The sequence below is a fragment of the Brenneria sp. g21c3 genome (assembly GCF_040240345.1).
Taxonomy (GTDB): domain Bacteria; phylum Pseudomonadota; class Gammaproteobacteria; order Enterobacterales; family Enterobacteriaceae; genus Brenneria.
The window spans coordinates 1-57,671 of the sequence record NZ_JBEIAB010000021.1; the positions used below are offsets into that span (position 1 = coordinate 1).

Annotated in this window: 51 protein-coding genes, 1 tRNA gene and 1 rRNA gene (1 of these 53 running past the window's edge); 30 read left to right on the forward strand and 23 right to left on the reverse strand. The window is 53.9% G+C overall.

Features of this window, described 5'->3' with window-relative positions; translation table 11 throughout:
- The first annotated feature begins 4 nt into the window (after positions 1-4).
- Positions 5-120: ribosomal RNA gene (gene rrf, locus ABRZ28_RS21055) — 5S ribosomal RNA — on the forward strand.
- Between the two features lie 78 nt (positions 121-198).
- On the opposite strand, the gene mobB is transcribed toward rrf, so the two are convergent.
- The gene (gene mobB, locus ABRZ28_RS21060; RefSeq protein WP_319605564.1) at positions 199-717 is read right to left on the reverse strand and encodes a molybdopterin-guanine dinucleotide biosynthesis protein MobB; all 519 of its coding nucleotides are present in this window, start codon (positions 715-717) and stop codon (positions 199-201) included.
- Positions 707-1,285, reverse strand: coding sequence for a molybdenum cofactor guanylyltransferase MobA (gene mobA, locus ABRZ28_RS21065; RefSeq protein WP_330521434.1), 579 nt, complete (start codon positions 1,283-1,285; stop codon positions 707-709). Before mobA ends, mobB begins: the two co-directional genes overlap by 11 nt.
- A 123-nt stretch (positions 1,286-1,408) precedes the next feature.
- Here mobA and ABRZ28_RS21070 point away from each other — a divergent pair, with 123 nt between their 5' ends.
- The 5 genes from ABRZ28_RS21070 to spfP all read left to right on the forward strand — a co-directional run bounded on the left by ABRZ28_RS21070 (position 1,409) and on the right by spfP (position 6,797).
- Complete coding sequence (locus ABRZ28_RS21070) at positions 1,409-1,678, forward strand: YihD family protein (protein ID WP_319605566.1); 270 nt, start codon at positions 1,409-1,411, stop codon at positions 1,676-1,678.
- Between the two features lie 98 nt (positions 1,679-1,776).
- Positions 1,777-2,763 (forward strand): serine/threonine protein kinase, encoded by a 987-nt coding sequence (locus ABRZ28_RS21075; protein ID WP_319605567.1) that lies wholly within the window; start codon positions 1,777-1,779, stop codon positions 2,761-2,763.
- Positions 2,764-2,787: 24 nt separating this feature from the next.
- Positions 2,788-3,411: a thiol:disulfide interchange protein DsbA gene (dsbA, locus tag ABRZ28_RS21080; protein WP_330521435.1), complete on the forward strand. Its 624-nt coding sequence runs from the start codon at positions 2,788-2,790 to the stop codon at positions 3,409-3,411.
- Positions 3,412-3,793: 382 nt separating this feature from the next.
- Complete coding sequence (gene polA / locus ABRZ28_RS21085; RefSeq protein WP_330521436.1) at positions 3,794-6,589, forward strand: DNA polymerase I; 2,796 nt, start codon at positions 3,794-3,796, stop codon at positions 6,587-6,589.
- A gap of 160 nt (positions 6,590-6,749) precedes the next feature.
- Entirely contained in the window at positions 6,750-6,797 is a 48-nt protein-coding gene (gene spfP, locus ABRZ28_RS24315; protein WP_071892919.1) for a small protein SpfP, read from the forward strand.
- Positions 6,798-6,989: 192 nt separating this feature from the next.
- Here spfP and yihA read toward each other — a convergent pair whose 3' ends face one another.
- Positions 6,990-7,604 (reverse strand): ribosome biogenesis GTP-binding protein YihA/YsxC, encoded by a 615-nt coding sequence (gene yihA, locus ABRZ28_RS21090; protein WP_413556328.1) that lies wholly within the window; start codon positions 7,602-7,604, stop codon positions 6,990-6,992.
- Between the two features lie 259 nt (positions 7,605-7,863).
- On the opposite strand from yihA, the gene yihI reads away from it, so the two are divergent.
- The 3 genes from yihI to hemN all read left to right on the forward strand — a co-directional run bounded on the left by yihI (position 7,864) and on the right by hemN (position 10,151).
- Positions 7,864-8,403, forward strand: coding sequence for a Der GTPase-activating protein YihI (gene yihI / locus ABRZ28_RS21095; RefSeq protein WP_319605570.1), 540 nt, complete (start codon positions 7,864-7,866; stop codon positions 8,401-8,403).
- A gap of 3 nt (positions 8,404-8,406) precedes the next feature.
- Positions 8,407-8,631 (forward strand): hypothetical protein, encoded by a 225-nt coding sequence (locus ABRZ28_RS21100; protein ID WP_330521438.1) that lies wholly within the window; start codon positions 8,407-8,409, stop codon positions 8,629-8,631.
- 146 nt (positions 8,632-8,777) lie between these two features.
- Positions 8,778-10,151, forward strand: a complete 1,374-nt coding sequence (hemN, locus tag ABRZ28_RS21105; protein ID WP_319605572.1) for an oxygen-independent coproporphyrinogen III oxidase — start codon at positions 8,778-8,780, stop codon at positions 10,149-10,151.
- Between the two features lie 72 nt (positions 10,152-10,223).
- On the opposite strand, the gene ABRZ28_RS21110 is transcribed toward hemN, so the two are convergent.
- The 3 genes from ABRZ28_RS21110 to glnL form a co-directional block, all read right to left on the reverse strand.
- Positions 10,224-10,346 (reverse strand): YshB family small membrane protein, encoded by a 123-nt coding sequence (locus tag ABRZ28_RS21110; RefSeq protein ID WP_319605573.1) that lies wholly within the window; start codon positions 10,344-10,346, stop codon positions 10,224-10,226.
- 157 nt (positions 10,347-10,503) lie between these two features.
- Positions 10,504-11,916, reverse strand: a complete 1,413-nt coding sequence (gene glnG, locus ABRZ28_RS21115) for a nitrogen regulation protein NR(I) (RefSeq protein WP_319605574.1) — start codon at positions 11,914-11,916, stop codon at positions 10,504-10,506.
- An 8-nt stretch (positions 11,917-11,924) separates the two neighbouring features.
- The gene (glnL, locus tag ABRZ28_RS21120; RefSeq protein ID WP_319605575.1) at positions 11,925-12,974 is read right to left on the reverse strand and encodes a nitrogen regulation protein NR(II); all 1,050 of its coding nucleotides are present in this window, start codon (positions 12,972-12,974) and stop codon (positions 11,925-11,927) included.
- A 40-nt stretch (positions 12,975-13,014) separates the two neighbouring features.
- Between glnL and ABRZ28_RS21125 the strand changes: the two genes are divergently transcribed.
- A complete protein-coding gene (locus ABRZ28_RS21125) occupies positions 13,015-13,278 on the forward strand; it encodes a hypothetical protein (RefSeq protein ID WP_319605576.1) in 264 nt (87 codons plus the stop codon).
- On the opposite strand, the gene glnA is transcribed toward ABRZ28_RS21125, so the two are convergent.
- Positions 13,275-14,684: a glutamate--ammonia ligase gene (gene glnA / locus ABRZ28_RS21130; RefSeq protein ID WP_249229825.1), complete on the reverse strand. Its 1,410-nt coding sequence runs from the start codon at positions 14,682-14,684 to the stop codon at positions 13,275-13,277. The genes ABRZ28_RS21125 and glnA overlap by 4 nt on opposite strands.
- A 369-nt stretch (positions 14,685-15,053) precedes the next feature.
- Here glnA and typA point away from each other — a divergent pair, with 369 nt between their 5' ends.
- From typA to fabY, 4 genes are all read left to right on the forward strand, one after another.
- A complete protein-coding gene (typA, locus tag ABRZ28_RS21135) occupies positions 15,054-16,877 on the forward strand; it encodes a ribosome-dependent GTPase TypA (RefSeq protein ID WP_319605577.1) in 1,824 nt (607 codons plus the stop codon).
- Between the two features lie 145 nt (positions 16,878-17,022).
- Positions 17,023-17,634, forward strand: a complete 612-nt coding sequence (gene yihX / locus ABRZ28_RS21140; protein ID WP_319605578.1) for a glucose-1-phosphatase — start codon at positions 17,023-17,025, stop codon at positions 17,632-17,634.
- A gap of 73 nt (positions 17,635-17,707) precedes the next feature.
- Positions 17,708-18,145, forward strand: a complete 438-nt coding sequence (gene dtd / locus ABRZ28_RS21145; RefSeq protein ID WP_330521442.1) for a D-aminoacyl-tRNA deacylase — start codon at positions 17,708-17,710, stop codon at positions 18,143-18,145.
- Between the two features lie 119 nt (positions 18,146-18,264).
- The gene (fabY, locus tag ABRZ28_RS21150; protein ID WP_330521444.1) at positions 18,265-19,206 is read left to right on the forward strand and encodes a fatty acid biosynthesis protein FabY; all 942 of its coding nucleotides are present in this window, start codon (positions 18,265-18,267) and stop codon (positions 19,204-19,206) included.
- 108 nt (positions 19,207-19,314) lie between these two features.
- On the opposite strand, the gene ABRZ28_RS21155 is transcribed toward fabY, so the two are convergent.
- Together ABRZ28_RS21155 and ABRZ28_RS21160 are read right to left on the reverse strand one after the other, a co-directional pair.
- The gene (locus ABRZ28_RS21155) at positions 19,315-21,006 is read right to left on the reverse strand and encodes an AsmA family protein (protein WP_330521445.1); all 1,692 of its coding nucleotides are present in this window, start codon (positions 21,004-21,006) and stop codon (positions 19,315-19,317) included.
- A gap of 298 nt (positions 21,007-21,304) precedes the next feature.
- Positions 21,305-22,693 (reverse strand): nucleobase:cation symporter-2 family protein, encoded by a 1,389-nt coding sequence (locus ABRZ28_RS21160; RefSeq protein ID WP_319605582.1) that lies wholly within the window; start codon positions 22,691-22,693, stop codon positions 21,305-21,307.
- Positions 22,694-22,731: 38 nt separating this feature from the next.
- Here ABRZ28_RS21160 and ABRZ28_RS21165 point away from each other — a divergent pair, with 38 nt between their 5' ends.
- Genes ABRZ28_RS21165 through ABRZ28_RS21175 form a run of 3 tightly spaced genes read left to right on the forward strand, consistent with a single transcriptional unit; the run spans position 22,732 to position 24,298 of the window.
- The gene (locus ABRZ28_RS21165; protein ID WP_330521447.1) at positions 22,732-22,944 is read left to right on the forward strand and encodes a hypothetical protein; all 213 of its coding nucleotides are present in this window, start codon (positions 22,732-22,734) and stop codon (positions 22,942-22,944) included.
- 57 nt (positions 22,945-23,001) lie between these two features.
- Positions 23,002-23,850 (forward strand): YPO3983 family protein, encoded by an 849-nt coding sequence (locus tag ABRZ28_RS21170; RefSeq protein ID WP_330521448.1) that lies wholly within the window; start codon positions 23,002-23,004, stop codon positions 23,848-23,850.
- Positions 23,834-24,298 carry a DUF943 family protein gene (locus tag ABRZ28_RS21175; protein ID WP_330521450.1) on the forward strand — a complete coding sequence of 155 codons (465 nt, stop codon included), beginning with the start codon at positions 23,834-23,836 and terminating at the stop codon, positions 24,296-24,298. The genes ABRZ28_RS21170 and ABRZ28_RS21175 overlap by 17 nt, the downstream gene beginning before the upstream one ends.
- 45 nt (positions 24,299-24,343) lie before the next feature.
- Here ABRZ28_RS21175 and recG read toward each other — a convergent pair whose 3' ends face one another.
- From recG to gmk, 5 genes are read right to left on the reverse strand one after another with little or no spacing between them, the layout of a single operon-like run.
- Positions 24,344-26,425, reverse strand: coding sequence for an ATP-dependent DNA helicase RecG (gene recG, locus ABRZ28_RS21180; RefSeq protein WP_319605586.1), 2,082 nt, complete (start codon positions 26,423-26,425; stop codon positions 24,344-24,346).
- Positions 26,425-27,117, reverse strand: coding sequence for a tRNA (guanosine(18)-2'-O)-methyltransferase TrmH (gene trmH / locus ABRZ28_RS21185; RefSeq protein ID WP_330521451.1), 693 nt, complete (start codon positions 27,115-27,117; stop codon positions 26,425-26,427). Before trmH ends, recG begins: the two co-directional genes overlap by 1 nt.
- A 4-nt stretch (positions 27,118-27,121) precedes the next feature.
- The gene (spoT, locus tag ABRZ28_RS21190) at positions 27,122-29,221 is read right to left on the reverse strand and encodes a bifunctional GTP diphosphokinase/guanosine-3',5'-bis pyrophosphate 3'-pyrophosphohydrolase (RefSeq protein WP_330521452.1); all 2,100 of its coding nucleotides are present in this window, start codon (positions 29,219-29,221) and stop codon (positions 27,122-27,124) included.
- Positions 29,222-29,239: 18 nt separating this feature from the next.
- Positions 29,240-29,515: a DNA-directed RNA polymerase subunit omega gene (gene rpoZ, locus ABRZ28_RS21195; protein ID WP_319605589.1), complete on the reverse strand. Its 276-nt coding sequence runs from the start codon at positions 29,513-29,515 to the stop codon at positions 29,240-29,242.
- A gap of 55 nt (positions 29,516-29,570) precedes the next feature.
- Positions 29,571-30,194, reverse strand: a complete 624-nt coding sequence (gmk, locus tag ABRZ28_RS21200) for a guanylate kinase (protein ID WP_319605590.1) — start codon at positions 30,192-30,194, stop codon at positions 29,571-29,573.
- A 317-nt stretch (positions 30,195-30,511) separates the two neighbouring features.
- On the opposite strand from gmk, the gene ligB reads away from it, so the two are divergent.
- Together ligB and eptB are read left to right on the forward strand one after the other, a co-directional pair.
- The gene (ligB, locus tag ABRZ28_RS21205; RefSeq protein WP_330521453.1) at positions 30,512-32,206 is read left to right on the forward strand and encodes an NAD-dependent DNA ligase LigB; all 1,695 of its coding nucleotides are present in this window, start codon (positions 30,512-30,514) and stop codon (positions 32,204-32,206) included.
- 482 nt (positions 32,207-32,688) lie between these two features.
- Complete coding sequence (gene eptB / locus ABRZ28_RS21210) at positions 32,689-34,365, forward strand: kdo(2)-lipid A phosphoethanolamine 7''-transferase (protein WP_319605592.1); 1,677 nt, start codon at positions 32,689-32,691, stop codon at positions 34,363-34,365.
- 252 nt (positions 34,366-34,617) lie between these two features.
- Here eptB and uhpT read toward each other — a convergent pair whose 3' ends face one another.
- From uhpT to uhpA, 4 genes are all read right to left on the reverse strand, one after another.
- Positions 34,618-36,009, reverse strand: coding sequence for a hexose-6-phosphate:phosphate antiporter UhpT (gene uhpT / locus ABRZ28_RS21215; RefSeq protein WP_319605593.1), 1,392 nt, complete (start codon positions 36,007-36,009; stop codon positions 34,618-34,620).
- Positions 36,010-36,208: 199 nt separating this feature from the next.
- Positions 36,209-37,546, reverse strand: coding sequence for an MFS transporter (locus ABRZ28_RS21220; protein ID WP_330521455.1), 1,338 nt, complete (start codon positions 37,544-37,546; stop codon positions 36,209-36,211).
- Positions 37,547-37,554: 8 nt separating this feature from the next.
- Positions 37,555-39,057 (reverse strand): signal transduction histidine-protein kinase/phosphatase UhpB, encoded by a 1,503-nt coding sequence (gene uhpB, locus ABRZ28_RS21225; RefSeq protein WP_330521457.1) that lies wholly within the window; start codon positions 39,055-39,057, stop codon positions 37,555-37,557.
- On the reverse strand, positions 39,057-39,647 hold the full coding sequence (uhpA, locus tag ABRZ28_RS21230; RefSeq protein WP_319605596.1) for a response regulator transcription factor UhpA: 591 nt from the start codon (positions 39,645-39,647) through the stop codon (positions 39,057-39,059). The genes uhpB and uhpA overlap by 1 nt, the downstream gene beginning before the upstream one ends.
- Before the next feature lie 226 nt (positions 39,648-39,873).
- On the opposite strand from uhpA, the gene ABRZ28_RS21235 reads away from it, so the two are divergent.
- Both ABRZ28_RS21235 and ABRZ28_RS21240 read left to right on the forward strand, forming a co-directional pair.
- Positions 39,874-39,950: transfer RNA gene (locus ABRZ28_RS21235), tRNA-Pro, on the forward strand.
- Between the two features lie 323 nt (positions 39,951-40,273).
- Entirely contained in the window at positions 40,274-40,804 is a 531-nt protein-coding gene (locus ABRZ28_RS21240; protein ID WP_330521458.1) for an Ail/Lom family outer membrane beta-barrel protein, read from the forward strand.
- A 56-nt stretch (positions 40,805-40,860) separates the two neighbouring features.
- On the opposite strand, the gene ABRZ28_RS21245 is transcribed toward ABRZ28_RS21240, so the two are convergent.
- Together ABRZ28_RS21245 and ABRZ28_RS21250 are read right to left on the reverse strand one after the other, a co-directional pair.
- A complete protein-coding gene (locus ABRZ28_RS21245) occupies positions 40,861-42,453 on the reverse strand; it encodes an EAL domain-containing protein (RefSeq protein ID WP_330521459.1) in 1,593 nt (530 codons plus the stop codon).
- A 177-nt stretch (positions 42,454-42,630) separates the two neighbouring features.
- Entirely contained in the window at positions 42,631-43,839 is a 1,209-nt protein-coding gene (locus ABRZ28_RS21250) for a BaiN/RdsA family NAD(P)/FAD-dependent oxidoreductase (RefSeq protein ID WP_330521460.1), read from the reverse strand.
- 284 nt (positions 43,840-44,123) lie between these two features.
- Here ABRZ28_RS21250 and pitA point away from each other — a divergent pair, with 284 nt between their 5' ends.
- Positions 44,124-45,635 (forward strand): inorganic phosphate transporter PitA, encoded by a 1,512-nt coding sequence (pitA, locus tag ABRZ28_RS21255; RefSeq protein ID WP_319605600.1) that lies wholly within the window; start codon positions 44,124-44,126, stop codon positions 45,633-45,635.
- Between the two features lie 122 nt (positions 45,636-45,757).
- Here the strand turns inward: pitA and uspB are convergent, their stop codons facing one another.
- Positions 45,758-46,093, reverse strand: coding sequence for a universal stress protein UspB (uspB, locus tag ABRZ28_RS21260; RefSeq protein ID WP_319605601.1), 336 nt, complete (start codon positions 46,091-46,093; stop codon positions 45,758-45,760).
- A 553-nt stretch (positions 46,094-46,646) separates the two neighbouring features.
- Here uspB and uspA point away from each other — a divergent pair.
- The 7 genes from uspA (at position 46,647) to ABRZ28_RS21295 (ending at position 54,315) form a co-directional block, all read left to right on the forward strand.
- On the forward strand, positions 46,647-47,087 hold the full coding sequence (uspA, locus tag ABRZ28_RS21265; protein WP_319605602.1) for a universal stress protein UspA: 441 nt from the start codon (positions 46,647-46,649) through the stop codon (positions 47,085-47,087).
- 439 nt (positions 47,088-47,526) lie between these two features.
- Complete coding sequence (locus ABRZ28_RS21270) at positions 47,527-48,513, forward strand: autoinducer 2 ABC transporter substrate-binding protein (RefSeq protein WP_330521461.1); 987 nt, start codon at positions 47,527-47,529, stop codon at positions 48,511-48,513.
- Positions 48,514-48,619: 106 nt separating this feature from the next.
- Positions 48,620-50,119, forward strand: a complete 1,500-nt coding sequence (locus ABRZ28_RS21275) for a sugar ABC transporter ATP-binding protein (RefSeq protein WP_330521462.1) — start codon at positions 48,620-48,622, stop codon at positions 50,117-50,119.
- Positions 50,112-51,101: an ABC transporter permease gene (locus ABRZ28_RS21280; protein ID WP_330521464.1), complete on the forward strand. Its 990-nt coding sequence runs from the start codon at positions 50,112-50,114 to the stop codon at positions 51,099-51,101. Before ABRZ28_RS21275 ends, ABRZ28_RS21280 begins: the two co-directional genes overlap by 8 nt.
- A 1-nt stretch (position 51,102) precedes the next feature.
- The gene (locus tag ABRZ28_RS21285; RefSeq protein ID WP_330521465.1) at positions 51,103-52,056 is read left to right on the forward strand and encodes an ABC transporter permease; all 954 of its coding nucleotides are present in this window, start codon (positions 51,103-51,105) and stop codon (positions 52,054-52,056) included.
- Positions 52,057-52,072: 16 nt separating this feature from the next.
- Entirely contained in the window at positions 52,073-53,710 is a 1,638-nt protein-coding gene (locus tag ABRZ28_RS21290) for an FGGY-family carbohydrate kinase (RefSeq protein WP_319605607.1), read from the forward strand.
- The gene (locus ABRZ28_RS21295) at positions 53,707-54,315 is read left to right on the forward strand and encodes a KpsF/GutQ family sugar-phosphate isomerase (RefSeq protein ID WP_330521466.1); all 609 of its coding nucleotides are present in this window, start codon (positions 53,707-53,709) and stop codon (positions 54,313-54,315) included. The genes ABRZ28_RS21290 and ABRZ28_RS21295 overlap by 4 nt, the downstream gene beginning before the upstream one ends.
- 22 nt (positions 54,316-54,337) lie before the next feature.
- Here the strand turns inward: ABRZ28_RS21295 and rsmJ are convergent, their stop codons facing one another.
- Positions 54,338-55,087, reverse strand: coding sequence for a 16S rRNA (guanine(1516)-N(2))-methyltransferase RsmJ (gene rsmJ, locus ABRZ28_RS21300; protein WP_330521468.1), 750 nt, complete (start codon positions 55,085-55,087; stop codon positions 54,338-54,340).
- Between the two features lie 13 nt (positions 55,088-55,100).
- The gene (gene prlC / locus ABRZ28_RS21305) at positions 55,101-57,143 is read right to left on the reverse strand and encodes an oligopeptidase A (protein WP_330521470.1); all 2,043 of its coding nucleotides are present in this window, start codon (positions 57,141-57,143) and stop codon (positions 55,101-55,103) included.
- A gap of 290 nt (positions 57,144-57,433) precedes the next feature.
- Between prlC and ABRZ28_RS21310 the strand changes: the two genes are divergently transcribed.
- Positions 57,434-57,671, forward strand: partial view of a uroporphyrinogen decarboxylase/cobalamine-independent methonine synthase family protein gene (locus ABRZ28_RS21310; RefSeq protein WP_330521472.1) — the 5' portion only. Its footprint extends 944 nt past the window's final position; 238 of the gene's 1,182 nt are visible here — the first part of the coding sequence; the start codon lies at positions 57,434-57,436; the stop codon falls past the right edge of the window.

Below are 57,671 nucleotides of genomic sequence, written 5' to 3' on the forward strand. Positions count from 1 at the left end.
TTTGCCTGGCGGCGATAGCGCGGTGGTCCCACCTGACCCCATGCCGAACTCAGCAGTGAAACGCCGTAGCGCCGATGGTAGTGTGGGGTCTCCCCATGTGAGAGTAGGGAACTGCCAGGCATCAAATAAAGTAAAAAGCCTCATGCGCAAGCATGGGGCTTTTTGCGTTATGGGATTCAACGACAAATAAGGCGTCGGCTAGGGCGTGAGGCTGAGCCATCGCCGGATAAAGTCTGCGACCTGCTGCGGCTGATTAATATCAAGCTGCGTCAATGACGTAGCAAGAGGGCTATCCGTGGCAACGGCGATAGCGTACTCGTCCAGTAAATCACTCAACGGGCGCCCCAACGCCTGACGAAACAGGACGATCTTGCTAATCTTCTCCTGCTTAAACCCTTCCACCAGAATGAGGTCGAGTGCGGCGCTCTCCATCCTTTGCGCCAATTCATGCAAATCAGGTTGTTGTTGAGCCGGCGTTTCCGTCATCAGAGCCCAACGTTGGTTACTGACTACCATCGTCTGCTCTGCGCCGGCTTTGCGCAATTCATAGCTATCCTTGCCTGGCGTATCGATATCCATGTTATGGTGCGTATGCTTGATTAAACCAATCCGGATACCATCACGCCTAAGGATAGGAATGAGTGCTTTTAGCAGTGTTGTTTTACCGGTACCGCTATAAGCGGCAATTGCAAGCAATTGAGGCTGATCAGGTTTCATGATGCTGCCTTTGGAGGGATGTCAGATCCTCGGGGAAATTCAGGTTACGAAAGGCACCCGGCTGGTCGGCAAATGACACGGCCGTCGCGCCGATCTGCTCCATATAGATCATTAGCTTTCTATCACCGCGTTCAAGATAACTTTCCAGCGTCTTCAGAAGACACCGATTTATCAACAGCAAAGTGGGATGCCCGCGTTTACCATCGGTGGCATAAGCGGCGTTTTTTCCGTTTCGTCCTTGCCATAGCCGTTTTACCAAGTCTAGCGGCAGCTCAGGAACATCACAGGGAACGAAAACGATCCATTCCGAGGTGACGGCATACATGCCGGTGAGTATGCCGGCCAAAGGCCCGGAAAAGCCATTTTTCAGGTCGCTAATGACCCTATATCCGCTTTGCTGGTAAACAGGAATATTTCGATTGGCATTAATAATGATTTCATCAACCTGTTTACGTAGTCGACTCATTACGTGCTGATATAACGGCAGCCCGTTTAACGCCAGCAGACCCTTATCACAGCCCCCCATGCGGGTTGCCTGTCCGCCGGTCAGAATCACGCCAGTGATCATTTTTCGCCTCGGTTATCTACGCCATAGGTTATTTTCTGAAAACATTTGCTGAAGACCAAGTTCTTTTCACATATTAATAAGACTGTTATTTTTGTCATTGTATTCACATCTGAGGATAAAAAAATGAAATGTCATCGCGTTAATGAGCTGGTTGAACTGTTACACCCAGCCTGGCAAAAAGAGCCGGATTTAAATCTTGTACAATTTTTACAAAAACTTGCACTGGAGGCAGGGTTTGAGGGGCAGTTTAGTGAGCTGACTGATGATATCCTAATTTACCATCTGAAAATGCGTGGCTCAGATAAAGAACAGACCATTCCGGGGCTCAAAAAAGATTATGAGGAAGATTTTAAAACCGCGATCCTGCGCGCCCGTGGGGTAATTAAGGACTGATGCTGATAAGAGTGTAGACTCCGGTTTGCATAGCCTAATTTTTGATGTCGAGATTTACATACGTTTATCCGACATCGCAGTTACGGGTAGTGGTTGTTATGAACAGTTCGGTTTTTAATTTTCAGACGTTGTTCCCTGAATTGATAATGGATGCATTGCTGGACGCTGGGATACGTGTGGATTCTGGTTTAACAGCCCTAAACAGTTATGAAAACCGGGTATATCAGTTTACTGATGAGGACCGGAAGCGTTTTGTCGTTAAATTCTACCGTCCGGAACGATGGAGTACTGAACAGATTATGGAAGAACACGCGTTCGCGCGTGAGCTGGCAGAAGATGAGGTACCTATCGTCGCACCGCTGGAGCTTAATGGTCACACGCTTCATCTTTATGATGGATTTCATTTTGCCGTTTTCCCCAGCGTCGGCGGGCGGCAATATGAGATGGATAATGAAGACCAATTGGAATGGGTTGGGCGTTTTTTAGGCAGAATTCATCAGGTTGGCCGCCGATCTGCATTTTTGCAAAGGCCGACAATCGGTTTGAATGAATATTTGCATGAGCCCTATAAGTTATTGGCGCGCTCTCCGTTAATACCAAAGGCGCATCGCCATGCTTTTTTGCAGGCAACCGGTAAGCTGATAGAGATTGTCGAGGATTACTGGAGTACGGATTGGCAGGCTATCCGTCTGCATGGCGACTGTCACCCGGGGAATATTTTATGGCGTGACGGCCCTCTGTTTGTTGATTTGGACGATGCCCGCAATGGTCCGGCCGTACAGGATTTGTGGATGTTGCTGCATGGCGAGCGTCGTGAGCAGCGAATTCAGTTAGATATTCTGTTGGAGGCTTACAGCGAGTTTGCCGAATTTCAGGATAAAGAATTGGCATTAATCGAGCCTTTACGAGCAATGCGTCAGGTTCATTATTTAGCCTGGATTATACGACGTTGGGAGGATCCTGCTTTTCCCAAAAATTTCCCCTGGATAAAGGATGCGGATTTCTGGTTTAAACAGATATCAATATTTACCGAACAGGTTAAGCTGCTGCAAGAGCCGCCTTTGCAGCTATTGCCAATGTACTGAAATTGAACGAAGAGAGAGTATTTTATGAAAAAACTATGGTTTGCACTGATTGGCGTAGTTCTGGCATTTGGCGCGTCAGCAGCCGATTTTTCTAACGGCAAACAATATGTTGAATTAGATAAGTCGGCTACTCAGGAGCCGCAGGTTCTGGAGTTTTTCTCATTTTATTGCCCGCATTGTTACCAGTTTTCAGAGGTGTACCATATTCCGCAAACGGTAGAAAAATCGTTGCCCGCCGGCACGAAAATGACCCGTTATCACGTTGATTTCCTTGGCCCCTTGGGTAAAGATCTCACTCAAGCGTGGGCAGTGGCGATTGCGCTCGGCGTTGAAGATAAAATTACCCCGTTGATGTTCGATGCCGTTCAGAAAACACAAACCTTACAAAAGACGGACGATATTCGCCAGGTGTTTATTAATGCCGGCGTCAGTGCGGAAGAATACGACGGCGCATTAAATAGCTTTGTTGTGAAGTCACTGGTGGTTCAACAGGAAAAAGCCGCGGCAGATTTACAATTACGCGGTGTACCCGCCATGTTCGTTAACGGGAAATATATGATCAAGAATGATGGACTTGATACCAGCTCAATGGATGCCTACGTAAAACAGTATGCTGACGTTGTGAACTTTCTGCTAGATAAAAAATAAGCCATCCGCAATATAAACCACGTCGGCTATATCGGCGTGGTTGCATTCATCCGGCGCGATTCACGTGTTTAGACGATGACGCCGACGCTACATTAATATTTGTCGGGCTAATTTATATCCACAAATACGGATCATCTTTCACCGATCGTCAAAAATAATTAATTTATTCTAACTGCATGAAAATAATAGATATAAAAATACCAACTCTCTCTACGATCATCATGGATAATTAATCCGTTATTTCTATTCACAAAGTTATCCACAGATTGATCTTGCGTATATCCTCGCAAAAAACGACGAATATCACGCGTTAAGGATCGTCTCTTTCCCTCAGCTATGGCATGCTTAGCAGCATGGCAGACGACAAAGATCACAACAGGTTATGGCTCAGATTGCAGAAAACCCTTTAATTCTGGTGGACGGTTCATCCTATTTATACCGTGCATATCACGCATTCCCACCGTTAACAAACAGCGCCGGAGAACCGACAGGCGCGATGTATGGCGTATTGAATATGTTGCGCAGTTTGCTGACGCAATATCATCCCAGCCATGTGGCGGTTGTCTTTGATGCCAAGGGCAAGACGTTTCGCGATGAGTTATTTGAAAACTATAAAGCGCATCGTCCGCCGATGCCGGATGATTTACGCGAGCAGATTGAACCTTTGCACCGCATGGTTAAAGCGATGGGATTGCCGCTATTGGCTATTTCCGGCGTTGAAGCCGATGATGTTATCGGCACGCTTGCCCTACAGGCAGAGAAAGCGGGTATCCCGGTATTAATCAGCACCGGCGATAAAGATATGGCCCAGTTAGTCACGCCGAACGTTACGCTGATTAACACCATGAACAATACCGTCCTGGGGCCGCAGGAGGTTTGCGACAAGTATGGGATCCCGCCTGAGTTAATGATCGATTTTCTGGCATTGATGGGCGACGCTTCCGACAACATTCCCGGCGTTCCCGGCGTTGGCGAAAAAACAGCCCAGGCTTTGCTGCAAGGACTGGGCGGGTTGGATACGCTGTATGCCAATCTGGATAAGATTGCCGGGCTGTCATTCCGCGGGGCCAAGACTATGGCGCCGAAATTGGAGCAGCATAAGGACATTGCCTACCTTTCCTACCAGTTGGCCACCATTAAAACCGATGTCGAACTGGCGTTGAACTGTGAGCAACTTACGGTTAATGAGCCGGATGTGGATGAACTGCATAGCTTATTTTCCCGTTATGAGTTCCGGCGCTGGCTGTCGGATGTCGAATCCGGTACCTGGTTACAGGGTAAAAAGAGCGCTCAACCGTCGCAGAAAGTTATGGCGGAGTCGAAAGCTGATTCCGACAAAAAAGAAGAAAGCGCTACCGTCGCGCTCTCCCCGGAAGGCTATACCACTATCCTGGATGAAAAGACGCTGCTGGAATGGGTCGAGCGCATAAAGAAAGCGGATGTTTTCGCTTTTGATACCGAAACGGACGGTCTGGATACCCTTACGGCCAACCTAATCGGCATGTCGTTTGCCGTGACGCCGGGCGAAGCCGCCTATCTGCCGCTGGCGCATGATTATCTGGATGCGCCGGATCAACTGGATCGCAATCGGGTTCTGGCGCTGTTTAAGCCGCTGCTGGAAGATGAAAAGCTGTTGAAGGTCGGCCAGAATCTCAAATTCGATAAAGGCGTGATGAAACGCTATGACATCGAATTACGCGGAATCGCCTTTGATACCATGCTGGAATCTTACGTTCTGGACAGCGTTGCCGGCCGTCACGATATGGACAGCCTGGCCGATCGCTATCTTGACCATAAAACCATCAAGTTCGAAGATATCGCGGGTAAAGGTAAAAATCAGCTTACCTTCAACCAGATTGCTCTGGAGGAAGCCGGTCCTTATGCTGCGGAAGACGCGGATGTCACCTTGCATCTGCATCAGAAAATGTGGGCCAAATTACAACAGCACGAAGAATTACGTAAGGTCTTTCAGGCGATCGACATGCCGTTGGTTCCAGTGCTCTCCCGCATGGAAAGAACCGGTGTCCTAATCGACCCCAATATATTGGCTGAGCACTCGAAAGAGATCACCATTCGCCTGGGGGAGCTGGAAACACAGGCCTATGAATTGGCTGGCGAAGAGTTTAATTTGTCGTCAACCAAACAGTTGCAGGGCATTCTGTATGAGAAACACAAGCTGCCTGTGCTGAAAAAAACGCCCAAAGGAGCGCCTTCCACCAATGAGGAAGTGTTGGCTGAGCTGGCGCTGGACTATCCGCTGCCGAAGCTGATCCTTGAATATCGCGGTCTGGCGAAACTGAAATCCACCTATACCGATAAGCTGCCGCTGATGATTAACCCAGCGACCCGGCGTGTTCATACCTCGTATCATCAGGCGGTAACGGCGACCGGGCGCTTATCCTCCAGCGATCCTAACCTGCAAAATATTCCGGTGCGTAATGAAGAGGGGCGTCGTATCCGACAGGCATTTATTGCGCCGGAAGGGTACAGCATTGTTGCGGCTGACTATTCACAGATTGAGTTACGCATCATGGCGCATCTTTCCGGGGATAAGGGGCTGCTGACGGCTTTCTCCGAAGGAAAGGATATTCACCGGGCGACCGCGGCGGAAGTTTTTGGCCTTGATCTTGATAAGGTGACATCCGAGCAGCGTCGCAGCGCTAAAGCCATTAACTTTGGTTTGATTTATGGTATGAGCGCTTTTGGTTTATCCCGCCAGTTGAATATTCCGCGCAGTGAGTCGCAGAAATATATGAATCTGTACTTTGAGCGCTATCCGGGGGTTCAGGACTATATGGAACGAACCCGGCAGCATGCCGCGGAACAAGGCTATGTTTCGACGCTGGACGGTCGACGTCTCTATTTGCCAGAGATTAAATCGCGCAACGCGATGGCGCGTAAAGCCGCTGAACGGGCGGCGATTAATGCGCCTATGCAGGGAACCGCTGCCGATATCATCAAAAAAGCGATGATCGCTATTGACGGCTGGTTACAAAAAGACACGCCGCCAGTGAGGATGATTATGCAGGTTCACGATGAACTGGTTTTTGAGGTTCATGATTCGGTATTGAAAGAATCAAAGAGCAAAATCAGAGAGTTAATGGAAGGATGTATGCAGCTTAATGTTCCGCTGCGGGTTGATATCGGCACCGGGCTGAACTGGGATGAAGCACACTAAGTCGTGAGGGCGGTTATTTATGTAATTAAATAACAGTATTTTGTGACCTGGTTTAACTTTGTCCGTCTGATGGTCATTTTTTATGAAAGTAAACAACAAAAACCCCTTTTTTATCGTGAAAAAATAGGGTAGAGTTAAAGACGTAGGGTACAGAGGTAAGATGTTCTATCTTTCAGACCTTTTACTTCACGTAATCGGATTTGGCTGAATGTTAGCCGCCCCGGTCAGTTTTGACTGGGGCGTTTTTTATTGTGGGCAACCCAGCCAAATTCCTCCGGGTCGTCGCTACGCGAGTTTAAGAAACGCGCCCGTCATTTTTATCGGACGCGTTGCGAGAATATCGAAAGGCTTGCGGTAAAATCAATGAAATGGCGGGGACGGCCTATAACGCGATGCGATCTTATTCGCTTTCCTGTTGATCTTCTTCCGCCTGCGGCAACGTGCTGAACCAGCTATCAAGTTTCTGACGAAGTTTATCGACGCCCAATTTCTTCAGTGAAGAAAACGCCTCTACCTGAATATCGCCCATAAACGGCAATACCGCTTCACGCACCATATTGAGCTGCGCTTTGCGCGCGCCGGAAGCCAGTTTATCTGCTTTAGTCAGCAAAACTAAAACCGGTATTTGTGAATCGACCGCCCATGAAAGCATTTGTTGATCGAGGTCTTTCAGGGGATGACGAATATCCATCAGTACCACCAGCCCTTTGAGGCTATTGCGTTTGTGGAGATATTCTCCTAATGCCCGCTGCCATTTGAGCTTCATCTCTTCCGGCACCTCGGCATAGCCATAGCCGGGCAAGTCGACAAGACGAACGCCTTCCGCGACTTCAAACATGTTGATTAGCTGCGTTCTGCCGGGGGTTTTACTGGTGCGCGCCAGGTTTTTTTGATTGGTCAGCGTATTTAATGCGCTGGACTTACCGGCGTTAGAGCGCCCAGCAAAAGCGACTTCAATACCGCTATCAGTTGCCAGGTGGCGAATATCCGGGGCGCTGATGACAAAATGCGTCATGTGGTAATTATATTGCTGGGTCACAATGATTATCTCTGTCTGGATCTCTGTCTGGTTGGGGATTATACCTGTAACTGACAATAAAGGCGGTTTTATCTGTACGGAAGGACCTCTTTACCTGAAACCTATTGGGTAGAGCCTGGGAGGGGCGCTGAAATAATGAAAAGCATCATTGGTCGATGTGTGCACTTTTTTATTGCCGGGCTTTCTGCTAGATTCCGCCGCAATTACCTTCATCTGTGTACCTGAGATCAACATTATGAACCGACCCGTTAAAGGCGCCGGCGGTAACGCCGCCAAACCAAAAATGAAAAGAAAAAGCCGTGAGGAATTGAATCAGGAAGCGCGCGATCGCAAACGGCAGAAAAAGCACCGCGGCCATGCGGCGGGAAGTCGCGCTCAGGAAACCGGCGCGGCAGGTAAAAACGCGGCGCAGCGCAAGCTCGCCGATCCTCGTATCGGCAGCAAGAAACCGATTCCGCTCGGCATAACAGAAAAAGCCGTCGCCAAGCCCAAACCGAAATCCGTCGCGCCGGCAGAGAAATCGATCGCGCTGTCGCCAGAGGAAGAGCTGACATTGTTGGAAAACGATGCCCGATTGGATGAACTGCTTGAGCGTCTGGACAACGGTGAAACGCTGAGCGTCAAAGATCAAAGCTGGGTAGATGAAACATTGGATCGTATCGATGTTTTGATGGAGCAGCTCGGTATTGAACTGGGTGATGACGAAGACGACGAAGAGCCAAAAGAAGATATGCTGCAACTTTTGAAGCGCAATAGTTCGAAAGACGATTTTTAATCGATGAAGTTGTTGTTTCTGCTGCTGGCTTTACTGGTTACGTTTTATCTTCTTTGCCTGTCAGGCAAATTATGGCTCCTGTCGAAACGCAAAGCGCGGTTGCGCCGTTCGGTTTTTAACCGTCAACGGATGCCGACGGCGCTTTCCACCAGAAAAAAACGCCGGGAGCGTTTTTTAACGTCACGCAGTGACGGCCGGGAAGGCGAGTCCCCGGGATGGGACGAGTAAAAAAACGCCGGGAGCGTTTTTTAACGTCACGCAGTGACGGCCGGGAAGGCGAGTCCCAGGGATGGGACGAGTAAAAAAACGCCGGGCGCGATTTCAACGTCGCCTGCAACGGCCCGGCATAAAGAAGACTGGAGGGATTAAACAGCATGTCTGAGCAAATCGTCGACTGGGACCTGGCCCTGATTCAAAAATATAACTATTCCGGGCCAAGGTACACGTCTTACCCGACCGCGTTAGAGTTCAATGAAAGCTATGATGAATCCGCTTTTCAGCAGGCTATTGCGCGTTATCCGCAACGACCGCTTTCGTTGTACATCCATATCCCGTTCTGTCACCGGCTGTGTTACTTCTGCGGCTGTAATAAACAGGTAACGCGCCAGCAGCACAAGGCCGATGAGTATTTGAATGTGCTGGAGCGCGAGATCCGCCAGCGCGCGCCGCTATTTGCCGGGCGTTCGGTGACGCAGATGCACTGGGGCGGCGGTACCCCCACCTATCTCAATAAATCGCAGATCAGCCGTTTGATGTCGCTGCTGCGCGATCAATTTTCGTTTTCCGATCGGGCTGAGATGTCGCTGGAAGTCGATCCGCGCGAAATTGAACTCGATATTATCGATCACCTGTATGCCGAGGGGTTTAATCGCCTGAGCATGGGCGTGCAGGACTTTAATAAAGAAGTGCAAAAGCTGGTCAACCGCGAACAGGACGAGGATTTTATTTTCGCGCTGATCGAGCGCGCCAAATCGCTTGGATTCGCGTCAACCAATATTGATTTGATTTACGGTCTGCCGAAACAGACGCCGGAGAGTTTTGCTTTCACTTTGCAGCGCGTTGCTGAATTGAGTCCTCACCGGCTCAGCGTATTTAACTATGCGCATTTGCCCAGTTTATTCGCCGCTCAGCGGAAAATAAAAGAAGCGGATCTACCGGGCGCGGAGCAAAAGCTGGAAATATTGCAACAGACCATCCGTTCTCTGACGGAAGCGGGTTATCAGTTTATTGGTATGGATCACTTTGCCCGACCGGACGACGAGCTGGCGCTTGCTCAGCGAGCCGGAAAATTGCATCGTAATTTTCAGGGCTATACGACGCAGGGCGATAGCGACCTGCTGGGTATGGGCGTATCGGCGATTAGTATGATCGGTGATAGTTATGCTCAGAATCAGAAGGTGTTGAAGCACTATTATGATCAGGTCGGCAAAACCGGCAATGCATTGTGGCGAGGGTTACAGTTGACGCGGGATGACTGCATCCGGCGCGACGTCATTAAAACGCTAATTTGTAATTTCCGATTAACCTATGACGTGATTGAAAGCGACTACGCTATTGATTTCAAATCCTATTTCTCAGAAGATTTGCAGCAGTTGGCGCCTTTGGCTGCCGATGGGCTGGTGGAGATACAGGCGTCGGGAATTAAGGTCACGTCGAAAGGCCGTTTACTGATCCGTAATATCTGTATGTGCTTTGACGTCTATCTGCGCGACAAAATACGGATGAAGCAATTTTCTAAAGTGATTTAAAAACAAACAGCCGCATAATGCGGCTGTTTTTACATAATCGTCAGCATTCAGACCACGCGAGCGGCCTGAACATTAACTAAAGAAGTTAATCAGAGCGGCACACAGTATCGCTGCGATAGCCGTCTGCGGCGTATGGCTCGCCGCGGAGCTTATTTCAGCGCCGTGCGTCACTACCGAAATTAATGAATCCAGCATCGTACTCCTCCCGAATCAGCGTCATGATCATACTGCTGACTTGGGGCATGTAAAGTATAAATTAACAACAATTTTGTGCGTCAGCTTGTGTTTTGGTACTAGCCCCGTGTTCGGGGCCGTTTCGTCGATGTTTCGGTTACGAAAAATACCATTTTGGTTATTCCATACCCAGTTCTTTCAGTTTCCGCGTGAGGGTATTGCGCCCCCAGCCCAGCAAACGAGCGGCCTCCTGCTTATGGCCCTGGGTATGACGCAACGCCGTGGTAAGCAGCGTTCTTTCCATCTCCGGCTGGGCTTCCGCCAGCAGGTTTTGATGACCGGAGCGTAGCGCTCTGTCCGCCCACTGCGCCAGCAGGGTCGCCCAACTATCCGGCAGCATATGTACCGTGGCGTCAGGCGCGGTTGTTTCGAACAGTTCGGGCGGTAAATCCTGAATTAAGACTTCCTGTCCGGCGGCCATCACGGTTAACCAGCGACAGGTATTCTCCAACTGACGCACATTGCCGGGCCACGGCAGTCTGGTGAGCGCGGTTTCCGTTTCCGGATGAAGGTTTTTAGGTTCAACCCCCAGCTCTTTGGCGGTAGCCTGCAAAAAATAGCGCGCCAGACGCGGGATATCCTCACGACGTTCACGCAGCGGCGGCAGATGGACGCGAATGACGTTCAGGCGGTGAAAAAGGTCTTCACGGAATTTGCCTTCCTGTACCCGCAGTTCCAGATTCTGGTGGGTGGCCGCGATAATCCGCACGTCTACCTTCACCGCCGCATAGCCGCCGACCCGATAAAACTGACCGTCGGCCAGTACGCGCAATAAGCGAGTCTGAACATCCAGCGGCATATCGCCGATTTCATCAAGAAACAGGGTGCCGCCATCCGCTTGCTCGAACCGTCCCTGACGGATTTGATTGGCGCCGGTAAATGCGCCTTTTTCATGACCGAACAATTCGGACTCAATCAAATCTTTTGGGATCGCCGCCATGTTCAACGCGATAAACGGCGCTTTGGCGCGAGGGCTGTGGCGATGCAACGCGTGAGCGACCAGCTCTTTACCCGTACCCGATTCGCCGTTGATTAATACGCTAATGGAAGAGCGTGAAAGACGGCCGATAATGCGGAATACATCCTGCATGGCGGGCGCTTCGCCGATGATGTCCGTTGTCGGGCCATTCATTGGCTGGTTGCGAACGGGTTGCTGTTGCTCCAGATAGTGACTGATGGCGCGTTCAACCAACGCCACCGCTTCATCAATATCAAAGGGCTTGGGTAAGTAATCAAACGCGCCCTGTTGATAGGCGCTGACCGCGGCATCAAGGTCTGAGTGCGCCGTCATAATGATGACCGGCAGCATCGGATGCCGTTGTTTTATTTGCTGCAATAACGCCAGCCCGTCCATTCCCGGCATACGGATATCGGACAGCAGTACGTCTGGCGTTTGTGTCGACAGCGCGTGCAGAGCCTGATTCCCGTTATCGAAAGTGGCGCAGGTCAAGCCCGCACCAGTGAGCGCGCGTTCGAGCACCCAACGGATGGAGCTATCGTCATCGACAATCCAGACTATCCCTCGTTGCATTGTGAACCTCACTGGCGAATAGGCAGGTAAACCGAAAATTCGGTATGACCCGGCCAACTGTTAAATTCAATCTTACCGGAGTGTTGATCGATAAGGCTGCGGGCAATCGATAATCCCAGACCGGTGCCGCCCTCGCGTCCGCTGACCATCGGATAAAACAGCGTATCCTGTAATTGAGCCGGCACGCCGGGGCCGTCATCTTCAATATCAATACGTGCCGCCAGGCGGTAGCGCACGCCGTGCAAGGTGAGCTGAAATGCGGTTCGGGTTCGCAAGGTAATGGTGCCGCCTTCTTTCCCTAACGCCTGCAACGCGTTACGCGTGATATTCAACAACACCTGCTCTATCTGATCCGGGTCGTGCGTGAGCTCCGGCAGACTGGGGTCATAATCTTTCACCAGCGTGACATTGTCTGGTTTTTCCAGTGAAACCAGTTGGCATACGCGCTCCGCCACCTGATGAATACTTTGCGTCACGTGCAGGCCGGGCTGCTGCGGACCAAGCAGTCGGTCCACCAGATTACGCAGGCGATCCGCCTGTTCGATAATCACTTTGGTGTATTCGGTCAACGCCGGATCGGGCAATGCTTTCGAGAGCAGTTGTGCGGCGCCTCGTAATCCGCCAAGCGGATTTTTAATTTCGTGAGCCAACCCTCTGACCAAATCACGGGCGGCCTGCTGTTGAGCATGTTGGAGTTGCTCCTGGCTTAAACGGCGTTGGTTATCCATCGGCGCCATTTCCAGCAGAATAAAACTATTGGGCATCCGCTGGGCCGTGAGCGACATGATATGTGCTTTACCGTCTACGACAATCGTGACTTCGTTATCCGTAAAACCTTGCCCTGAATCCAGACTCTCGCGCATCAAATCGATATTCAGAGAAAAATATCCCAGTAAATCCGGCAGCGGCGTACCTGATAATTTACGCGAGCTTTGCGCCAGTAATTGTTGTGCCGCCGGGTTGGAATAATGAATAGCCAGATCGTCATCCAATAACAATATGCTGTTTATTAAAGAATTTAGGATCTGCCCAGCATCGGGCAGCGTGCCTGTTGCCATAACGCAGACTCCCGCACCGTATGGGTGCATAGTAGTGTAGATGATGGATATGATGTCGCAACTTCAGAGCCTGTGGAGAAAAAAGCCCATCATGAGATGGGCTGAAAAGTTTCCACGGCAACAAAAAATTTTCAGGAAATTTTTGACGTCGCATCGCGACGGCCCCTATTGGGGTGACGGGCATGAAATAGCGCGTCACAAAAAACCAAACATCGATAAAAATAACGCTTCTTCTGACAGTAGCCTGAACGTCAGCGCGATCAAGCTACTGTCTTACTGTATGGTTCAGCGCGGTAATGATTAAACGCTGTAGTACAGTTCAAACTCAACCGGATGCGGCGTCATGCGCACGCGGTCATTTTCAGCTTTACGCAGTTCGATATAGGCATCAATCGTGTCGTCGGTGAATACGCCGCCGCGGGTCAGGAACTCACGGTCTGCATCCAGCGCGTTCAGCGCTTCTTCCAGCGAACCGGCTACGGTTGGGATTTCGCTCGCTTCTTCCGGCGGCAGATCGTACAGGTTCTTATCCATGGCGTCGCCAGGATGGATCTTGTTGATGATGCCGTCCAGGCCGGCCATCAGCAGTGCCGAGAACGCCAAGTATGGGTTAGCGGCCGGATCCGGGAAGCGAACTTCGATGCGGCGCGCTTTCGGGCTGGCCACGACCGGAATACGGATGGAAGCGGAACGGTTACGGGCGGAGTAGGCCAGCATTACCGGCGCTTCGTAGCCAGGAACCAGACGTTTGTAGGAGTTGGTGGCCGGGTTAGTCAGCGCGTTGATGGCTTTCGCGTGTTTGATGATACCGCCGATGTAGAACAGCGCGATTTCAGACAGACCGCCGTATTTGTCGCCGGAGAACAGGTTTGCGCCGTCCTTGGACAAAGACATATGGCAGTGCATACCGGAACCGTTGTCGCCGAACATCGGTTTCGGCATGAACGTTGCGGTTTTACCGAAGGCGTGCGCGACGTTATGAACGACGTATTTGTAGATCTGGATTTCGTCGGCTTTTTTGGTCATGGAGTTGAAGCGGGTCGCCACTTCGTTCTGACCGGCTGTCGCTACTTCATGGTGATGCGCTTCAACCACCAGGCCCATTTCTTCCATGGTCAGACACATGGTGGAACGGATGTCCTGCGATGAATCGACCGGAGGAACCGGGAAGTAACCGCCTTTGACCGCCGGACGGTGGCCTTTATTGCCGCCTTCGTATTCTTTGTTGGAGTTCCAGGCGCCTTCAATGTCGTCGATGGTGACATGAGAGCCGGAGATGCTGCTGCCGAAGCGAACGTCGTCAAACAGGAAGAATTCGGGTTCCGGCCCAAACAGTACGGTGTCGGCAATGCCGGAAGAGCGCAGGAAGTCTTCAGCGCGTTTGGAGATGGAACGCGGATCGCGGTCATAACCCTGCATTGTGCCCGGTTCCAGAATGTCGCAGCGGATGATCAGCGTGCTTTCTTCATAGAAAGGATCAAGGACGGCGGTGCTGACATCCGGCATCAATACCATGTCGGATTCGTTAATACCTTTCCAGCCGCCAATCGAGGAACCATCAAACATTTTACCTTCTTCGAAGAAGTCAGCATCAACTTGATGAGCCGGAATGGTGACGTGCTGTTCTTTGCCTTTGGTATCAGTGAAGCGTAAATCAACGAACTTCACATCATGTTCTTTCAGCAGCGTCAAAACGTGTTCTGCGGACATACTTGATTCTCCCGATTGTCATTTATCGTCGTGGAACGAATATCGTTGTAGATTGATGTTGTTACCGTGAGTAGACTAAAGCTAAAAGTGTGCCAACTTTTTAAATAAGTGCTATGTGTTGCCACTTGGGGCTTTTCCCCCGAAAAACGACTGCACCATTATAGCTTATAGCACCAATATGGTGCTTTATCTGCGCGCTGTCGCACCAATATGGTGCGATAATGCTTGCTTGTAGCGTTTTTGCACCGTGAAAGGGATCACAAAGTAAGCAGTATCAGGTTGTTTATGAATGATGCTTGTGATCTTGTTTAGTCTCTCGATTAATACGTGTACAATAGCGCGCTATTTCTAAATGCCTGAGGCAAAGCTGTGATCGAAAATTTGCGTAACATCGCCATTATTGCGCACGTTGACCATGGGAAAACCACCCTGGTCGATAAGTTGTTGCAACAATCCGGAACTTTCGGAGAACGTACTGAAGCAACCGAACGTGTAATGGACTCCAACGATTTGGAGAAAGAGCGTGGGATAACCATTCTCGCCAAGAATACCGCCATTAACTGGAAAGACTACCGTATTAACATCGTGGATACCCCTGGACACGCCGACTTCGGCGGCGAGGTTGAACGTGTAATGTCGATGGTTGACTCGGTGCTGTTAGTCGTTGATGCAATGGATGGTCCGATGCCGCAGACTCGTTTCGTGACCAAAAAAGCTTTTGCTAATGGTCTGAAGCCGATCGTGGTAATCAACAAGGTTGACCGCCCCGGCGCGCGTCCTGACTGGGTTGTCGATCAGGTGTTCGATCTGTTCGTGAACCTGGATGCGACCGATGAACAGCTGGATTTCCCCATCGTTTACGCTTCCGCGTTAAACGGTATCGCCGGTCTGGATCATAACGATATGGCCGACGACATGACGCCGCTGTTTGAAGCGATTGTGGAACATGTCGAAGCGCCGAAAGTCGACCGTGACGGTCCTTTGCAGATGCAGATTTCCCAGTTGGACTACAACAGCTATGTCGGCGTTATCGGGATTGGCCGTATCAAGCGCGGCGTGGTCAAACCGAATCAGCAGGTTACGATTATCGACAGTGAAGGGAAAACCCGTAACGGTAAAGTCGGTAAAGTACTGGGCCACATGGGTCTGGAACGTATTGAAACCACGCTGGCGGAAGCGGGCGATATCATTGCCATCACCGGTCTGGGCGAGCTGAATATCTCCGACACCATCTGTGATCCCAATACGGTTGAAGCATTGCCGGCGCTGAGCGTCGACGAGCCGACGGTAACCATGTTCTTCTGCGTTAACACCTCGCCGTTCTGTGGTAAAGAAGGGAAGTTTGTGACTTCTCGTCAGATCCTGGAACGTCTGAGAAAAGAGCTGGTTCACAACGTTGCGCTGCGTGTTGAAGAAACGGAAGATGCGGATGCGTTCCGCGTATCCGGCCGCGGCGAGTTGCACCTGTCCGTACTGATTGAAAACATGCGTCGCGAAGGGTTTGAACTTGCGGTCTCTCGTCCGAAAGTTATCAACCGCGTTATCGACGGTCGCAATCAGGAACCGTTTGAAAACGTGACGCTGGATATTGAAGAACAGCATCAGGGCGCCGTTATGCAAGCCATGGGCGAGCGCAAAGGCGATGTGAAAGACATGATCCCGGATGGCAAAGGTCGTATCCGTCTGGATTACCTGATCCCGGCTCGCGGTCTGATCGGCTTCCGTACGGAATTCATGACCATGACCTCCGGTACCGGTCTGCTGTACTCCACTTTCAGTCACTATGACGACGTGCGTCCGGGCGAGATCGGTCAACGTCAGAACGGCGTGCTGATTTCCAACGGTCAGGGTAAAGCCGTCGCGTTTGCGCTGTTCGGCCTGCAAGATCGCGGTAAACTGTTCCTGGGTCACGGCGCGGAAGTATATGAAGGCCAGATCATCGGTATTCACTCCCGTTCCAACGACCTGACGGTAAACTGCCTGACCGGTAAGAAATTGACCAACATGCGCGCATCCGGTACGGATGAAGCGACAACGCTGGTGCCGGCAATCAAAATGACGCTGGAACAAGCGCTGGAGTTTATCGATGACGACGAACTGGTTGAAGTCACGCCGCTGTCCGTCCGTCTGCGTAAACGTCATCTGACGGAAAACGATCGTAAACGCGCTAACCGCGGTAGTAAAGAAAGCTGATTTTCCGGCTATTTTTACCTGCGACAGGGCGCCTTCGGGCGCCCTGAGTTTTATCTGATACGCTTCGCTTTGATCTCCCCGCTGTTCTGTTTTGCCATTTCCCGTTACAGTTAAAATCCTACGGTTACCGCAGAAGGAAAATGCCATGCTTTATATCTTTGATTTGGGCAATGTCGTCATTGATATTGATTTCAACCGAGTGCTGGGCGTATGGAGCAAGTTGAGCAGCGCGCCGCTGGCCACGCTGAAAGAGCGATTCGTGATGGGTGAAACCTTTGAACAGCACGAGCGCGGCGAAATCAGCGATGAAGCGTTTGCCGAACGTTTATGCCATGAGATGAGTATCTCTCTGAGTTTTGAACAGTTTACCGCCGGCTGGCAGGCTATTTTTGTGGAACTGCGTCCTGAAGTCATCAATATCATGCATCAACTGCGTAAAGAAGGACACCGGGTGGTGATCCTTTCCAATACCAATCGTCTGCACTGCGCGCATTGGCCGGTCTTGTTCCCGGAAGTAGAAGAGGCGGCCGATCGCCTTTATCTCTCACAGGATATCGGGGCGAGGAAACCGGAAGCCAGTATCTATCGTTATGTTTTAACGCAAGAAGGGGTGACGCCGGATCAAGCCGTTTTCTTTGATGATAATCCAGCCAACGTCGCCGCCGCCCAGACGCTGGGCATCCGCAGTATTCTGGTTAAAGATCGTCAGGTGGTGCCGGATTTCTTTGCTTCGCCCGTCGTCGCCGTCAGCGAGTAAATGAAAACAGGGGGGAATGGCGCATAACCGCCATGACCTTGCGGAATCATGAAAACAGGAGCGGTAACATTCAATGATCGCGTTAATTCAGCGGGTTTCCAGCGCCAGCGTTAGCGTAGAAGGCGTAATTGTTGGGGAAATCGGGGCCGGACTGTTGGTGTTGCTGGGCGTTGAGCAGGGCGATGACGAGCAAAAAGCGGCGCGTCTATGCGAGCGGGTTCTCGGTTACCGTATCTTCAGCGATGACAATGGCAAAATGAACCTCAATGTTCGTCAGACGGGGGGAAGCGTATTGGTGGTCTCGCAGTTTACGCTGGCGGCCGATACCCACAAGGGAATGCGCCCCAGCTTTTCCCGCGGCGCGCACCCGACAGAGGCCGATCGCCTTTATCAGTATTTTGTCGAACAGTGTCGCGAGCAGGATACGCACACCGAAACAGGGCGTTTTGCGGCGGATATGCAAGTGGCTCTGGTTAATGACGGGCCGGTGACCTTCTGGTTGCAGGTATAAAAAAGCGCTACCGAATCATAATATTATCGTGAGACGTATCGACGGCGGCGGATTCATCCCTTCTCGATATTTAACTGCATGGAAATAAAATCCCGGTCACTTTTTAATGAGGCATGTTTATGTATCACCTGAGAGTACCGCAAACCGCAGAAGAACTTGATGCGTACTATCAATTCCGTTGGGAGATGCTGCGTAAACCGCTGCACCAACCGCTGGGGTCCGAGCGCGATGCTTATGACGCTTTGGCGCACCATCAGACGGTGGTGGATGAACAAGGGCGACTGGTGGCGATTGGCCGGCTGTCCATCAATGCCGATAACGAGGCGTCGATTCGCTTTCTGGCCGTTCACCCCGATGTGCGGGGGAAGGGATTGGGAACCTTGCTGGCGATCACGCTGGAGTCCGTGGCGCGGCAGGAAGGAGCAAAACGCGTCGTATGCAGCGCTCGCGAAGATGCGATGGCGTTTTTCGCCAAGCTGGGTTTTGTCAATCAGGGCGAGATTAGCGCGCCGCAAACCACGCCCATACGGCATTTTCTGATGATCAAACCGGTAGAGACGCTGGATGATATCCTGCATCGGCCTGACTGGTGCGGGCAGTTGCAACAAGCCTGGTACCAACGCATTCCGTTAAGTGAAAAAATGGGGGTGCGGATCAGTCAGTATACCGGGCAGAAATTTATCACCACCATGCCGGAAACCGGCAATCAGAATCCTCACCATACCTTGTTTGCCGGCAGCATGTTTTCTCTCGCAACGCTGACGGGATGGGGATTGATCTGGCTGCTGCTGCGGGAAAGGCATTTGGGCGGCGCCATTATTCTGGCCGATGCGCACATTCGCTACAGCACGCCGATCACCGGCCGACCGAGCGCCGTCGCCGATCTGGGTTCGTTGAGCGGCGATCTGGACCGTCTGGCCCGCGGACGTAAAGCCAGGGTTCAATTGAACGTGGAGCTGTTCGGGGATGATAGAAAAGGCTCGTTGTTCGAGGGCGTCTATATTGTATTACCCGCCACGCCGAAAGCGTCGCTGGAGCCGGAGGATTCCGCAATACAATGATGGCCGCGCATCGGTCTTTTTTACGGGATGCCGTGATTAACGACCCGAATCACCGCTACCACGCCATGATTCGGGTATTCGGCCGACCGGCGACCGCCTGCCGATCTTTTACTGCGGCGTTGTTACCGCTCCCGCTTGAATTTGCTGTCTGATGGGGTGTCCATCATGATCCACGCCCTGTAGCGCGCCGTTGAGCGTCGGTTTCAATGCCGTATCGGCAGCCAGTCGCCCGTTCAGATGCAATTGCAGGTTAGCGTCGCCTGAAGGGGCAAGCGCCTGAGCCGGCCATCCCCAGCGCGTCAGAATATCCGCAGGAACGGAACGCCCGTTCATGGTCACTGAAAATGCCCGGTCGGGGTTCTGAGCGATAGTGGCTTTGGCTTCCAGCAAACCGTTTTGGGTAAAGGCGCTGAGGTCGGTAAGCGCGATTTGGCTGTCGCTGGCGGTTAATGCCAATGACGGACGACGGACATCGACTTTGTTGAAGGTCGCATCGCTGGCGTTTAGATTCAGCGAACCGCCCCAGACGCCCCACTGGTGATTACGGGCAAGCCGCAGATCGCTGCCGTATCCGTCCAGTGCGGTAATCTGGAACGGGAAATCAGGGTTGATATCAATCAGCAGATTGCGGTTAGCGGTGAATTTTTTGACGTCCACTTCCGCCAGCCAGGCCGGCAATGTGCTTTGCCAGCGCGCCAGCCAATCGCCTGGCAGCGTGTATTCCATACCCGCGACAACGAATTCATTCAGTTGCAAACGGCGATCGCTGCGTTGCCAGTTGCCGCTGGTGCGCAATAACCCCCTCTCCCAACGCGTGGTGAACTGTTTGATTTCAACGCCGTGCGGGGAAAGCGCCAGATTAACGATGGGATCGATCAGATGCATATTGCCGTTAACGATATCGGTGGCGTTGAACGATAGTTCGCCATCGTCGCTTTGCCAGTCGTCCTGTTTGAAGGTGACGTTGCGCAACGTTACGTCGAGATCGATAAATGCCCATCCCGGCCCTTCAATGCGGGCATCAATCAAATCAAAGCGGGAAACGGTAACGGCAGGCAACGCGACGATAGGTTGCCAGAATTCCCGGATGGTTCTTGGCGTTTGCAAACGCACCTTGCTAAGACGCAGGTTGTCGATTTGCCAGCTCCCGTCTTCCGCCCTGCTGGCATTACCGGTTAACTGGCCTTGCGCCACGTCTGCGCCGAAATTGCTCAAGGCGAGTTGATTATTATTAATGTTGCCTTGAACGAATACCTGACTGGCGGGGACATCGTTTAGCCGCAACGAACGGGCGCTAAGTTGGAAATTTCCCTGTTTGCCTAACAGGCGGCCCGCTTCTGGCCGCCAGGGCATAATGCCGCCGTTGACCTGTTGACCGTTTAACTGCCAGTTATCATCCTGGGCCTGAAGCGCCATGGTACGCAGTTGCAACACGTCGGCCTCAATCGGCAGCGTGGCGGCGGATGGCGACAGATTCAGCGTGCCGCCTTCAAGCAGCAGACTGGAAAAATGGCGAGGTTCGGTTATCTGACGAACGCTGAGACCGGCGGAAACCTGTTTGGCGGTGAGTGTCGGCGGCTGATTCTTATGACCGAAAACGACGTCTTGCAGCAGAATACGATCGGGTTCGGACCAATTGTGGTCGATTTTTCCCAGGGATACCTGATAGTCCGTGTTTTGATTCACCCAATTGCCGATCCGGCCTGAAGCCCAGGTGGTTTGCAGTAATACATACAATATGACCAGCGCCAGCAATGCCAGCAGCAGGATGGTCAGCAATAATTTCCCGAGAAATCTCATCGTGTCAGTCCATGCCAATCGTCAGGGATATCTGTTTTTATGCCGCAATTACCTTAAAGGCTCAACAGATAATGCAGTTACAGACAGTAAAAAGCGACCGGTGTTGCATCGTCGGTCGCTTTTATCCCTATACCCGTCATACTTCAAGTTGCAGGTGCGTTGGCTTTGTTACTCGGCCCTTCCATGGGCTTCGCCCCTTCGGGGCCAGCGCAAGCGCTGTTCAAAACGCCATGCGTTTTGTCCTGCAACTCGAATTATTTAGGGTATACATAACAGAAATTATTGACGCGGATACAAATTATTTTTCGTCGTACGGGAAAACCAGATTCAGCACAATCGCCGTAATACCGCCGGCGGCGATGCCGGAAGAGAGCAGGGTTTTTATCCAGTCCGGCGCGAATTGCAGAATCAGCGGCTGCTGTGATACGCCCAGCCCCACGGCCAGCGAGAGCGCGATAATCATGATGGCGCGGCGGTTCAGCGGTTCGCGGGACACGATACGCACGCCGGAGGCGGCGATGGTGCCGAACATGACGATGGTCGCGCCGCCCAGCACCGGCTCCGGAATGTGCTGTACGAAACCGCTGACGGCGGGGAACAAGCCCAGAATAATCAGCATCAGCGCCACAACAAAGCCGACGTAACGGCTGGCGACGCCGGTAAGCTGAATGACGCCGTTGTTTTGCCCGAAACAGGAGTTGGGAAAGGTGTTGAATACGGCGGATAAACAGGAGTTCAGGCCGTTGGCCAGCACGCCGCCTTTCAACCGTTTCATGTACAGGGGGCCGCTGACCGGTTGTTCCGAGACGTCGGAGGTCGCGGTGATATCGCCGATGGTTTCCAGCGACGTCACCATAAACACCAGCATCAGCGGGATCAGCAGGTTCCAGTCAAAGCCCAGACCGTAATACAGCGGCGTCGGCACCATGATCAAATCGCTTTGCGCCGCCGGGACGCCGTCCGGCAGCATATCCATCAGCCAGGCGCCCAGATAGCCGACGGCCATGGCGATCACCAGCGAGGCCACGCGCAGGTAAGGGTTACGCTGACGGTTGAGCAGAATAATAACCAACAGCACTATGCCGGCCAGCAACAGATTTTTCGGCGCGCCGAAGGTGTTGTTATTCATCGCCGCATAACCGCCGCCGATGGAGGTCAGGCCGACCTGAATCAGCGACAGACCGATAATCATCACCACAATCCCCGATACCAGCGGCGTGATAATCCGGCGGGCAAGGTGCAGGAAGCGGGAGAGAATGATTTCCGTACAGGAGGCGAACATCAAGGTGCCGAACAGCGCCGCCATCATGGTGGGAACGTCCGCGCCGCCGTTTTTCAGCGCCAGTCCGCCCATGATCAACGGCGTAACGAAGTTAAAACTGGTTCCCTGAATGGACAGTAGCCCCGATCCCACCGGCCCCCAGGTTTTTATTTGCAGAATCGAGGCCAGACCGGAGGCGAACAGCGACATGCTGATGATATGTTGCGTATCTTGCGCCGGTAGGCCCAGCGCCTGGCAGATCAACAGCGCGGGGGTGATCACCGCGACGAACATCGCCAGCAGATGCTGGCTGGCGGCAAACAGGGTTTGCGCCAGCGGCGGCCGGTCTTCCAGACGGTAGATTAATTCGCTGCCGCGCGCAGTCGTCGGGGCGTCGACCTGAGGAATATCCGTGGTGGTAGTCATAATAATGGGCGTTCCAAAATGACAAAGAGGGCATTTTAATGATCTCTTTTGCAAAAGCAATCGTTTGCTTTTCCCCTATTGGCGAAACCGTTCGGACAACGGATTTTGTGAACGCTGATTGGTTTGATTCGGTTGGCAATCTCCCGATGGCTGTTCAAGGTGTGGGGGATTTTCGTATCGTTCCCGTTTCCCTTAGCCCTTTTGCTACCGGCAATCTTTCATTGCACGGTGTTTGCATTACCATCTGTTAATAACTATTATCCCGACGGAAGACAAGAATGGACGACTACACAAGGAATGTATCATTAATGCCATCACTAAATTTTCCCTGTCTTGTTTTTACAACTCGTAAATGGATGGATGACTACGGGGCAAATGATATGCGATACGGTGATTTGACCGAATCGCAGTTAAAAACGTATTTCAATCTATCCGATGTGTCTGTCAGCGTTGACCCTTATACAATGACGAAAATACCCCAATACATTAAACCGACATTTGGAATCGCCGGTCCGCGCAAGCTGGGGGATAAAATGACAAAACAGGAATGCGCCAGAATTCTGTTTGATGAGTTCCGTCGTCTTCGCTGGCCTTTCGCCGTTTACAGCCCCTACCGACATCTTATTAGTTATATGATTACCCACATGCAGAACGGCAATGGTTCACCGTTTCGCAGTCTGCACTTAGATGCTGCCTTAAAGGAAAACCTCCTTACTGACAAAACAGATAACAGTTCGTTGCTTAGAATAAAAAAAGTATTGGCAGACAATATAGACTGGGAAAATCAAGAATATCCAGCGGATAAGAAGAATGAGATAGAGAAGATCATATCCTTTGGAAAATTGCCAAAATTTGACAGATGGCAGGATAACTTTAATGGTATGGGTATCACTGTTCATGACACTTGGGCTACTCATATCACCATAAAATCGCTACAGATTAATAATGAACATTATCATGCAGTTGTGAACTACAAAGTACAAGATCACTTTGGACTGGATGATACTGATATTCTGAAATTCAAGTTTCACCAATTTCATTTTTTCCGTATCTGGTTTGTACTCCAACGATATAATCAGTTTGGTTACAGACCATTCATGACCAATATGGAAGCTACCGTAGAGATTACCGGAGAGCGTGATGAAAATAAAAAGTAAAAAAAATCTCCGCGTACTGTTTCTGATCGGTAGCGCTTTGGCGAGTTATTATCTCTGGCTGTCATTGCGTCCGGTGGATATAGTGGCGGTTCATGAGGATGGGAATTTTAGTTCTGTTTTAGTAAAGAATTTTCCAATAACTGATAAGGGGAAAATATCCTGGTGGCTGAAAAACAAGGATATGCTAAAAACAAAATATAATATTCCCAAATCCGCCTCTTATGGAAATTTTACGATTACCTTCTGGCTATTCGGCGATGGCTATAAAAAAGAAGGTAAATATGACAGACTCTGTTTTAACGATATGAAAAAAGAGATAAATTGCATTGAAAAAAAGGCCGTTTTTTCTGTTAACAATGATAGCAAAAACAGAGTTATTTTTACCGTTTACGATGGAACATATCTGATGAAAAAGAATGGCGAGATAGTTAAATACGAGTATAAATAAGGAAAGTTCTCTCGTCGTACAGGCAGTTATAGCCTGTATCGATTTTCACGCATTGGTATACCGGGTGCGCTCCGGCAGCCAGCGCTCAATCAACGCTTTGGCATGGTCGGGATAGCGTTGATGCAGATGGCGGGCGACGCGCTGTACCTGCGGGATCAATGCCTGATCGCGCAGCAGATCGGCGACTTTGAATTCGGCGTTGCCGGTTTGGCGCGTGCCTAATAATTCACCCGGGCCGCGAATTTCCAGATCGCGCTGGGCGATAACAAAACCGTCGTTGCTGTCGCGCAATACCTGGAGCCGCTTTTGCGCCGTTTTGCTGAGCGGCGTTTTATAAAGCAGCACGCAGTGGGAGGCGACGGCGCCGCGTCCGACGCGTCCGCGCAGCTGGTGAAGCTGCGCCAGCCCCAGCCGCTCCGGGTTTTCGATAATCATCAGGCTGGCGTTCGGCACGTCGACCCCGACTTCAATCACCGTCGTCGCCACCAAAAGCTGAAGTTCGCCTTGTTTGAATGATTGCATAACGGCTTGTTTTTCTTTCGCTTTCATTCGGCCATGCACCAATCCGACGCTGATGTCCGGCAGCGCGGCCTGCAATTCCTGACAGGTCGCTTCGGCCGCCTGCGCCTCCAACAGGTCGGATTCTTCAATCAACGTACAGACCCAATAGGCTTGTCTTCCCTCTTGTCGACAGGCGTGGTTGACCCGTTGGATCACATCGTTACGGCGCGAATCCGCGATGGCGACGGTGGTGACCGGCGTTCTGCCCGGCGGCAGTTCATCGATCACCGAGGTGTCCAGATCGGCGTAAGCGGTCATCGCCAGCGTGCGCGGGATCGGCGTGGCGGTCATGATCAACTGATGAGGATGGAAACCCTGCTCTTCGCCTTTTTCCCACAAGGCCAGACGCTGATGCACGCCGAAACGGTGTTGCTCATCAATGATCACCAGCGCCAGCCCGTTGAATTTGACCTGCTGCTGAAAGATGGCGTGGGTGCCGACCACCATCGCTACCTGACCGCTGGCGATGGCGTCCTGCTGCGCCTGCCGGGCTTTGCCTTTTTGTTTGCCGGCCAGCCAGCCGACTTCAATCCCCAATGGTTCGAACCACTGACGGAAATTGTGCGCATGCTGTTCAGCCAATAGCTCGGTCGGCGCCATCAGCGCCACCTGTTTGCCGTTGGCGATCGCCCGCAACGCGGCCAGCGCGGCGACCAGCGTTTTTCCTGAGCCGACATCGCCCTGCACCAGACGCATCATGGGGATATTTTTCGCCAGATCGGTTTCAATTTCATCGACGACCCGCGCCTGCGCCTGCGTCGGCGTGAAAGGCAGCGTTGCCAGCAGCCGCTGTTTCAGCGCGTCATTGACCGGCAGCGGCTGCGCCCGGTAGCTTTGCGCGCCGGCGCGCACGGCCAGCATGCTTAAATTGTGCGCCAGCAGCTCTTCCATAATCAGGCGTTGCTGCGCCGGGTGCTTTCCCTGCTCCAGTTCGCCGAGCTGCACGTCCGGCGGCGGACGATGCAGGATGTGCAACGCTTCCGGCAGGCTGATAAGCGAGCGGCTGAGTTCTTCCGGCAGCAATTCATCTATCGGGTTGGCGTCCAGCAGCGCCAGCGCCTGATCGGTGAGCTTCCGCAGCGTCGCCTGCCGTATCCCTTCCGTGGCGGGATAAACCGGCGTCAGCGATTCCTGTAATTCGATCTGGGCGCCGTCGCCCTGTAGGCGGTATTCCGGGTGGATAATTTCCGCGCCGATTTTGCCCCGTTTAATTTCACCATAAGCCGTGACCCGCTGGCCGGGCGCCAGGCTGTTCTTCATCGCGGCGTTGAAATTGAAAAAGCGCATGGTCAGCAGGCCGCTGCCGTCGCTAATCTGGCAGGTCAGCATGCGGCGGCGGCCGAAGGAAATGTCATTGTGCAGAATTTCACCTTCCACCGTGGCGTACATGCCGGGAAGGAGATCGCCGATGGGGTAAAGGTGCGTGCGGTCTTCGTAACGCAGCGGCAGGTGAAACAGTAAATCCTGGACGGTTTCCAGCCCGATACGGGCAAGCTTGGCGCTCTGACTGGCACCCACCCCGGCAAGCGTGCTTAACGGTTGAGTATTCAGCAGGCGGCCTTTCATCAGCACTCCGAGGATTGCATGGAGGCCCACCAGGCGGTATCGGCGACAATCTGGCCTTCGCCGTCAATATAAGGGCGAGGCAGGCCTTTACGTTTGGCGACGCGCGCCAGCACCGGATAGCCGCCCTCAAACAGCAGCCGCGGCTGCTCTTCTTCCGCCAGTGGGCTGTATTCGCGCCGATACATGCCGGCCAATTGGCGCTGGCGCTGCGCTTCATAGAGAATTAATGCGGAGGCGACGGAGACATTCAGCGACTGCACCATGCCGGTCATTGGGATGATAATATCCCGGTCGGCCAGTTTCAGCGCCTCTGCGCTAATCCCGGTTTTTTCCTGTCCCAGCAGGATGCAGGTCGGACGGGTGTAATCAACGTCGCGGAAATCGACGGCCTGTTCAGAAAGATGGGTGGCCAGAATCTGCATACCCGATGTTTTCAGATGGCTGATCGCGTCGGCGATCGTACGATGCGTTTTGACCTGTACCCAGCTATTGCTGCCGGCTGCGGAGGAGACCAGCGTTCTCATGCGGCTGGTGGGCCAGACGGCGTGAATCTGATGAACGCCCACCGCATCGGCCGTACGAATGACCGCGGAAACGTTATGCGGCTTATGCACCTGCTCCATGCAAAGGGTCAGATCGGGCTGACGGCAGGTCAGCATCTCTCTTATGCGCGCATAGCGTTGAGGGGTCATACGGTCAGTTTCGGTTACGGTTAACTTTTATGACATCCGGCATGACGCGTATTTTGCGCATCACATTCGCCAGATGAACGCGGTCGAGCGTAGTGAGACGGATAAAGGCGCTGTAAACGCGTCCGTCTTTTTCTTCCGTGTTGATGCTCTGGATATTTGAATTGGCGGCGTTAATCGCGGCCGCCAAATTTGCCAATGCGCCCTGGTGGTTGAACATATCCACTTTGATTTCGGCGATAAATTCCTGTTCGGTCACCTTATCCCATTCCACCGCCATGAATTTCTCCGGCTCTTTCTGGTAACCGCGAATATTACGGCAGGATTCATGATGGATAACCAGTCCCTTACCGGGGCTGACATGGGCGATAATCGGATCGCCTGGGATCGGGCGGCAACATTTGGCGAAGGAAACCATTACGCCGTCCGCGCCTTTAATCGGCAATTTGCGCAGCCCGGCGTTATCCAACTGCTTCTGTTCATTGAGCAGATTTTTCGCCACCACCACGCTCATGGCGTTACCCAGTCCGATTTCCGCCATCAAATCGTCCAGCGAGGCCAGTTTCATTCTGTCCAGCTCAGTCTGAATATTCTTTTTCGGGATATCCGCTATTTTGCGGCCGCTGCCCAATGCGTGGCTCAGCAAACGCCGGCCCAGGCTGACGGAGTCGTCGCGCTTGAGGTTTTTCAACATCTGGCGAATTTTGGCGCGCGCTCTGGAACTGACGACAAAGTTCAGCCAGGCGGCGTTCGGTCTGGCGCCGGGGGCGGTGATGATCTCAACGGTCTGTCCGCTGCTTAGCGATTGGGACAGGGGATAAGGCTGGCGATCGACTCTGGCGCCGACGCAGGCGTGACCGATGTCGGTATGTACGGCATAGGCGAAGTCAACCGGCGTGGCGCCGGCTGGCAGCTCCACAATCCGGCCTTCCGGCGTGAAGACATACATTTCGTCCGGAAAGAGATCGGACTTGACGCTTTCGATAAACTCAAACGAACTGCCGGCGCTCTGCTGCAATTCCAGCAGGCTCTGCATCCAGCGCTGGGCGCGAACCTGCGCCGTGGTGCTGCTCTCGCCTTCTTTGTACGCCCAGTGCGCGGCCACGCCCATTTCCGCCATCTGATCCATGTCGTCGGTGCGAACCTGCACCTCCACCGGCACGCCGTGCGGGCCGATCAGCGAGGTATGCAGCGACTGATAGCCGTTGGCCTTGGGAATGGCGATATAATCCTTTACCCGACCCGGCCGCGGTTTATACAGGCTGTGAACCTGGCCCAACACGCGATAGCAGGTGTCGACTTCCTTCACGATCACCCGAAAGGCGTAAATATCCATAATGGAATGGAAACGCTGCTCTTTCAGGTGCATTTTGCAGTAGATCGAATAAAGATGCTTTTCGCGGCCGCTGACGCGGCAGGCGATCCCGGCTTCGGTTAAGCGGCCTTCAATCTCGGAAAGGATTTTCTGGATCATCTCCTTCCGATTACCGCGGGCGGCCTTGACCACCTCTTTGATCACGCGGTAACGGTTAGGATAAAGCGCTTCAAAACCCAGCTCTTCAAGCTCGGTTTTCAGATTATGAATACCCAGCCGATGCGCCAGCGGACTGTAGATTTCCAGCGTTTCGCGGGCGATGCGGCGGCGCTTGTCCGGGCGCAGCGCGCCGAGCGTGCGCATATTGTGGGTACGGTCGGCCAGTTTGATCAGAATGACGCGGATATCCTGCACCATCGCCATAATCATTTTGCGAAAGTTTTCCGCCTGCGCTTCTTTCTTATCGCGAAACTTCAGCTTATCCAGTTTGGAGACGCCTTCCACCAGTTCGGCGACGCTCTTGCCGAAGAGCTGTTCCACATCCTGATAGGTGGTGGGCGTATCCTCTATCACGTCATGCAGCAAGGCGGCCATCAGCGTCTCATAGTCGAGACGCATTTCGGCCAGAATACAGGCCACGGCGACCGGGTGAGTGATATAAGGTTCACCGCTGGAGCGTGTCTGTCCCTCGTGAGCATCACGTGCAACGAGATAAGCTTGCCGTAAACGTTTGATCTGCTCTTCAGGCAGATAACGTTGAATCAGTTGATTTAGGCTTTCAAAAAGGTACAAGGGCGACTCGTAGTCTAATTAACGGCGGCCTTCAGCAATCGCGGTGACCGCCTGAATTTCTGCGGCTTCCTGCTCTTGCTGCTCCTGACGATCGCGAACGTCCAGAATCTGGGAGTTGATCAGGCCTTCTTCGATTTCGCGCAGGGCGATCACGGTGTATTTATCGTTTTCTTCCGGAACCAACGGCTCTTTGCCGCCGGTCTGGATTTGGCGGGCGCGACGAGCAGCGACCAACACCAGGTCAAAACGGTTACCAATTTTCTCTACAGCGTCTTGAACAGTTACGCGTGCCATAATGTGCTACTCCACAGGGTGATAAAATGGACTGGGCATCATACTTAAAGAGCCGTCAGTCTGCCAATAGTTTGGTGATTAATGCATCATGCCGTACTTTTTGTCTGCTCAGGCGCAGACGCTCGGCGCGAATAATGGTTTTTAAATCGAGCAATGCCAAATCGAAATCGTCATTAACAATCAAATAATCATATTCGGCGTAGTGCGTCATTTCCGCCACGGCTTGCGCCATACGACGAGCGATGACGTCCTCGCTGTCCTGACCCCGGCCGCGCAGACGGCGCGCCAGCTCTTCTTTTGACGGCGGCAAAATGAAAATACTGCGGGCCAGCGGCATCTGGCTGCGGATTTGCTGGGCGCCTTGCCAGTCAATATCCAGAAATACGTCGACGCCTGTCGCCAATATCTGCTCAATCGCGGTACGGGACGTACCGTAGTAATTACCGAAAACTTCCGCATATTCCAGAAATTCATTTTCCCGGATCATACGCTTGAATTCATCGACCGAGACAAAGAAATAATGCTCGCCGTGACTTTCACCCGGCCGTTTGACGCGTGTGGTATGGGAAATCGATACCTGTGTGTCGTAAAGCGGCTGCGTTTTTAATAGCGCCTGGATCAAACTGGATTTTCCGGCCCCACTGGGAGCGGAAACGATATATAACGTGCCTTGAGCCATAGTGAAGTTTTATTAATTGCGATTGATCATGGGTATAGATGCGACAGATTGTGCATTTCATCACATTATACACGGCGAGACGCCATCAGTCGCGTGGCGATAAATCTCATCGCGAAATGTTTTATTGTTATGCCACCATCAATGCGCGCCGCCAACCCCTTTTCTGTACATTTCATCGTCGCTTCCTGTGGTTTTTCATAGGGATTGCAAACGACAAAAAACATTGCGGCGCGCTTTGCATTCCCGGTTTTTCTCCCTCGTTTTATAACGGCGACTGCGCTGTACTGCGCGCAGTGCGTATCGACGGGAGAGGTTATATGAATCGCGGGTTCAGACGGTTTGTCATTTCGGCAGCGGCGGCGTTGGTCGGTTGGCCATGCATCGCGGCTTCATCTTGCCCGGACTGGTCGCTTGCGCGCGCGCAAAAAGAAATGGCGATGCTGCGCCAGCAGTTGGCGCAGTGGGATGAGGCTTATTATCAGGCGGGCGCCAGCCCGGTGGAGGATGAGGTTTATGATCAGCTACGGGGGCGGTTGAACCACTGGCGGCGCTGCTTTTTGCCGCATGAGGCGGATTTCCCCGTGCAGTTGCCGGGCAACGGCAAACAGGCGCATGCGGTTGCTCACACGGGGTTGAAAAAGCTGTCCGATCGCGGACAACTGCGGCAATGGATAAGGCTGCATAAGGACTTATGGATCCAGCCCAAAATCGACGGCGTGGCGGTAACGCTGGAATATCAGCAGGGGCGGCTGACGGCGGCCACCAGCCGGGGTAATGGTTTACAGGGAGAGAACTGGACGGAAAAGGCGCTTGCCATACCGGCGATACCCAAACAGCTGAAGGGGGCGCCGGCAACATTGGTGTTGCAAGGCGAGTTATTTCTTAAGGTGGACAATCATCAGCAAAATCTGCAAGGCGGCATCAATGCCCGATCGGCGGTCGCCGGGGAGATGCGCCGCCGGCAGGCTTCATCCATTTTGCCGCGTATCGGTATCTTTATCTGGGCATGGCCGGATGGCCCGGCGACGCTGTCTGAGCGCCTTAGCGCATTGCGAACGATGGGGTTTGCCCTGGCGGCCGACTATACGCACCGCATCTCTTCGCTGGAGGAGGCTGAACGCTGGCGAGATCGCTGGTATCGCCATCCTCTGCCTTTCGTCACCGATGGCGTGGTGATCCGTGAGGATAAAGAGCCTGATGGGCGCTACTGGCGAAATACGCCGGCTGATTGGGCCATCGCCTGGAAATATCCGCTGGTGCGGCAGGTAGCCGAGGTCAAGGGCGTTGCTTTCTCTGTCGGCCGCACCGGAAAGATAAATGTCGTCTTGAATCTTAATCCGCTGCGGTTGGATGACAAATCGGTGCGCCGGGTCAACGTCGGGTCGCTATCGCGTTGGCGGCAATGGGATGTTTTGCCCGGCGATCAGGTCGGCGTCAGTCTGGCCGGCCAGGGGATTCCCCGCCTGGATAAGGTGGTATGGCGTGCGGCCGAGCGTCCGCCGATCGCGCCGCCGGCAGCGAGCGACTTTCATCATCTCAGCTGTTTTCAGTACAGCGCGGCCTGTCAACAGCAGATGCTCGCGCGATTGGTCTGGCTAAGCGGCGAGCATGGGCTAAATTTGAACGGGGTCGGCGAGGGAGTGTGGCGACGCCTGATGCGGCATGGCGCGCTGAGCGATGTCGTCTCCTGGTTGACGCTGACCCGGGAACAGATAAGAGACGTCCGGGGAGTAGGGAATAAGCTGGCTGATAATATTTATGAAAGTTTACAGCAGGCTCGCCGGCAACCTTTGTCTCGCTGGTTGCCGGCTCTGGGAATGCCTTTGCCTCGTTCTGCCGGCGACGCGTTGGAGAATATGAACTGGCAGCAGTTGCAACAACGTACATTGTCGCAATGGCGACAATTTCCGGGGGTCGGCGTCAAACTGGCTGAAGAGATCATGGCGTTTTTGCATCATCCGATCGTGGTTGAGCTTATAGCCAGGATAACGCTGGAAGGGGTTAAAACGTAATTTGCCGGGAATCGCCGGGCGGTTTAATAAAAAAATTAACCATGATTAAATAATGGATATTGGTTGAGAAGGCCAAATAATCAGTAGGTTATAGTGCAAGTGGTAAATAATAACCTTAAGGACGCGAATATTCTGACCGCACCGATGCAGATTAAAGAAAATAAACGTCATCAGCTGACGTATCGGCTGAATAACGGTATATACCCATAAAATAAGTCGGTGTTGGTTAAACCAGGGAAATCGACGGCGGTCGGGTATGATGCTTTGTTTTTTATGTTTAATGCTATGATTTTAAAATAAAAAATCTATTTTATCCTTTGACGCCATGACGGGCGATGTTTAAGGCGGCTTTCGACGGATTGATGAGCCAATAACTTTACTTTACAAAGATGGCGACTTATTTTCCGAGTCTGAACTCTGACATTACGCTGTTGTCCTATAGCTTCAGAAATAAATAAAGTTTTGCCGGAGCATTGGTCGCGATGAAGTTTAGCCCTTCTTTTTCACAAGCAAAGTTATCGTTCTTACTGGCAGTCTATATCGGTTTTTTCCTTAATCTCTCGGTCTTTTATCGCCGCTTTGATTCTTTTTCAATATTGGCCAGCACGCAGATAGCAAAATTTATCCCGGTGATAATTGAGCTGGGAGCCTGTATCTTTTTTACCTTTTTTCTTATGCGCATTCTTTCTCTGGGAGGACGCCTTTTTTATCGTATTGTCGCATCGCTGTTGGTGATTATTTCCGTCGCCGCCAGCTATTACATGACCTTTTTTAATGTCGTTATTGGTTACGGCATTATTGCCGCGGTGATGACCACCGATATCGATCTATCCAAAGAGGTGATCGGTTTCCGCTTTGTTCTGTGGATGCTGTTGGTGAGCGCATTGCCTCTGCTGCTGATTTGGAAAAACGCATTACGTCATACCTTGATTGAACAGTTGAAATCGCCGGGAAAACGTTTGTCGCCGGTTCTTGTGTTGCTGGCGGTGGTTGCCCTGGTCTGGTTTCCTATTCGCTATATGGCTGAAACCCAATCGCTATCTGAAAAGTCTTCCAATGTCGACTTACCCAGCTATGGCGGAGTCGTGGCTCACTCTTATCTGCCGTCGAACTGGCTGTCTGCGCTGGGACTGTTCGCTTACACCAAATATGACGAAAATCAGGACGAGGCGAATTTGTTCGATCCCGGTAAGCATTTTACTTACCTTCCGCCAACCGGGATTGATGATACCTATGTGGTGTTCATCATCGGCGAAACCACCCGTTGGGATCATATGGGGCTGCTAGGGTATGAGCGCGACACCACGCCCTTGTTGTCGAAAGAAAAAAATCTGGTGGCTTTCCGCGGAAAATCCTGTGATACCTCGACCAAACTCTCCATGCGTTGCATGTTTGTACGAGAAGGCGGCACGGAAGATAACCCTCAGCGGACGTTGAAGGAACAAAATGTCTTTGCGGTGTTAAAAGAGCTGGGGTTCACGTCCGAGCTGTTCGCCATGCAGAGCGAGGTTTGGTTCTATAACAGTATCGAAGCCGACAACTACGCTTTCCGTGAAATGATTGCCTCGGAAAAAAGCAACGACGGTAAATCGGTGGATGACATGCTGCTGGTGGATGAGGTTAAGGAGTCGCTGGAACGTTATCCGCGCGGTAAGCATCTGGTCGTGCTGCATACCAAAGGGTCTCACTACCTTTATTCGATGCGTTATCCTCGCAGCTACGCGCGCTATCAGCCGGAATGTATGGGCGTCGACGCGTCCTGTTCCCGTGAACAACTGATTAACGCCTTTGATAACAGCGTGTTGTACACCGACACCTTTATCCATAACGTGATTAATCAGGTGCGGGATAAAAAGGCGCTGGTTTTTTATGCCTCCGATCATGGCGAATCCATTGACGAGAACTTCCACCTGCATGGCACGCCGCGCGAAATGGCGCCGCCGGAACAGTTCCGCGCACCGATGATGGTATGGGCGTCGGATAAGTTTCTGGCGGACGCCAATAACCTGGACGCTTTCGATCGGCTAAAGGCGCAGCAGCGAATAGGCAAAACTCACCGTCACGAAGAGTTGTTTGACTCAATCCTGGGATGTCTGGGGTATACCTCGCCGGATGGCGGTATCAACCCTAAAAACAACTGGTGCAACAAGGGAAGCTAGCGGAGATGCCCGGATGGGGGGCTGTTATCGCCGTCACCAACCATCGTCATCCCCGCGGCAGTAGGCGGCGGGGATCTCCTGCTGGAACCGTGAATAGTCATTGAGTGATTCCCGGTTACTCGCCCCATCCCTGGGGCTCGCCCTTCGGGCCGCCGCAAGCGGCGCTCAAAAACATTCCCGATGTTTTTGAGCGCGGAATGACGGGGTTGGGAAGGTTTGTCGTCAACCTCGGCTGATTCTGTTATCAGCCGGTTACGCGGTTTTCTGTTTGCGGATACGATTTTCGCGGCGGATTTTACGTTCTTCCATCACTGCAACCATCGCCATCAGGCAGATACAGCAGATGGCGGCGGTATCCAGCGCGGCGAAGGTGCCCGCCCAACCGGTCAGACCGAAAATCGGCGTACCGTCGGCAATCATCCCCAGTCCCAGTTTTGCGAAGCTATCGCCAATCAGGTAGGCAAAGGTGCCTTTAATGCCGTCGGCCGCGCCGATGGCTTTTTTCGGTACAAAGCCCACGGCGGCGACGCCAATCAGCAGTTGCGGACCAAACACCAGGAAGCCGAGTGCGAATAACGAGGCGAGATAAACATACGCATTGCCGGCATGCTGGTAGATGCCCAGGGTGGCGATGATCAGCGCCAGCGCGATACAGGCAACCAGCGCGCGACGGCCATTAGCCAGGTCGGAGAGATAGCCCCACAGCAGCGTACCGACCAACGCACCGGCTTCAAACAGGGTAAAGCCCTGAATCGCAACCTCTTTCGATAGTTTTAGCTCCTGGAAGGCGTATACCGTGGACCATTGATCGATACCGATACGCACCACATACAGGAAGACGTTGGAGAAACACAGCAACCAGATGACTTTGTTCTTCAGCACGTACTCGACAAAAATCTGCCATTTGGTCATCGAACTGTCTTCGGTTTCTTTATCTTCATCGCTGATTTCTTCGCCGAACAGCTCTTCCGCTTTACCCAGACCGTAAGCCTCCGGCGAGTCGCTGCCATAGCGCAGACCGATAAAGCCGATAATCAGCGCGATAACGGACGGTACGATGAACATGCCGATGACGTGGCCGTCGAATACATAGTTGGCGCCGAACAACGCCACGCCCGCCGCGCCCGCGCCGCCCAGATTATGGGAGATATTCCACAGTCCCAGATAGGTTCCGCGTTTGCGGCGCGGCGTCCATTTGGTGATGGTGGAGTAGCTGCACGACCCGCCGGTACTTTGGAAGAACCCGCTCAGCGCGTAGAAGGCGATCATCAGAAACAGGCTGACGGAGCCGGATCCCATACTGGCGCTGAAGCCAAGCATACAGATACTGGACAGGATCAGCATAAACGGCAGGAACTGCTTGGTGTTTTTGCCATCGGCATAGTAGGAGACCAGCGTTTTCCCCACGCCGTAGGTAATGGAGAATCCCAGACCGATCATCCCCAGTTGCGTCATGCTCAAACCGTAGGTTGAGATCATGTCATTCTGAGCAATGTTAAAGTTCTTGCGGATCAGGTACATGGTCAGGTAGCCGATAAAGACCACCAGATAGGATTGCATAAAGGGTTTGAACCACATTTTGCGCCGTGTTTCGATCGGCAGATTCAGGGTCGGCTTGCGCACCTGATTAAGAAAGGCCAGCATGGTGTCTCCTCTTACTTGCAAACGCTGGAAAATGGCTGCATTGTAAGAAATCAGGGCCGGAACCGGCTTAAGACATCATCCCGACAAAACTAAGAATTTTTCTCGGTTTTGGCCTTTTAGGTAAAAAAGAGTGAAGCAGGTCACGCTTCCGCGAGGTTTTGCACCCCGCCGTCCCTGACGGGCCGTCGCTGGCGCGACGTCAAAAGGACATTTTTTGCGTCTTGTCGCGCGGAGCTTGCGCATTTAAAAACGGCAACAGCAGCAGGGCGGAAACGCCCGCCGCGACGGCAATCACCGCAAAGAAACCGGTCCAGTGCCAGATATCCATAATCTGCGCCAGCGGCCAACCGGAAAGCGACGCCCCCAGATAGGCAAAGAGTCCGACGAAACCGGTCGCCGCGCCCGCCGCGTCTTTGTGCGAGCATTCCGCCGCCGCCATGCCAATCAGCATTTGCGGGCCAAAAACAAAAAATCCCGTGGTAAAGAAGCAGGCCGCCTGCATGACATAGCTGGCGAACGGCATCAGCCACAGCGAGCCGACGGACAGCAGGATGCCGGCGGCGAAGATCAGGTTCATCGGTCCGCGGTTGCCGTTGAACAGTTTGTCCGATCCCCAGCCGGCGACCAGCGCGCCGATAAATCCGCCCAGTTCGAACATGGTGACCGCCGAATTGGCTGTCACCAGGTTCACGCCGAGGGTTTCCGACATATACAGATTGCCCCAATCGTTGATGGCGGCCCGCACCACGTAAACCAACACATAGCAGAGCGCCAGCAGCCAGATATAAGGGTTGGTGAGTACATACTTATGCAAAATTTCCCGGTGCGACAGCCCTACGCCCTCCTGCTGTTGCGCAATCTCCAACGCATCGCGGCGCCACTCGCCCACGCTGGGCAACCCCAGGGTTTGCGGACGATCGCGCAGTCGCCAGCATAAAAACAGCCCCACCAGTATCGCCAGCCCGCCGGCGATAATCAGCCCGGCGCGCCAGCCGTAGTGCAGCGCCGCCGCCCCCACCACCATGGGGATCAAGGCGCCGCCCACGTTATGCGCGGTATTCCACAGCGCCCACCAGCCGCCGCGTTCGGTACGCGAGTACCAGGTGGTGAGTAAGCGCGCGCATACCGGCGAGCCCCACCCCTGAAAGAAGGCATTGGCGCCCCACAGTAGAGCAAACACCCATAGCGACGATGAAAAGCCGAACAGGATGTTCACCACGCCGCTGGCAATCAGCCCCAGCCCCATAAAGTAGCGGGCGTTGGACTGGTCGCTGACGATGCCGGAAAAGAATTTCGACAATCCGTAGGTGACGTAAAACAGCGTGGCGAGCAGGCCGATGTCGGAGCGCGTCAGAATGTCGTTCGCGAGAATTTCCGGCGCCGCCGCGTTGAAACTTTTACGCGTGAAGTAAAACAACGCATAGCCCAGATAGATGGAGAGCAGGATATGTCGCCGCCAGTAGCGATAGGTATCGTCAATGGTTTGCCGGTCGGCAAGCGGCGGGATGCTGGGGGGAATTTTCAGAAAACCAAACATGACGATCCTTATTGATTACGCAGCGGCAAACTGACGGTGACGCGGGTTCCGCGGGTGCAGGAAATACTCAGCGAACCGCCGAGGGCCGATACCCGTTCGCGCATGCCGGTCAGGCCCAGGCCCAACTGCCCTGAGTTCGGCGGCAGCCCGCAGCCGTCGTCTTCAATCACCAACATCAATTGGTTGTCTTGACGCCAGCATTGCAGCGTGACCGTATGGGCATTGGCGTGTTTGACGATGTTGTTCAGCCCTTCCTGACAGACGCGAAACAGCGTGACGCGCTGGCTTTCACTGAGCTGCGTTTCGTCGATTTGCCAGCTAAGGCGGCTGACGATGCCGCGCGCTTCCAGCTCCATTTCGCGCGTCAGCGAACGCATCGCCTGCTCAAGAGAAAGATCGTCCAACTGACGCGGCCGCAGGCGGCCCAGCAGACGACGCACCGAGTCATACACGCCGAGAGACAGCGTTTCAATTAACGCGCCGCTTTGCTTTACGCCGCGATTTTCCGGCGCCAGGCGCTGAAGGATTCCGGCCTGCGTGCGAATTGCGGTAATGGTCTGGCCGATGTCGTCGTGCAGTTCGCGCGCCACTTCCCGGCGTACGCTCTCTTCGGTTTCCAGCAGTCGCTCGGCGAGGCGATGGTTGCGGGCCAACTGGTTTTGCAGCGACAGGTTTAGTTCCCTCAGCCGCTGGATCCCCGCTCCCAGCAAGAGTCCCGTCAGGCTCTGCGCCAGCAACGAGAGCAGTAAATCCACGGTCTGGTCGTGCCAGGTTTGACTGGCGATCAGGGCGATGGCGTTCATCAGCGTGGCGATGAGCGCCCCTTGCCAGCCGTAATGCCAGGCGAGGGCGATAATCGGCAGCGCCAGGCAAAACGGCGTAAAGCGCGCCAGTTCGTTCGGCAGCCCCAGTTGTAGCCACAGGCTGACCGCAAACAGCAGCAGATACCACAGCAGGTGCCGGGTACGCCAGTTGACCGGTTGCGAAACCAGCGCCGGCCCGAGCGGCAGCCAGGTGGCGCTGGTAAGGTAATGCCAGATAACCAGACAGGTGGGCGCCAGCGTCAGTCCGCCGGTCAGCGTCAACAGCAGCACGGTCAGCGCGTTTTCTCCGTCGCCGAGCCAGGGCAGCGATTGCAACAGCGCGGCCGCGATCAGCGCGCCCCCCTGTAACAACAGGGTATGCCAATCATTGTGACGACGCTGGCGGCTGACCAACGCGACGGGCAGCAGCGACAGCAGACTGCCGATCATCAATAATGGCAGATGAAGCAGGGCGACTTCCTGCGCCAGCCAAATCAGCAGCAGCCATTCGCTGCCCTGCAATACCGGCCAGTAACTGCGCGGACATTGCAGCATCAACCCCAGGCGTAAACCAAACGGGAACAGCAATGCGGCCAGCTCCGGTCGTTCCACCAGATGCAGACTGATGCCCCACAGACAGAACCATGCGGCGGAGAAGATAAAAAAGCTGGCGACAAACGCGATCAACCGGGTAAGCATCAGACGCATTACCAATCGGCAAACAGTCGACGGGCCAGCTCCACATCATTACTGATGCCGAGTTTTTCCATCAGGTTGGCGCGATGAACGTGTACCGTTTTAGGCGATAACCCCAGTTCGGCGGCAATCTCTTTTACCGCCATCCCCTGCGCGAGTTTTTCCGCCACCTGGCGTTCGCGGCGGGTCAGGGGATCCTGCCGCGAGGAGGCAAGCTTCAGCGCCACATCCGGCGTGAGGTAGCAACCGCCCGTCGACACCGTCCGCACGGCGGCGATCAGTTCATCGGGGCTGCAACGTTTGGAGAGAAATCCGCGCGCGCCGGCATTTAACGCTTGTTCAATCAGCGCCGGGCTATCGTGAACCGACAGCATCACCACCGCCATGCCTTTCGGCAGTTGGCTTAACAGTTCAAGGCCGGAAATGTCCGGCATGGAGATATCGCATATGCAAACTTGCACCGCGCGTCCCGGCAGACCGGCTAACGCCTCACGGCCGGAGCCGAATTCGCCGACAACCTGCATATCCGGCTCAAGCGCCAGCAGTTGGGCGAAACCGGAACGAACGATAAGATGATCGTCAATGAGAGCGATAGTGATCATAAGGAAACCAGGCGTTATAACGGGTGAGTACCTTAGCGTCACAGATGGTATCGTTCAAGTCTTGTTCGCCGGTTCCGCATCCAGCGCGTTTTCCTGACATTTCAGCATGGACTGGGCGGGAATAAGGGGGATCGCGCGGCGACTGGATACTTTACCGCCAGCTATAATCGTTTTGCTAAAAAGAGATTGACGCTTCAATAGGGTAGCAGTAATATGCGCCCGCATTCGGTGAGTGGCGCAGCCTGGTAGCGCACTTCGTTCGGGACGAAGGGGTCGGAGGTTCGAATCCTCTCTCACCGACCAATTTCCCTTTCTTCGTTTTTCCTCACGTCTTTCCCCTGTTTTTCGCGTTCAGTCTTCCATTGCGTCGATTTCAGCTTTTCAAGCGTAAGAAACGTCTCAAAAGCCGCGCTTTTGTTGGTCGTTATGTGTTCGTTTTTATCTATCCATTTGTTTACTAACGCATTTGTTTTTCTGTATTTTTATCGCAATCTAAACGTAAGCATCTTTACGAAATTGTTATTAAATGCGATTTTATACGCGGAGAAAATAGGTGCGATGCGCAACTATTACCTGGTTGGCGCATTGTGTTGTTCACTATGGTTCAAACATGGAAGATGTCATCGATGATGAAAAAAACGGCGTTGTTGTTTTCCGCTCTGGTTGCTTGCGGTATGGGAATGTCGGTTGCCAATGCAGCTCAGACGGTATCATTAGGCTATGCGCAAGCGAAGGTTGACGATTTTAAAGACCTGAAAGGCATTACGGCCAAGTACCATTATCAGGGTGATTCCGCCCTCGGTATTATCGGCTCTTTCACGTATGTCAGTGCAAAAGAGACGGAGTATTATCAGAACTCACTCAACGATCATTATAAGTTTAAATACTATTCACTGATGGCCGGTCCGTCTTATCGTTTTAACGATATCGTCAGCATCTATGGTTTGGCGGGGATTGGTTATGGTAAATCCAGTTGGGAAGAGGGCGACATCGTCTCCCGCCGTTCTGGTAGCGAAAATAAGTCCAGTTTTGCCTATGGCTTCGGCGTTCAAATCGCGCCGACGGATAACTGGGTGATCGACGCGGGTTATGAAGGGACGAAAATTTACGATACGCGCGCCGACGGGTTCAATATTGGCGTTGGTTATCGCTTCTGATCCCCCGAATGTATAAACCGTAGCCGGTAGACATTGCTCTATCGGCTCCCCTCAGTTTATGCGTCCTTTTTGAGTAAAACGCGCTCCGGCAACCTGTCGCGGTTGTAATGAAACCAGACGATGAAGGATTCGCTGCTCATGGGTTTGGCATAAAGAAATCCCTGCATGCAAATAACGCCGCGTTGTTTCAGATAAGCCAATTGCTCGGTGGTTTCGACGCCTTCCGCCACCATTCCCAGTTTCATTCGATGGCTCAGGCTGATGATGGCGTCAAGAATCGGCGCTTCTTCATCCGGTGATGAGAGGGCGCGGATGAATCCCCGATCGATTTTCAGAAAATCCAACGGGAAGTTTTGCAGGTAGGAGAGGGAGCAATGACCGGTGCCGAAATCATCAATGGATATCGTGAGTCCGTCCTCGCGCAACTGATGCAGGCGCTGTATCACCTCCGGGCCGTTGTCGATCAGCGTGCGTTCCGTCAGCTCCAGCGTGATGTTTAACCGATGCGCCGCAATCCTTTGAGCGAAATCGCGGACATCCGAGACGAAATCCGGATGCTGTAAATGTTCCGCGGCCACATTGAGGGAAAGATGGAATCCCGGCGTGACCTTCCAGCCTGCGATGTCCGACGCGACGAGATCGAACAGATGTCGGGTGAGGGGGATAATCATGCCTTCCGTTTCGGCGCTCGCAATAAAGACGTCAGGCTTGATCCATTGTCCGTTGTTGCGCCGCCAGCGCAGCAGCGCTTCAACGCCGATGCATTTCTGTAACCTGACGTTATACACCGGCTGGTAATAGACGGAAAACTCGCCTTTGACAATTCCCCGGGAAATTTCATCCCGCCGCTGGCGCTTGCGTTTTTGTCTGCGCCATAAGATGACGGTGAAAATCAGTGACAACATGACGGCGAGCGGGAGGAAGGTCACGCTCGTTTTTTGCCAAATTTTTATTGATTCCGATGCCGGCGCCATTACGCGTATGGCGATCGGATACTGATTTGATTTGAGAACCAACTCCATGGTGGGAAAGATACCCGATGCGGGAGAGAAGGGCTGACCAACCTGAATGGGATGCCCCTTGTTGACGGTCAGCGTCAGCAGATATTTGCGCATCTGACCGACGGCGCGCATCAGATCAATGAAATGCCGGGCATCAACGACGACATAAGATCCATAGCCTCGGGGCTGCGTTTGCGCGAAGACGACCGCCGGCCGGTCTTTTACGTTGGCGACGCCTCTAATGGACTGACTCCATCGTTCAGGCGCAGGCGTCGGCATGAGTCGTTGCAGCGCGATGTCCGTCGGCATTGAGATATCGCGAGGCGTCGACGAACAGTAAACCCTGGCGTCGCGCGTTACGCCCAGCACGCGAAAATAGGAGAATACCGCGCCAAGCTGTTGCAGGTCAGTACGAATTGCGCTGCAAGGCTGACCGGCTAAATGATCCAGTTCGTCCACCATCGACCATGCCTGGGCGGCGATGTGATCGGCATGAAACATAATGATTTGCGCCGTCGATTCCAGGTCTCGTTTTACCATTATCCGGGATTCAACAAAGGTAAACAGCAACCCAAGCAGTAGCGGTGCGCTCGCCGTCAGTAATAGCGGCCAATGACGTTTATGCTTCTTGCCATGTCTGGAAATCATCCGCATCTCCTTTGTCGCGGATCCAATACCTTGGATGAGGATACGTGAGTCGCCAGCGCTGGCAAGCCTGCATAAGCAGTAAAATTAGTTGTTTTTACTGCTTATTTATTGTGCGATGCAAATAAGTCGCTGCTGTAAAATCTCCTCCTTTCCCGCCGCGGCGATGGGATTTAACCCTTAACGGTTCTGTTTCGCGTAAGGCAGCGCCTGCGCGCAGGCCCAGGCTGAACTCCAGGCCCACTGAAAATTGTAGCCGCCCAGCCACCCGGTCACATCAACCACTTCGCCGATAAAGTACAGTCCCGGCACTTTAGCGGCCTCCATGGTTTTTGACGACAGTTCCCGGGTATCCACGCCGCCCAGGGTGACCTCCGCGGTGCGGTAACCTTCGGTGCCGTTGGGCTGAACCCGCCATTGTCCCAAGCTCTGCTCGAGTTGCTGTTGTTGCGCGCCGTTAAGCTGTTTTAACGTGACATCCGGCACCTGTCCCAGGGTTTGCAGGCACTCGACCAGCCGTTTGGGAAGCCACTGCGCCAGCGTGTTTTTCAGGCTCTGGTTGGGGTGAGCCGATCGTTCATCATTAATCAGCGTCGCAATATCCCGATCCGGCAGTAAATTGATGGTGACGAATTCGCCGGCCTGCCAATAGCTGGAAAGTTGCAGCACCGCCGGGCCGGAAAGCCCCCGGTGGGTAAACAGAATATTTTCGCGAAATGTTACGCCATTTTCCGCGGCGATTGCCGCCGGTACCGAAACGCCGGAGAGCGTCTGCAAATGCGCCAGCAACGGCTTATGCAGGGTGAAGGGTACCAGCGCGGCGCGCGTGGGCAGCACGTTTAGCCCAAACTGGCGGGCGATTTGATAACCGAAAGGCGTCGCGCCCAGACCCGGCATGGACAGGCCGCCGCTGGCGATCACCAACGCGGCGCTATGCAGCGCGACGCCGTTGGCTAATTGCAGGATAAACGCGTCGCCCGCTTTTTCCACCGCGGTCACTTCGCTGCGTAAGCGGATCGTGACGTTAGCCTGCTCGCATTCTTGCACCAACATATCGACGATCTGTTGGGCCGAGTCGTCGCAAAATAGCTGACCGAGGGTTTTTTCGTGGTAGGCGATATGGTGGCTGTTCACCAGGCTGATGAAATCCCATTGGGTATATCGCGCCAGCGCGGACTTGCAGAAGTGGGGATTTTGAGAGAGGTAGGCCGCAGGCTCGGCATACATATTGGTAAAGTTGCAGCGCCCCCCGCCGGACATCAGGATTTTACGGCCGGGTTTTTTACCATTGTCGAGCAACAGAACGCGTAACCCACGCTGTCCGGCCTGTGCGGCACAGAATAATCCCGCCGCGCCGGCGCCGATGATGACAACGTCAAACTGTTCCACAATGATTTCTCCGATTGGGGTTTTGCGTGATCTTTAGCCTGAAATAGGGCGCGCTGAGCGTCTTCAGGGCGGCAAATTGTAGTGTCCGTTTCCGTCAGATACTAGCGTAACAATTTACGTTATTTGGTAAAAAACTATAACTATATGATTTTTATCGATTAAGTATCAGGTCTGCTATGCGCCGTGGCAAACCAAGTCAAAAAAATGTCATTTTTCTCTTTTCCCCGCCCCCGCTTGTCGCGGATAATGCGCCGCGTTCATGACCACTAAATGGCCTAACGCTTATGCTACATTTATTTGCCGGACTGGATTACTACACCGGCCTGATGTTGATACTGGCTTTGTTGTTTGTATTGTTCTATGAAGCTATTAATGGCTTTCACGATACGGCCAATGCCGTCGCTACCGTTATTTATACTCGCGCAATGAAAGCGCAGTTCGCTGTCGTCATGGCGGGCATCTTTAACTTTCTGGGCGTGTTGCTGGGCGGGCTAAGCGTTGCTTACGCCATCGTTCACCTGCTCCCTACCGATTTATTGCTGAATGTCAGTTCGGCGCATGGTCTGGCGATGGTCTTTTCCATGCTGCTGGCCGCCATTATCTGGAACCTCGGCACCTGGTATTTCGGGCTCCCCGCTTCGAGCTCGCACACGCTGATTGGCGCCATCATCGGTATCGGTCTGACCAATGCCTTATTGACGGATACCTCTGTGGTGGATGCGCTCAATATTCCCAAAATGGTCAGCATTTTCCTGTCGTTAATCCTGTCGCCGATCGCGGGGATGGTTATTGCGGGCGTGATGGTGTTTTTATTACGTCGTTTCTGGAATAGCAGTAAAAAACGTAAACGCGTACACCTTACGCCAAACGATCGTGAAAAGCAGGATGGCAAACGCAAGCCGCCGTTCTGGACGCGCACCGCGCTGATTTTATCGGCTATCGGGGTCAGCTTTTCACACGGCGCCAACGACGGTCAGAAAGGCATCGGTCTGATTATGCTGGTCTTGATCGGCGTGGCGCCGGCCGGATTTATCGTCAATATGAATGCGTCCGGCTATGACATTAGCCGTACCCGCGATTCAGTGGTTAACCTACAGGAATATTATCATCAGCATGGCGCCGCGCTGGGACATGTTATTGATCTGTCGCCGCCGCTGATTCCGACGGAGGAAAAAACCATTCCGGCCGATGAGAGCGGCGCGACGGAATTCTACTGCGATAGCTCCCGCGTCATGGTGGCTATCGATCAGACTCAGAGCCTGCTCAATAACCTGAAAAGCTACGAGCAGTTAACTGCGGACGATCGCGGCAAGGTGCGCCGGTTGCTGATGTGCATTGCCGATACCATGGATCGGATTATCAAGCTGCCGGAAACCGAGGCTGATGACAAACGTTATCTGAGCAATCTGCGTAAGGATCTGTTGCAGACCGTCGAATATGCGCCGATTTGGATCATCATCGCCGTCGCGCTGGCGCTGTCACTGGGTACCATGGTGGGCTGGAAGCGCGTGGCGACCACCATCGGCGAGAAGATCGGCAAGCGCGGAATGACTTACGCGCAGGGCGTCTCGGCGCAGGCCACCGCCGCCTTGTCGATAGGCGTCGCCAGCTATACCGGGATGCCGGTATCCACCACTCACGTGTTGTCGTCCGCGGTAGCCGGGACGATGATCGTCGATGGCGGCGGCGTTCAGGGGAAAACGGTGAAAAATATCCTGCTGGCCTGGGTACTGACGTTGCCGGTTTCGTTGGTCTTGTCGGGTTCGCTGTATTGGCTGGCGTTAAAGCTGATCTAGCGATGGGCGAGGCGGTTGATTAAGACCGTCGGCGTCGTTCCCGTTCAGGCGGGAAGCCGGCGGCATAAAAAAAGGCGATTCTTAACGGATCGCCTTTTTATTGTCGATAACAGTTCATTTTTTCAATACCAAATCATCATCGCTATCAGGCTGATAACCACTAATCCACACAACGCGGTAGTCAGCAGAAATTGCCCCCGTACCCTTTCGCAGCGGCGCACAAATTCAGGATCGTGGTGCTCAAGATAACGCTGCGCGTAAATATAGCGCACCAATCTGATTTGTTTGCTTGGCTGACCATGTGATGTGAAGAATCCTCCGCCATCCACGTACTGATAAAGCAACGGATCGCAATCACGTAATACCAGAAGTAATACACGTAATGAGGAATAATATCGCGCCATATTGATGATGCAGACAACACATAAAGCCCAGAAAAGCGCAAATGTACTGATCATGCTTCCCTCCCGGTAAGAGTCATATTCGTCAGCGACCCTGGTATAAACCCACGGCACTTCTGCGAATATTTATGCCACACGTTCTTCACGTGATTTTATCGTGTGACCGGACGACTAACGCATCACGGTTAACCCCATTGTTATTTCTCCCCTGAGAGGGTCAGACAGGCCGCTCCCCTCGCTTTTATTGTAGAAGAGGAATGTCTCTTTTTTCTACAGCTACAGAAAAATCGACGCATTAGACGACTTTCTCTGCCTTAGTGCGCTTATTTGAAGCATAAACACGGCATCTTTGCGGTAAATGTAAGGGCTTTCTACTAAACTACCCCATAATATTGACAGGATTGAAAATAGGTCTTTAATGGAAGAATCAAGATGTTAGCTACCCAAGGATCTGATTATTTCCTATGCCGTTTTGTTAAAATATATCGTTGTGATCTGCTGAACATACCGTGGCGCGGCAAGGTGCTATCCTATAAATCGCTATTAAGTATCAGATTGGCAGCAGAAAATCTGCTGACCTAATCTTAGCCTTTACGGAAGGAGTCTTATTATGGCTTACAAACATATCCTTATTGCTGTTGACCTTTCTCCGGAAAGTAAAGTGTTAGTGGAAAAAGCCGTCTCTATGGCCAGACCCTATAACGCGAAAGTATCTTTGATTCATGTCGATGTGAATTACTCCGATCTGTATACCGGGCTTATTGACGTCAACCTGGGGGATATGCAGCAACGCATCTCCGAAGAAACCCAGCATGCGCTGCTTGAGCTTTCTCAGAACGCCGGTTACCCCATTACTCAGACATTGAGCGGCAGCGGCGATTTGGGGCAAATTCTGGTTGATGCCATCAAAAAGTACGATATGGACCTGGTGCTCTGCGGTCACCATCAGGATTTCTGGAGCAAACTCATGTCCTCCGCGCGCCAATTGATTAATACGGTACATATCGATATGTTGATCGTTCCGTTGCGGGATGAAGAAGAAGAAGAGTAAAACCCGATCGCGGAATAAAACAGTAAAAGGCATGGCTTATCAGCTATGCCTTTTGTCATATAATAGAAATCGTATCGATTCCTCTCGTCATTTCCATTCCGACAGTCGCCGCATCGCAGAAAGTGAGCGAGTACGCAATTCCGGCAGATATTTTTATGTAGCGCGGATGTCGGCGGCCAAATAGCGGCCGGTATAGCCTGCCATATGTTAAATAAATGTTATTTTAATGTTTGTATTTGGTTTATTTATGACCTGGGTGTAGTGGTAATATTACTACCATCATTTTATTTAACACAAATTTAACCAAATAAGTGATATAATTTATCATAAATGTTCATTGATCACATTTATGTAACTTCAGCTACGTAACCTCTTCCATTTCTTTGTAATCTTCAACGGTGGAGAAACCCCCACCCTACAGAGAAGAAAAGGTAGAGCTATGAAATCTAACCTCGCATTACTTAAGGCATGTGCGGTTTCTGTTTGCATGCTGGCAACAATCCCTTCTTTCGCCGCGGAAAAATATGAAATCGCCGTGGTGGCCAAGGTCACCGGTATTCCCTGGTTTAACCGTATGGAAGTGGGCGTGAAGGAAGCGGCGCAGAAGCTCAACGTTAACGCTTACCAAACCGGCGCATCCACCCCGGATCCTGCCGCACAGGTGAAAGTGATTGAGGATCTGATCGCCAAGAACGTCAATGCCATTATTGTGGTGCCAAACGATGCCAGCGTGCTGGAGCCGGTGCTGAAGAGGGCCAGAGACAGAGGCATTGTGGTGCTGACGCATGAATCCCCGGACCAGCAGATCGGCCAGTGGGATATTGAAACCATCGACAGCGAGAAGTACGCGCAGGCGAATATGGATGAGCTGGCGCAAAGCATGGACGGCAAGGGCGGCTACGCCATTTACGTCGGCTCGCTGACCGTCCCCTTGCATAACGCCTGGGCGGATTACGCCATTAAATATCAGAAAGAAAAATACCCGGAGATGTTTGAAGTCACTTCGCGTTTGCCGGTGGCGGAAAGCATCGACAGATCGTTCTCCACGACGCAGGAGTTGATCAAAACCTACCCGCAGATGAAAGGCATTATCGGCTTTGGCTCACTGGGGCCGATCGGCGCAGGCCAGGCGCTGTCCAGGAAACGCGGCGGCGATAAGATTACCGTGGTGGGGATCGCCATGCCGTCTCAGGCCGCGCCTTACCTGATACGCGGCGATATCAAAAAAGCGCTGTTGTGGGATCCGAAAGATGCCGGTTATGCCGTCGTGACGGTGGCGGAGCAATTGTTGCGCGGTCAGCCGGTCACCGCCGATCTTGAGATTGACGGACTGGGTAAGGCGGATGTCGACATGGACAACAAGGTTATTCGGTTTAATAAAATTCTGGAAGTCACTAAAGATAACGCTAAATCACTCGGCTTTTAATTGTCGTTAATTCGCCATGCCAGGGAAATTTAACTCATGCCGGGACACGGAATAGCGTGTCCCGCGCTTCAGTCGCTGCAAGAATAAGTTCGTACAGGTTAACGTTATGACATCATCCACCGCATTTATCACGCTGGAAAATATCAGTAAGAAATTTCCCGGCGTGCTGGCATTGGACCAGATCAACCTGACGCTGAATAAAGGCGAGGTACATTGCCTTGCCGGCCAGAATGGCTGCGGCAAAAGCACCATTATTAAAATTATTTCCGGCGTTTATCAGCCTGAAAAAGGCGCCGATATCGCGCTGGAAGGTAAATTATTTCATTCCCTCACGCCACAGCTCTCAGGCCATTACGGCATCCAGGTGATATATCAGGATCTGTCGTTATTTCCTAACCTGACGGTGGCGGAAAATATCGCCATTCACCGTTATTTACCCGGCGGTCATTTCTGGGTCAGTAAAAAAGCGATGCGGCGGATTGCGCTGGACGCGATGGCGCGCGTCGGCGTACGCATCGATGCGGATAAGAAGGTGGAGAAGCTCTCCATTGCCGATCGCCAGTTGGTGGCTATCTGTCGCGCTATTGCGGCCGATGCGCGGCTGGTGATTATGGACGAACCCACGGCCTCGCTGACGCGTCAGGAGGTGGACGGCCTGTTGCGCGTGGTCAATGAACTGAAGGCGGCGGGCATTTGTGTGGTATTCGTCAGCCACCGTCTGGACGAGGTGATAGAAGTGGCTGACCGCATCAGCGTGATGCGCGACGGCAAACTGGTCGGCACCTGGCTGGCCGGCGAGCTGGATAGTCAGGTGCTGGCGTTCCTGATGACCGGCCAGCGCTTTCACTACAGCCATCTGCCGGCGCGTCCGGCGGTGGAGAGCACGCCGCTGCTGGAGGTTCGTCGCCTCAGCCGACCCGGTAAATACCATGATATCAATCTTGCGCTGCACGGCGGCGAGATTGTCTCGATTGTCGGCCTGCTGGGTTCCGGGCGCACCGAACTGTGCCTCAGCCTGTTCGGCATGACGCAGCCGCAAAGCGGTGAGATCCGGGTGGCGGGTCAACCGGTGCGGCTGCGCAACAACCGCGAGGCGGTGCGTCACGGCATCGGCTACGTTTCCGAGGATCGTCTGACCCAGGGGCTGATTATGGAACAGTCGATCTATGACAATACCATCGTGACGGTCTTCGACCAGCTGCATACCCGGTTCGGGCTGCTGGATCATCAAAAGGCCGGCGCGCTGGTCGAGCGGCTGATTCGCGATTTGAACATCAAGGTGTCCGACAGCGCGCTGCCGGTGAAAACGCTGTCCGGCGGCAACGCTCAGCGCATCGCCATCGCCAAATGGGTGGCGACGCAGCCGAAAATCCTGATCCTCGATTCGCCGACGGTCGGGGTGGATATCGCCAACAAAGAGGGGATCTATCAGATCGCCAAAGATCTGGCCGGGCTGGGTATGGCGGTACTGATGATCTGCGATGAGATCCCCGAAGCCTGCTACAACAGCCATCGGGTGCTGGTGATGCGCGAAGGAGAACTGGTCGCCGAGTTTTCACCCCGCGACAGCAGCGAACAACAGATAGCCGAGGTGGTGAATGGATAAGTCGTTTCTTGCCCGGCTGGCCGGGCGGCATGAGTTCTATCTGGGCGTGCTGGTTCTGATGCTGGCGATTGGCCTTAGCGTGGGTACCGACGGGTTCCTGACGCTCGGTAATTTGACCGACGTCGCCACCAGCTACGCCATTCTCGGCATTCTGGCCTGCGGTCTGTTTGTGGTGCTGATCGCCGGCGGCATCGATATCTCATTCCCGGCGATTACCTCTATCGCGCAGTATGTGATGGCCAGTTGGATTATCCAGCACGACGGCAATTTCGCGCTGGCGTTCGCCATGGCCATCGCGGTGGGTTTGTTGCTTGGGCTGGTCAACGGGCTACTGGTCTATTGGCTAAAGGTGCCGGCGATCATTATCACCATCGCCACGCTTAACCTGTTTTACGGGTTGCTGGTCTACGCCACTAACGGCACCTGGCTGTACGGCTTTCCGGACTGGTTTATGGACGGCATCTACTGGTTTTCGTTCACGGCCGCCGACGGTTATGACTACGGTCTGACGTTGCCGCTGCTGTGCCTGTCGGCTGTGATTGTCGTCACCGGCGTACTGATGAACTTTACCCGCCTCGGGCGCCAGATCTTCGCGATGGGCGGCAACCGCGATGCGGCTTCGCGCCTGGGGCTGAATTTGCTGCGGCTGCATTTTTACGTCTACGGCTACATGGGCGTGCTGGCTGGCGTCGCCGCCGTGGTGCAGGCGCAGATTACCCAGTCGGTCGCGCCGAACGCGCTGCTCGGTTTTGAACTGACGGTGCTGGCGGCCGTGGTGCTCGGCGGCGCCAGCATGACCGGCGGACGCGGCACGCTGACCGGTACGCTGCTCGGCGTGGTGCTGTTGGCCTGTTTGCAGAATGGGTTGACGTTACTCAGCGTTTCTTCCTACTGGCACACGGTATTCAGCGGCGTCATTATCCTGATCAGTATCAGCGCCACCGCCTGGAACGAAAAACGCAAGCTGGCTAAGGAGTTATAACATGTCGCAACTCACCCGTTTGCTGCCCGGCGATCGCATCGTTCAGCTACAGGGCATGATTCTGATCGCGGTGGCGCTGTTGTTCGCCGCGCTGCTTGGCACGCGTTTCTTTAACGTCGGCAACTTCCAGTCGATGGCCTCTCAGCTGCCGATCCTCGGGATGTTAGCGCTGGGCATGGGCATCACCATGCTCACCGGCGGTATCAATCTGTCGATTATCGCCGGGGCGAACGCCTGTTCGCTGGTTATGGCGGCCATTATCGTCAGCCATCCGGATCAACCGCTCTTTCTGGGGCTGGCGCTGCTGGCCGGGCTGGCGTTGGCCGTCGCCATCGGCCTGCTTAACGGCATTCTGGTCGCCTGGATCGGGGTTTCGCCCATCCTCGCCTCGCTGGGTACCATGACGCTGATCACCGGCCTGAATATCCTGCTTTCCAATGGCGCGGTGATTTCCGGTTTCCCGCCTGTCATTCAATACCTCGGCAACGGCGAAATTCTCGGTATTCCGGTGGCGCTGCTGCTGTTTCTGTTGGTGGCGGCCGCGCTATGGCTGCTGCTGGAACACACCACTCTGGGACGCAGCCTGTATCTGGTCGGCTCCAATGAGCAGGCCACGCGCTTCAGCGGCGTGAATACCGCCCGCGTGCAGATTGCGGTCTATGTCCTCTCGGCGCTGCTGGGGTGGGCGGCGGCGTTGCTGATGATGGCGAAGTTTAACTCGGCCAAGGCCGGTTATGGCGAGTCCTGGCTGTTGGTGACCATCCTGGCTTCGGTGCTGGGCGGCATTAATCCGGATGGGGGATTCGGTCGCGTCATCGGGCTGGTGCTGGCGCTGATTGTCCTGCAAATGCTGGAGAGCGGTCTTAATCTGCTGGGCGTCAGCAGCTATCTGACCATGGCCCTGTGGGGCGGCGTGCTGATCCTTTTCATCGCATTACAGAATCGAAAAGCCTGATTTCAGGAGAAGAATAATGGCGAGTTACTTTATTGGCGTAGATGTGGGAACCGGCAGCGCGCGGGCGGGGGTGTTCGATCTCAATGGTCGAATGGTGGGGCAGGCCAGTCGGGAAATAGAACTCTACCGGCCGAAGATGGACTTTGTGGAGCAGTCCTCGGACAACATCTGGCGCGCGGTGTGCAATGCGGTGCGCGATGCCGTTAACCAGGCTGACATTAACCCGATTCAGGTGAAAGGGCTGGGGTTTGACGCCACCTGTTCGCTGGTGGTGCTGGATAAGGAAGGCAAGCCGCTGACCGTCAGCCCCTCCGGCCGCAGCGAGCAAAATATTATCGTCTGGATGGATCACCGCGCCATCACCCAGGCTGAGCGTATCAACGCCACCCGCCATCGGGTGCTGGACTTTGTCGGCGGCATCATTTCGCCGGAAATGCAGACGCCCAAAATGCTGTGGCTGAAACAGCATATGCCGACCACCTGGAGCAACGCCGGCTACCTGTTCGACCTGCCGGATTTTCTCACCTGGCGCGCTACGCAGGACGCCACTCGTTCACTGTGCTCCACGGTGTGCAAATGGACTTATCTGGGTCACGAACAGCGCTGGGATAAAAGCTATTTCCAGCAGATCGGGCTGGAAGACGTGCTGGAGCATGACGCGGCGAAGATCGGCAGCGAGGTGAAAATGATGGGCGAGCCGCTGGGGCATGGTCTGACTCAGCGCGCGGCCGGCGAAATGGGGCTGATAGCCGGGACGGCGGTCAGCGTCTCGATTATCGATGCTCATGCAGGCACGCTCGGCACCATCGGCGCGACGGGGGTTTCCGGCGAAGTGGCGAACTTCGATCGGCGTATCGCGCTGATTGGCGGCACGTCCACCGGCCATATGGCGATGTCGCGCAGCGCACGTTTTATCGGCGGCGTATGGGGGCCTTATTATTCCGCCATTCTGCCCGAATACTGGCTGAACGAGGGCGGTCAGTCGGCAACCGGCGCCTTGATCGATCACGTTATCCAGTCCCATCCGTGTTATCCGGAGCTGCGCACGCAGGCGCTGACCAACGGCCAGACCATCTATGAAGCCTTGAATGCGTTGCTGCGGCGCATGGCGGGCGAGCCGGAGGATATCGCTTTTCTGACGCGGGATATTCATATCTTGCCTTACTTCCACGGCAATCGTTCGCCGCGCGCCAACCCGACGCTGACCGGCATCGTCACCGGGCTGAAGCTGTCGCGTACGCCCGAGGATATGGCGCTGTACTATCTGGCGACCATTCAGGCTATCGCGCTCGGCACGCGCCATATTATCGAAACCATGAACCATAGCGGCTACAGCATCGATACTATTATGGCCAGCGGCGGCGGCACCAAAAATCCGGTGTTCGTGCAGGAGCACGCGAACGCCACCGGCTGCGCCATGCTGTTGCCGGAAGAGAGCGAGGCGATGCTGCTGGGCGGGGCGATGATGGGAACGGTGGCCGCCGGGGTATTCGACACCCTGCCGGAGGCGATGAACGCCATGAGCCGCATCGGTAAGACCGTTACGCCGCAGACCAACAAGATTAAACAATATTACGATCGTAAATATCGCGTGTTCCATGAACTGTACAACGATCATATGAAATACCGGCAACTGATGCAGGAGGGCGCATGAGCGAACAACAGCAGGAATGGCTGCGCGCCACCCGCGCCTGGGACGTTTATAGCCGTGAGCTGGCGCAGCTCGGACAGCGCGTTGACGCGCACACCTGGCAGCAACTGTTGACGCTGCTGGCGCAGTGTTCCGGGCGGATTGCGGTCACCGGCGTCGGGACGTCCGGTATCGCGGCGCGCAAAATCGCCCATATGCTGGCCTGCGTGGAGCGGCCGGCGATCTACCTGAACGCCACCGACGCCGCGCACGGCGATTTGGGTTTCCTGCGGCCGGACGATCTGATTATCCTGATTTCGCGCGGCGGCAACTCCGACGAGCTGACGCGTTTGCTGCCTGCGCTGCGGGCCAAAGGCGTCGGCATTATCAGCGTGACGGAAAACCGGCAATCCGAGATTGCGCGTGCCGCCAGGCTGGTTGTGCGCACCGGCGTGGAAAATGAGATCGATCCGCTCAATATGTTGGCGACGACGTCGATTGTGCTGGTACTGGCGATATTCGACGCCGCCTGCGTCTGCCTGATGGAACGCAGCGGCTATGATAAGGAAAATCTGCTGGCGGTGCATCCGGGCGGCGACGTGGGTAAGAGCCTGCGCGCCGCGGATTGAATTTAATCCTCTGCCGCGGGCGTTATGTCAGCGGCAGATAAAAATCGAAGCGGTGGCTTTTGGTTTCCAGCATGGACTGCGCCGGCACGTCGGCCAGCGGCGGCGCGTAGTCCGGCCGTTTCACCACTACGCGTTTTTTGGCCAGCCGCCGCGCGGGCGCCAGCAGTTCATCGGCATCGTCGTCAGCTCCCACCAGTGATTGAAACACCCGCATCTCTTTTTTCACCAGCGCGCTTTTTTGCCGATGGGGAAACATCGGGTCGAGATACACCACGTCCGGCGGCGGAGAGATATCGTCTAACGCATGCAGGCTGGAAGCGTGCAGCAGCGTCAGCCGCTCGCGCAGCCACGGGCCGATCTCCGCATCCTGATAGCCGCGCCGCAATCCGTCATCCAGCAGCGCCGCCACCACGGGATTGCGTTCCACCATGCGCACCCGGCATCCCAGCGACGCCAGCACGAACGCATCGCGCCCCAGCCCCGCCGTGGCGTCGACCACATCGGGCAGGTAATCCTTTTTGATGCCGACCGCTTTGGCGACCGCTTCGCCGCGTCCGCCGCCGAAGCGGCGACGGTGCGCCATCGGCCCTGAGACGAAATCGACGTAGATCGCCCCCAAACGGGGTTCATCCTGTTTACGCAGTTCCAGCCGTTCCGGCGTCAGCACCAGCGCCATAACGGCGCCGGGATCGCAAACCAGCCCCCAGCGTTCGGCCAGCAAAGTCAAGGCGCCGCTGTCGGCGCCTTCCTCGGATAGTAGGCAGATTTTCATCCCTTGCTGCCATTCATCCTTTAATGCCGTAGTGATGCAGCATGGCATCCAACTGCGGCTCGCGACCACGGAAGCGTTTGAACAGTTCCATCGGCTCTTCGGACCCGCCGCGCGACAGAATATTATCCAGGAACGACTGGCCGGTTTCGCGGTTGAAAATGCCTTCCTCCTGGAAGCGGGAATAGGCATCCGCCGCCAGTACGTCGGCCCACAGGTAGCTGTAATAACCCGCCGCGTAACCGCCGGCGAAGATATGGCTGAACGCGTGCGGGAAACGTCCCCAGCTTGGGCTTGGCACCACGGCGACCTGCGCTTTGATTTCCGCCAGCGTCGGCAGAATCTGCGCGCCTTTGGCGGGGTCGAATTCGGCATGCAGGCGGAAATCGAACAGCCCGAATTCGAGCTGACGCAGGATAAACAGCGCCGCCTGATAATTCTTCGCCGCCAGCATCTTATCCAGCAGTTCCCGCGGCAGCGGCTCGCCGGTTTCATAATGGCCGGAAATAAAGGCCAGCGCTTCCGGCTCCCAGCACCAGTTTTCCATAAACTGGCTCGGCAGCTCCACGGCGTCCCAGGGCACGCCGCTGATGCCCGCCACGCCCGCGGCGTCGATCCGGGTCAGCATATGGTGCAGGCCGTGGCCGAACTCATGGAACAGCGTGGTGACTTCATTGTGGGTGAACAGCGCCGGTTTACCGCTGACCGGGCGGTTGAAGTTACAGGTCAGGTAGGCCACCGGTTTTTGCAGTGAGCCGTCGCCTTTGCGCAGGTTACCGACGCAGTCGTCCATCCAGGCGCCGCCGCGTTTGTGTTCGCGGGCGTAGAGATCGAGATAGAAGCTGCCGCGCAGTTCGCCGCTTTCGTCAAACAGATCGAAGAAACGGACTTCCGGGTGCCAGACGTCTACGTCTTTGCGCTCTTTGGCGCTAATGCCGTAAATGCGCTTAACCACTTCGAACAGCCCTTCGACCACCCGCTGTTCCGGGAAATAAGGCCGTAGCTGCTCATCGCTGATGGCGTAAAGATGCTGCTTCTGCTGTTCGCTGTAGTAGGTGATATCCCACGGTTGTAAATCCTCGACGCCGTAATGTTCTTTGGCGAAGGCGCGCAGCTGCGCCAGCTCTTCTTCCGCCTGGGGACGCGCGCGTTTGGCCAGATCGGACAGGAAGTCGATAACCTGCCGGGGATTTTCCGCCATTTTGGTGGCCAGCGATTTATGCGCATAGCTGTCGAAGCCGAGCAGTTGCGCCAGTTCGTGGCGCAGCGCCAACTCTTCCGCCATGATGTCGCTATTGTCCCATTTGCCGGCGTTCGGCCCCTGATCGGACGCGCGGGTGGCGTAGGCGCGGTACATTTCCTCGCGCAGCGCCTGGTTGGCGCAGTAGGTCATCACCGGGAGATAGCTGGGGATATCCAGCGTCAGCAGCCAGCCGTCCTGTTCTTTGGCTTCCGCCTGCGCTTTGGCGGCGGCCAGCGCGCTTTCCGGCAGGCCATCCAGTTCGGCGACGTTGGTTATCAGCTTGCTCCAGCCCATGGTGGCGTCCAGCACATTATTGCTGAACAACGAACCCAGTTCGGACAGGCGCGCGGCGATTTCGCCATAACGTTTCTGTTTTTCAGGCGGCAGGCCGATGCCGGACAGTTCAAAATCACGCAGCGCGTTATCGACGGCTTTCTTCTGCGCCACGCTCAGCTCGGCGTAGTGCTCGCCGTCTTTCAGGCTACGGTACGCCTGATACAGTCCGGCATGCTGGCCGACCCAGGTGCTGTATTCAGACAGCAGCGGCAGGCATTGTTCGTAAGCGGCGCGTAGCTCCGGGCTGTTTTTCACCGCATTCAGGTGGCCGATCGGCGAAAAGATGCGGCCGAGGCGATCGTCGCTGTCGGCCAGCGGCTGGCAAAGGTTATCCCAGGTAAAAGGGCCGGGTTGCGCCACCACGCGCGCTACGGTCTCACGGCAGGTTTCCAGCGCGGCTTTGACCGCCGGGACAATATCTTCTGTTTTAATCTTGGAGAAAGGGGGCAGGGTAAAGGGGGACAGTAATGGATTCGTCATAGCGCAGTCCTGATGTTATGGGATCGACAAGGCTGATAAATAGCTGATTGCTTATTAAGATGAGGTCAACGATGGTTAAAATCAATGGCGGCGGGCGCGATCGGCGTCAATTCATTCCCGCGCTCTGCTGTTGAAGCCCTGTCCGACCCGACGATCGCTTATCCGCCATCATGAAAAAATTTCAAGTTTGCCTGGCAGGGTGAAGAGTTTTCAGCTCAGCCGCGAAATGTTACGTGGTAGTCTCTTTGCATCATCTTAATTTTAAAATGAAAAATAGAGACTGAATCAATATGGCCACACAACAACAGACTCCTCCTTTTCGCGCCGACGTTGTCGGCAGCTACCTGCGTCCGCAGTATCTTCATGACGCGCGCGCTCAGTTCAGCAAAGGCGAACTGTCCGCCGAACAGCTTAAAAGCGTTGAAGACAAAGCGATTACCGAGCTGGTTGAAAAGCAAAAACGCGCCGGATTACAGGTTATTACCGACGGGGAATTTCGTCGCAGCTGGTGGCATCTGGACTTTATGT

Coding starts and splice junctions, on each gene's coding strand:
- uspA (WP_319605602.1), top strand. CDS start 46,647: ATGGCTTACAAACATATCCTTATTGCTGTTGACCTTTCTCCGGAAAGT.
- dtd (WP_330521442.1), top strand. CDS start 17,708: ATGATCGCGTTAATTCAGCGGGTTTCCAGCGCCAGCGTTAGCGTAGAA.
- ABRZ28_RS21155 (WP_330521445.1), bottom strand. CDS start 21,006: ATGAGATTTCTCGGGAAATTATTGCTGACCATCCTGCTGCTGGCATTG.
- uspB (WP_319605601.1), bottom strand. CDS start 46,093: ATGATCAGTACATTTGCGCTTTTCTGGGCTTTATGTGTTGTCTGCATC.
- ligB (WP_330521453.1), top strand. CDS start 30,512: ATGAATCGCGGGTTCAGACGGTTTGTCATTTCGGCAGCGGCGGCGTTG.
- ABRZ28_RS21240 (WP_330521458.1), top strand. CDS start 40,274: ATGATGAAAAAAACGGCGTTGTTGTTTTCCGCTCTGGTTGCTTGCGGT.
- gmk (WP_319605590.1), bottom strand. CDS start 30,194: ATGGCTCAAGGCACGTTATATATCGTTTCCGCTCCCAGTGGGGCCGGA.
- mobA (WP_330521434.1), bottom strand. CDS start 1,285: ATGATCACTGGCGTGATTCTGACCGGCGGACAGGCAACCCGCATGGGG.
- uhpB (WP_330521457.1), bottom strand. CDS start 39,057: ATGCGTCTGATGCTTACCCGGTTGATCGCGTTTGTCGCCAGCTTTTTT.
- glnA (WP_249229825.1), bottom strand. CDS start 14,684: ATGTCCGCAGAACACGTTTTGACGCTGCTGAAAGAACATGATGTGAAG.
- ABRZ28_RS21160 (WP_319605582.1), bottom strand. CDS start 22,693: ATGACTACCACCACGGATATTCCTCAGGTCGACGCCCCGACGACTGCG.
- ABRZ28_RS21280 (WP_330521464.1), top strand. CDS start 50,112: ATGGATAAGTCGTTTCTTGCCCGGCTGGCCGGGCGGCATGAGTTCTAT.
- ABRZ28_RS21290 (WP_319605607.1), top strand. CDS start 52,073: ATGGCGAGTTACTTTATTGGCGTAGATGTGGGAACCGGCAGCGCGCGG.
- rpoZ (WP_319605589.1), bottom strand. CDS start 29,515: ATGGCACGCGTAACTGTTCAAGACGCTGTAGAGAAAATTGGTAACCGT.
- ABRZ28_RS21285 (WP_330521465.1), top strand. CDS start 51,103: ATGTCGCAACTCACCCGTTTGCTGCCCGGCGATCGCATCGTTCAGCTA.
- ABRZ28_RS21270 (WP_330521461.1), top strand. CDS start 47,527: ATGAAATCTAACCTCGCATTACTTAAGGCATGTGCGGTTTCTGTTTGC.
- yihX (WP_319605578.1), top strand. CDS start 17,023: ATGCTTTATATCTTTGATTTGGGCAATGTCGTCATTGATATTGATTTC.
- trmH (WP_330521451.1), bottom strand. CDS start 27,117: ATGACCCCTCAACGCTATGCGCGCATAAGAGAGATGCTGACCTGCCGT.
- rsmJ (WP_330521468.1), bottom strand. CDS start 55,087: ATGAAAATCTGCCTACTATCCGAGGAAGGCGCCGACAGCGGCGCCTTG.
- eptB (WP_319605592.1), top strand. CDS start 32,689: ATGAAGTTTAGCCCTTCTTTTTCACAAGCAAAGTTATCGTTCTTACTG.
- pitA (WP_319605600.1), top strand. CDS start 44,124: ATGCTACATTTATTTGCCGGACTGGATTACTACACCGGCCTGATGTTG.
- yihI (WP_319605570.1), top strand. CDS start 7,864: ATGAACCGACCCGTTAAAGGCGCCGGCGGTAACGCCGCCAAACCAAAA.
- prlC (WP_330521470.1), bottom strand. CDS start 57,143: ATGACGAATCCATTACTGTCCCCCTTTACCCTGCCCCCTTTCTCCAAG.
- ABRZ28_RS21275 (WP_330521462.1), top strand. CDS start 48,620: ATGACATCATCCACCGCATTTATCACGCTGGAAAATATCAGTAAGAAA.
- uhpA (WP_319605596.1), bottom strand. CDS start 39,647: ATGATCACTATCGCTCTCATTGACGATCATCTTATCGTTCGTTCCGGT.
- glnL (WP_319605575.1), bottom strand. CDS start 12,974: ATGGCAACAGGCACGCTGCCCGATGCTGGGCAGATCCTAAATTCTTTA.
- polA (WP_330521436.1), top strand. CDS start 3,794: ATGGCTCAGATTGCAGAAAACCCTTTAATTCTGGTGGACGGTTCATCC.
- ABRZ28_RS21175 (WP_330521450.1), top strand. CDS start 23,834: ATGAAAATAAAAAGTAAAAAAAATCTCCGCGTACTGTTTCTGATCGGT.
- yihA (WP_413556328.1), bottom strand. CDS start 7,604: ATGACGCATTTTGTCATCAGCGCCCCGGATATTCGCCACCTGGCAACT.
- uhpT (WP_319605593.1), bottom strand. CDS start 36,009: ATGCTGGCCTTTCTTAATCAGGTGCGCAAGCCGACCCTGAATCTGCCG.
- ABRZ28_RS21165 (WP_330521447.1), top strand. CDS start 22,732: ATGATCTCTTTTGCAAAAGCAATCGTTTGCTTTTCCCCTATTGGCGAA.
- dsbA (WP_330521435.1), top strand. CDS start 2,788: ATGAAAAAACTATGGTTTGCACTGATTGGCGTAGTTCTGGCATTTGGC.
- mobB (WP_319605564.1), bottom strand. CDS start 717: ATGAAACCTGATCAGCCTCAATTGCTTGCAATTGCCGCTTATAGCGGT.
- glnG (WP_319605574.1), bottom strand. CDS start 11,916: ATGCAACGAGGGATAGTCTGGATTGTCGATGACGATAGCTCCATCCGT.
- ABRZ28_RS21075 (WP_319605567.1), top strand. CDS start 1,777: ATGAACAGTTCGGTTTTTAATTTTCAGACGTTGTTCCCTGAATTGATA.
- ABRZ28_RS21170 (WP_330521448.1), top strand. CDS start 23,002: ATGCCATCACTAAATTTTCCCTGTCTTGTTTTTACAACTCGTAAATGG.
- recG (WP_319605586.1), bottom strand. CDS start 26,425: ATGAAAGGCCGCCTGCTGAATACTCAACCGTTAAGCACGCTTGCCGGG.
- ABRZ28_RS21220 (WP_330521455.1), bottom strand. CDS start 37,546: ATGTTTGGTTTTCTGAAAATTCCCCCCAGCATCCCGCCGCTTGCCGAC.
- ABRZ28_RS21245 (WP_330521459.1), bottom strand. CDS start 42,453: ATGATTTCCAGACATGGCAAGAAGCATAAACGTCATTGGCCGCTATTA.
- ABRZ28_RS21125 (WP_319605576.1), top strand. CDS start 13,015: ATGATGGATATGATGTCGCAACTTCAGAGCCTGTGGAGAAAAAAGCCC.
- ABRZ28_RS21295 (WP_330521466.1), top strand. CDS start 53,707: ATGAGCGAACAACAGCAGGAATGGCTGCGCGCCACCCGCGCCTGGGAC.
- ABRZ28_RS21100 (WP_330521438.1), top strand. CDS start 8,407: ATGAAGTTGTTGTTTCTGCTGCTGGCTTTACTGGTTACGTTTTATCTT.
- hemN (WP_319605572.1), top strand. CDS start 8,778: ATGTCTGAGCAAATCGTCGACTGGGACCTGGCCCTGATTCAAAAATAT.
- fabY (WP_330521444.1), top strand. CDS start 18,265: ATGTATCACCTGAGAGTACCGCAAACCGCAGAAGAACTTGATGCGTAC.
- ABRZ28_RS21070 (WP_319605566.1), top strand. CDS start 1,409: ATGAAATGTCATCGCGTTAATGAGCTGGTTGAACTGTTACACCCAGCC.
- ABRZ28_RS21110 (WP_319605573.1), bottom strand. CDS start 10,346: ATGCTGGATTCATTAATTTCGGTAGTGACGCACGGCGCTGAAATAAGC.